The 57,671-nt window shown below is 66.1% G+C and carries 46 protein-coding genes and 2 riboswitches (1 of these 48 only partly in view); of the genes, 30 read left to right on the forward strand and 16 right to left on the reverse strand.

Annotation, left to right across the window (positions count from 1 at the left end; all coding sequences use genetic code 11):
• The first annotated feature begins 74 nt into the window (after positions 1 to 74).
• Positions 75 to 1,604 (forward strand): S41 family peptidase, encoded by a 1,530-nt coding sequence (locus G7Y85_RS07465; RefSeq protein ID WP_166254270.1) that lies wholly within the window; start codon positions 75 to 77, stop codon positions 1,602 to 1,604.
• Between the two features lie 18 nt (positions 1,605 to 1,622).
• Here G7Y85_RS07465 and G7Y85_RS07470 read toward each other — a convergent pair whose 3' ends face one another.
• Positions 1,623 to 2,558, reverse strand: a complete 936-nt coding sequence (locus G7Y85_RS07470; protein WP_166254273.1) for an AraC family transcriptional regulator — start codon at positions 2,556 to 2,558, stop codon at positions 1,623 to 1,625.
• 191 nt (positions 2,559 to 2,749) lie between these two features.
• Between G7Y85_RS07470 and G7Y85_RS07475 the strand changes: the two genes are divergently transcribed.
• Positions 2,750 to 3,736, forward strand: a complete 987-nt coding sequence (locus tag G7Y85_RS07475) for an aldo/keto reductase (protein ID WP_166254682.1) — start codon at positions 2,750 to 2,752, stop codon at positions 3,734 to 3,736.
• 21 nt (positions 3,737 to 3,757) lie between these two features.
• Here the strand turns inward: G7Y85_RS07475 and G7Y85_RS07480 are convergent, their stop codons facing one another.
• Positions 3,758 to 5,152, reverse strand: coding sequence for an adenosylmethionine--8-amino-7-oxononanoate transaminase (locus G7Y85_RS07480; protein ID WP_174839747.1), 1,395 nt, complete (start codon positions 5,150 to 5,152; stop codon positions 3,758 to 3,760).
• A 140-nt stretch (positions 5,153 to 5,292) separates the two neighbouring features.
• On the opposite strand from G7Y85_RS07480, the gene G7Y85_RS07485 reads away from it, so the two are divergent.
• Entirely contained in the window at positions 5,293 to 6,132 is an 840-nt protein-coding gene (locus G7Y85_RS07485) for a dioxygenase family protein (RefSeq protein WP_166254276.1), read from the forward strand.
• Here the strand turns inward: G7Y85_RS07485 and argA are convergent.
• Positions 6,129 to 7,451: an amino-acid N-acetyltransferase gene (gene argA, locus G7Y85_RS07490; RefSeq protein WP_166254279.1), complete on the reverse strand. Its 1,323-nt coding sequence runs from the start codon at positions 7,449 to 7,451 to the stop codon at positions 6,129 to 6,131. The two genes, G7Y85_RS07485 and argA, sit on opposite strands and share 4 nt — an antisense overlap.
• 60 nt (positions 7,452 to 7,511) lie before the next feature.
• Here argA and G7Y85_RS07495 point away from each other — a divergent pair, with 60 nt between their 5' ends.
• Positions 7,512 to 8,096, forward strand: a complete 585-nt coding sequence (locus G7Y85_RS07495) for an LON peptidase substrate-binding domain-containing protein (RefSeq protein WP_166254282.1) — start codon at positions 7,512 to 7,514, stop codon at positions 8,094 to 8,096.
• A gap of 9 nt (positions 8,097 to 8,105) precedes the next feature.
• Here the strand turns inward: G7Y85_RS07495 and fghA are convergent, their stop codons facing one another.
• Genes fghA through G7Y85_RS07510 form a run of 3 tightly spaced genes read right to left on the reverse strand, consistent with a single transcriptional unit; the run spans position 8,106 to position 10,660 of the window.
• On the reverse strand, positions 8,106 to 8,942 hold the full coding sequence (fghA, locus tag G7Y85_RS07500) for an S-formylglutathione hydrolase (protein ID WP_166254285.1): 837 nt from the start codon (positions 8,940 to 8,942) through the stop codon (positions 8,106 to 8,108).
• Positions 8,943 to 8,963: 21 nt separating this feature from the next.
• A complete protein-coding gene (locus G7Y85_RS07505; protein WP_166254288.1) occupies positions 8,964 to 9,551 on the reverse strand; it encodes a DUF924 family protein in 588 nt (195 codons plus the stop codon).
• Positions 9,551 to 10,660, reverse strand: coding sequence for an S-(hydroxymethyl)glutathione dehydrogenase/class III alcohol dehydrogenase (locus G7Y85_RS07510; protein WP_166254291.1), 1,110 nt, complete (start codon positions 10,658 to 10,660; stop codon positions 9,551 to 9,553). Before G7Y85_RS07510 ends, G7Y85_RS07505 begins: the two co-directional genes overlap by 1 nt.
• Before the next feature lie 109 nt (positions 10,661 to 10,769).
• Between G7Y85_RS07510 and G7Y85_RS07515 the strand changes: the two genes are divergently transcribed.
• From G7Y85_RS07515 to G7Y85_RS07535, 5 genes are read left to right on the forward strand one after another with little or no spacing between them, the layout of a single operon-like run.
• Positions 10,770 to 11,336 (forward strand): UPF0149 family protein, encoded by a 567-nt coding sequence (locus G7Y85_RS07515; RefSeq protein ID WP_166254294.1) that lies wholly within the window; start codon positions 10,770 to 10,772, stop codon positions 11,334 to 11,336.
• Between the two features lie 4 nt (positions 11,337 to 11,340).
• The gene (locus G7Y85_RS07520) at positions 11,341 to 12,672 is read left to right on the forward strand and encodes an aminopeptidase P N-terminal domain-containing protein (protein ID WP_166254297.1); all 1,332 of its coding nucleotides are present in this window, start codon (positions 11,341 to 11,343) and stop codon (positions 12,670 to 12,672) included.
• 40 nt (positions 12,673 to 12,712) lie between these two features.
• Entirely contained in the window at positions 12,713 to 14,407 is a 1,695-nt protein-coding gene (locus G7Y85_RS07525) for a hypothetical protein (RefSeq protein ID WP_166254299.1), read from the forward strand.
• Positions 14,408 to 14,410: 3 nt separating this feature from the next.
• The gene (gene ubiH / locus G7Y85_RS07530; protein ID WP_166254301.1) at positions 14,411 to 15,619 is read left to right on the forward strand and encodes a 2-octaprenyl-6-methoxyphenyl hydroxylase; all 1,209 of its coding nucleotides are present in this window, start codon (positions 14,411 to 14,413) and stop codon (positions 15,617 to 15,619) included.
• The gene (locus G7Y85_RS07535) at positions 15,616 to 16,791 is read left to right on the forward strand and encodes a UbiH/UbiF/VisC/COQ6 family ubiquinone biosynthesis hydroxylase (protein ID WP_166254303.1); all 1,176 of its coding nucleotides are present in this window, start codon (positions 15,616 to 15,618) and stop codon (positions 16,789 to 16,791) included. The genes ubiH and G7Y85_RS07535 overlap by 4 nt, the downstream gene beginning before the upstream one ends.
• Before the next feature lie 3 nt (positions 16,792 to 16,794).
• Here G7Y85_RS07535 and G7Y85_RS07540 read toward each other — a convergent pair whose 3' ends face one another.
• From G7Y85_RS07540 to G7Y85_RS07565, 6 genes are all read right to left on the reverse strand, one after another.
• On the reverse strand, positions 16,795 to 17,973 hold the full coding sequence (locus G7Y85_RS07540) for a glycosyltransferase (protein WP_166254305.1): 1,179 nt from the start codon (positions 17,971 to 17,973) through the stop codon (positions 16,795 to 16,797).
• Positions 17,974 to 18,010: 37 nt separating this feature from the next.
• Complete coding sequence (locus G7Y85_RS07545; RefSeq protein WP_166254307.1) at positions 18,011 to 24,280, reverse strand: filamentous hemagglutinin N-terminal domain-containing protein; 6,270 nt, start codon at positions 24,278 to 24,280, stop codon at positions 18,011 to 18,013.
• Positions 24,281 to 24,291: 11 nt separating this feature from the next.
• A complete protein-coding gene (locus tag G7Y85_RS07550; protein ID WP_166254309.1) occupies positions 24,292 to 24,501 on the reverse strand; it encodes a hypothetical protein in 210 nt (69 codons plus the stop codon).
• Positions 24,491 to 25,234, reverse strand: a complete 744-nt coding sequence (locus G7Y85_RS07555; RefSeq protein WP_166254311.1) for a SapC family protein — start codon at positions 25,232 to 25,234, stop codon at positions 24,491 to 24,493. Before G7Y85_RS07555 ends, G7Y85_RS07550 begins: the two co-directional genes overlap by 11 nt.
• Positions 25,235 to 25,288: 54 nt before the next feature.
• A complete protein-coding gene (locus G7Y85_RS07560; protein ID WP_166254313.1) occupies positions 25,289 to 26,134 on the reverse strand; it encodes a FecR family protein in 846 nt (281 codons plus the stop codon).
• 134 nt (positions 26,135 to 26,268) lie between these two features.
• The gene (locus tag G7Y85_RS07565) at positions 26,269 to 27,873 is read right to left on the reverse strand and encodes a ShlB/FhaC/HecB family hemolysin secretion/activation protein (protein WP_166254315.1); all 1,605 of its coding nucleotides are present in this window, start codon (positions 27,871 to 27,873) and stop codon (positions 26,269 to 26,271) included.
• Positions 27,874 to 28,295: 422 nt separating this feature from the next.
• Positions 28,296 to 28,386, forward strand: a riboswitch (glycine riboswitch).
• Positions 28,387 to 28,495: 109 nt separating this feature from the next.
• Positions 28,496 to 28,586: riboswitch (glycine riboswitch) on the forward strand.
• Positions 28,587 to 28,700: 114 nt separating this feature from the next.
• On the opposite strand from G7Y85_RS07565, the gene gcvT reads away from it, so the two are divergent.
• From gcvT to gcvPB, 5 genes are read left to right on the forward strand one after another with little or no spacing between them, the layout of a single operon-like run.
• Positions 28,701 to 29,822: a glycine cleavage system aminomethyltransferase GcvT gene (gene gcvT / locus G7Y85_RS07570; RefSeq protein ID WP_166254317.1), complete on the forward strand. Its 1,122-nt coding sequence runs from the start codon at positions 28,701 to 28,703 to the stop codon at positions 29,820 to 29,822.
• On the forward strand, positions 29,822 to 30,211 hold the full coding sequence (gene gcvH / locus G7Y85_RS07575) for a glycine cleavage system protein GcvH (RefSeq protein ID WP_166254319.1): 390 nt from the start codon (positions 29,822 to 29,824) through the stop codon (positions 30,209 to 30,211). Before gcvT ends, gcvH begins: the two co-directional genes overlap by 1 nt.
• A 42-nt stretch (positions 30,212 to 30,253) precedes the next feature.
• Positions 30,254 to 31,612, forward strand: coding sequence for an aminomethyl-transferring glycine dehydrogenase subunit GcvPA (gcvPA, locus tag G7Y85_RS07580; protein WP_166254321.1), 1,359 nt, complete (start codon positions 30,254 to 30,256; stop codon positions 31,610 to 31,612).
• A 19-nt stretch (positions 31,613 to 31,631) separates the two neighbouring features.
• On the forward strand, positions 31,632 to 32,132 hold the full coding sequence (gene tpx / locus G7Y85_RS07585) for a thiol peroxidase (RefSeq protein WP_166254323.1): 501 nt from the start codon (positions 31,632 to 31,634) through the stop codon (positions 32,130 to 32,132).
• Positions 32,133 to 32,152: 20 nt separating this feature from the next.
• On the forward strand, positions 32,153 to 33,616 hold the full coding sequence (gene gcvPB, locus G7Y85_RS07590; protein WP_166254325.1) for an aminomethyl-transferring glycine dehydrogenase subunit GcvPB: 1,464 nt from the start codon (positions 32,153 to 32,155) through the stop codon (positions 33,614 to 33,616).
• Positions 33,617 to 33,690: 74 nt separating this feature from the next.
• On the opposite strand, the gene G7Y85_RS07595 is transcribed toward gcvPB, so the two are convergent.
• Complete coding sequence (locus G7Y85_RS07595) at positions 33,691 to 33,906, reverse strand: hypothetical protein (protein ID WP_166254327.1); 216 nt, start codon at positions 33,904 to 33,906, stop codon at positions 33,691 to 33,693.
• Between the two features lie 192 nt (positions 33,907 to 34,098).
• Between G7Y85_RS07595 and G7Y85_RS07600 the strand changes: the two genes are divergently transcribed.
• From G7Y85_RS07600 to G7Y85_RS07620, 5 genes are all read left to right on the forward strand, one after another.
• Positions 34,099 to 34,458, forward strand: a complete 360-nt coding sequence (locus G7Y85_RS07600) for a diacylglycerol kinase (protein ID WP_166254329.1) — start codon at positions 34,099 to 34,101, stop codon at positions 34,456 to 34,458.
• Positions 34,459 to 34,527: 69 nt separating this feature from the next.
• The gene (locus G7Y85_RS07605; protein WP_166254331.1) at positions 34,528 to 35,460 is read left to right on the forward strand and encodes a carbohydrate kinase family protein; all 933 of its coding nucleotides are present in this window, start codon (positions 34,528 to 34,530) and stop codon (positions 35,458 to 35,460) included.
• Between the two features lie 8 nt (positions 35,461 to 35,468).
• Positions 35,469 to 36,644, forward strand: coding sequence for a class I SAM-dependent rRNA methyltransferase (locus tag G7Y85_RS07610; protein WP_366514928.1), 1,176 nt, complete (start codon positions 35,469 to 35,471; stop codon positions 36,642 to 36,644).
• A gap of 44 nt (positions 36,645 to 36,688) precedes the next feature.
• On the forward strand, positions 36,689 to 37,510 hold the full coding sequence (lgt, locus tag G7Y85_RS07615) for a prolipoprotein diacylglyceryl transferase (RefSeq protein WP_166254333.1): 822 nt from the start codon (positions 36,689 to 36,691) through the stop codon (positions 37,508 to 37,510).
• Positions 37,507 to 38,301 carry a thymidylate synthase gene (locus G7Y85_RS07620; RefSeq protein WP_166254335.1) on the forward strand — a complete coding sequence of 265 codons (795 nt, stop codon included), beginning with the start codon at positions 37,507 to 37,509 and terminating at the stop codon, positions 38,299 to 38,301. The genes lgt and G7Y85_RS07620 overlap by 4 nt, the downstream gene beginning before the upstream one ends.
• A gap of 43 nt (positions 38,302 to 38,344) precedes the next feature.
• Here G7Y85_RS07620 and G7Y85_RS07625 read toward each other — a convergent pair whose 3' ends face one another.
• Genes G7Y85_RS07625 through G7Y85_RS07635 form a run of 3 tightly spaced genes read right to left on the reverse strand, consistent with a single transcriptional unit; the run spans position 38,345 to position 41,514 of the window.
• Positions 38,345 to 39,685, reverse strand: coding sequence for a sigma 54-interacting transcriptional regulator (locus G7Y85_RS07625; RefSeq protein WP_166254337.1), 1,341 nt, complete (start codon positions 39,683 to 39,685; stop codon positions 38,345 to 38,347).
• Positions 39,651 to 40,055 carry a hypothetical protein gene (locus G7Y85_RS07630; protein WP_166254339.1) on the reverse strand — a complete coding sequence of 135 codons (405 nt, stop codon included), beginning with the start codon at positions 40,053 to 40,055 and terminating at the stop codon, positions 39,651 to 39,653. Before G7Y85_RS07630 ends, G7Y85_RS07625 begins: the two co-directional genes overlap by 35 nt.
• Entirely contained in the window at positions 40,030 to 41,514 is a 1,485-nt protein-coding gene (locus G7Y85_RS07635) for a HAMP domain-containing sensor histidine kinase (protein WP_166254341.1), read from the reverse strand. The genes G7Y85_RS07630 and G7Y85_RS07635 overlap by 26 nt, the downstream gene beginning before the upstream one ends.
• Positions 41,515 to 42,130: 616 nt before the next feature.
• Between G7Y85_RS07635 and G7Y85_RS07640 the strand changes: the two genes are divergently transcribed.
• The 11 genes from G7Y85_RS07640 to G7Y85_RS07690 form a co-directional block, all read left to right on the forward strand.
• On the forward strand, positions 42,131 to 43,582 hold the full coding sequence (locus G7Y85_RS07640) for a mannose-1-phosphate guanylyltransferase/mannose-6-phosphate isomerase (RefSeq protein WP_166254691.1): 1,452 nt from the start codon (positions 42,131 to 42,133) through the stop codon (positions 43,580 to 43,582).
• Positions 43,583 to 43,592: 10 nt separating this feature from the next.
• Positions 43,593 to 45,017 carry a phosphohexomutase domain-containing protein gene (locus G7Y85_RS07645; protein ID WP_166254343.1) on the forward strand — a complete coding sequence of 475 codons (1,425 nt, stop codon included), beginning with the start codon at positions 43,593 to 43,595 and terminating at the stop codon, positions 45,015 to 45,017.
• Positions 45,018 to 45,078: 61 nt separating this feature from the next.
• On the forward strand, positions 45,079 to 46,389 hold the full coding sequence (locus tag G7Y85_RS07650) for a nucleotide sugar dehydrogenase (RefSeq protein ID WP_166254345.1): 1,311 nt from the start codon (positions 45,079 to 45,081) through the stop codon (positions 46,387 to 46,389).
• Positions 46,390 to 46,442: 53 nt separating this feature from the next.
• The gene (locus tag G7Y85_RS07655; protein ID WP_166254693.1) at positions 46,443 to 47,942 is read left to right on the forward strand and encodes a glycosyltransferase family 2 protein; all 1,500 of its coding nucleotides are present in this window, start codon (positions 46,443 to 46,445) and stop codon (positions 47,940 to 47,942) included.
• A gap of 51 nt (positions 47,943 to 47,993) precedes the next feature.
• The gene (locus tag G7Y85_RS07660) at positions 47,994 to 49,229 is read left to right on the forward strand and encodes a PilZ domain-containing protein (RefSeq protein ID WP_166254347.1); all 1,236 of its coding nucleotides are present in this window, start codon (positions 47,994 to 47,996) and stop codon (positions 49,227 to 49,229) included.
• Positions 49,226 to 51,571, forward strand: a complete 2,346-nt coding sequence (locus tag G7Y85_RS07665) for a hypothetical protein (protein ID WP_166254349.1) — start codon at positions 49,226 to 49,228, stop codon at positions 51,569 to 51,571. Before G7Y85_RS07660 ends, G7Y85_RS07665 begins: the two co-directional genes overlap by 4 nt.
• On the forward strand, positions 51,568 to 53,022 hold the full coding sequence (locus G7Y85_RS07670) for an alginate export family protein (protein WP_166254351.1): 1,455 nt from the start codon (positions 51,568 to 51,570) through the stop codon (positions 53,020 to 53,022). The genes G7Y85_RS07665 and G7Y85_RS07670 overlap by 4 nt, the downstream gene beginning before the upstream one ends.
• A complete protein-coding gene (gene algG, locus G7Y85_RS07675) occupies positions 53,013 to 54,755 on the forward strand; it encodes a mannuronan 5-epimerase AlgG (protein ID WP_166254353.1) in 1,743 nt (580 codons plus the stop codon). Before G7Y85_RS07670 ends, algG begins: the two co-directional genes overlap by 10 nt.
• A gap of 14 nt (positions 54,756 to 54,769) precedes the next feature.
• Positions 54,770 to 56,209: an MBOAT family O-acyltransferase gene (locus G7Y85_RS07680; protein ID WP_166254355.1), complete on the forward strand. Its 1,440-nt coding sequence runs from the start codon at positions 54,770 to 54,772 to the stop codon at positions 56,207 to 56,209.
• 15 nt (positions 56,210 to 56,224) lie between these two features.
• Positions 56,225 to 57,370: an alginate O-acetyltransferase gene (locus G7Y85_RS07685; protein ID WP_166254356.1), complete on the forward strand. Its 1,146-nt coding sequence runs from the start codon at positions 56,225 to 56,227 to the stop codon at positions 57,368 to 57,370.
• Between the two features lie 22 nt (positions 57,371 to 57,392).
• Positions 57,393 to 57,671: the 5' portion of an alginate O-acetyltransferase AlgF gene (locus tag G7Y85_RS07690; RefSeq protein WP_166254358.1), read on the forward strand. It continues 351 nt past the right edge of the window; only the first 279 of its 630 coding nucleotides appear in the window; it begins with the start codon at positions 57,393 to 57,395; the stop codon falls past the right edge of the window.

The raw sequence follows: 57,671 nt of genomic DNA on the forward strand, positions 1-57,671 counted from the left end.
TCCCCGATTCAGGCCGGCGGCGGGCGGCGTTATAGTCGAAGCCCGTTGAGACCTGCCGGGACGGAGCGAGCGACATGGACACCACGCGATATCTGCCGGGCGGACTGCGCGCCCGGACCCTGAGCGCCATCGTGATGCTGTTGACCTTCAGCGCCTGCAGTCACAACGATTCGCCGTTCGATGACCGTGTCGGCGACGCCAGCCAGTACGCGGCGCAATGTGCGCTGCCGCGTTCCGGCACCGACCCGTACGACAACAACCAGCCGTATCCGGACCGGCAAGGCACGATCGCCGACGAGCGCAACTGGCTGTATGCGTACATGGATGCGATCTATCTCTGGTATCGCGAGATTCCGGACGTCGATGCCTCGCACTACACCGTCGCCAACTACGGATCGGTGCCGGATGCCATGGATGCCTACTTCGAGGCGCTGAAAACGCCCAAGCTCACGGCGTCCGGCAAGCGCGAGGACGCTTTCAGCTTCACGTATCCGACCGATCAGTGGGAAGCCCTGTCGCAGGGCGGCGTCGCCGTTGGTTACGGCACGCAGTTCGCCGTGCTGGCGTCGACGCCGCCGCGCGATGTGCGCATCGCCTATACCGATCCGGGCACGCCGGCGGCGGCTGCCAATGTGGCGCGCGGCGCCGTGATCCAGGCGATCGACGGCGTCGACATCAATACCAGCACCAGTGCCGGGATCGATACCCTCAATGCCGGCCTGAGTCCGCAGACCGAAGGCGAGACCCACAGCTTCACGATCCAGGACCTCGGCAGCAGCACGTCGCGCACGGTGGTCCTGCAGGCTCAGCAGGTCACCGAAACGCCGGTCCAGAACGTCCAGGCCATCAGTACGCCGAGCGGGACGGTCGGCTACATGCTGTTCAACGATCACATCGCGACGGCCGAGGGCGAGCTGATCAATGCGGTGCAGCAACTCAAGGCGGCCGACATCGGCGATCTGGTGCTCGATATCCGCTACAACGGCGGCGGCTATCTCGATATCGCCAGCGAACTGGCGTACATGATCGCCGGTCCGTCGCGGACGTCCGGCAAGGCCTTCGAGCGCCTGAGCTACAACGACAAGAACCCGCTTGGAAGTTCGTCCGATGCGACGACCTCGTTCCACAGCACGGCGGTCGGCTTCGACCCGTCGGTATCGCGCGGCAGTGCGCTGCCGTATCTGGGCCTGAGTCGCGTATTCGTGCTGGCTGGCCCCGGTACCTGCTCGGCGAGCGAGGCGGTCGTCAACGGCCTGCGCGGTGTCGATGTCGATGTCGTCCTGATCGGCGGCACGACTTGCGGCAAACCCTATGGTTTCTATCCGACCGACAACTGCGGACTCACGTACTTCGCGATCGAATTCCAGGGCGTCAACGCCAAGGGCTTCGGCGACTACGCCGACGGCTTCACGCCGCAGTGCGGTGTCGACGACGACTTCACGCATGCGCTCGGCGATACCCAGGAAAGCCTGTTTTCGGCCGCGCTCGCCTATCGCAGCAGCGGCAGCTGCCCGAGCAGCGCCAAGCTGGCGAACGCGCGGCCGCCACTGAGCCTGCTGCGTTCGCCGCTGCGGGAAAACCTGATCGTCAAGCCGCCGCGCTAGGCTGCTCGCGACGGCAGATCAGGCGGCGAGTTCGCCGCCGCGCAGCCTGTCGATTTCCTGCCGCGGCGGCGCGCCGAACAGGCGCTTGTATTCGCGGCTGAACTGCGAGGCGCTCTCGTAACCGACGCGGTGCGCCGCCGCGTTCGCTTCCAGACCCAGCGACAGCATCAGACGCCGTGCCTCGTGCAGGCGCAGCTGCTTCTGGTATTGCAGAGGCGACATCGCCGTTACCGCCTTGAAGTGATGATGCAGGGCCGATGCACTCATGCACGCGGCATCGGCCAGTTCGTCGACACGCAAGGCCTCGCTGTAACGCGTGCGCAGCACGCGGATCGCGCGATGAATGCGCTCGGCGCGGCTGTCGGCCGTCGCCAGCTCGCGCAGGCGGTGGCCGAGTTCGCCGATCAGCACGCGATAGTAGATCTCGCGAATCGCCAGCGGCGCGAGCACCGGCGCATCCTGCGGCGTGTCGAGCAGACGCATCAGACGCAGCACCGCGTCGAGCAGCGGCGCCGTGCTGCGTGCCGAATACAGACCGCGGTCGATGCCCGTGCCTGGTCCGGTGCGTGAGTCGGTTTCGAGCATCAGGGCACCGATGTCCTGCGGATTCACCGACAGGCGCAGACACAGGTAGGGCTTTTCCGGTGAGGCATCGATGACCTGGCCGACAACCGGCAGCGTGACCGACACGACCAGATAGTGCAGGGCGTCGTAGACGTAGCGTTCGCCGTCGAGCAGCACGTGCTTGCGGCCCTGCGCGACGACGCAGATCGCCGGGTCGTAGACGGCAGGGGCGCATTGCGTGGTCGAACTGGCGCGCAGCAATTGCAGCGGCGCCAGTGCCGTTTCGTGCATGCCGTCGGCAGGCGTCAATCGGGCAATGCGGGCGGCGAGTTCGGTACGCGGCGCGGCCAGCAGGGCATCATCGGTGGCGGCGGCAAATGCTGTGGACATCGTGACTTCCGGTGCTTCGGGGGATGTCGCGATTATGCGCCGAGCGCTTCGTGGTGCGAGCGCACGAAAGCGCAATTGCAGGATCAGGCAAGCATCGGACAGCAATCGTCTAACGCCGATCCGAAGCCCGCCCGTATTCTGCACGCTCCCCGCTTTCCCCCCGACCACAGGAGCAATCCGTGCGCATTTCCATTTCCATGCGTCAGCTCGGCAGCCACGGCCCGCGCGTCTCCGCGATGGGGCTCGGGTGCATGGGCATGTCCGAGTTCTACGGCGCGGCCGACGAGAGCAACTCGCTGGCTGTCCTCCACCACGCGCTCGATCTCGGCGTGAATTTTCTCGATACCGCCGACATGTACGGCGTCGGCGCCAACGAGCGTCTGCTGGCGCGCGTGCTGGCGACGCGCCGTGACGATGTGGTGCTGGCGACCAAGTTCGGTATCCGTCGTGGTCCCGACGGCGAAAGGCTTGGCGTCAGCGGTCGTCCCGACTATGTGCGCGCCGCCTGCGATGCCAGCCTGCAGCGCCTCGGTATCGACACCATCGACCTCTACTACCAGCACCGTGTCGATCCATCGGTACCGATCGAGGAAACGGTCGGCGCGATGGCCGATCTGGTCGACGCCGGCAAGGTGCGCTGGCTCGGCTTGTCCGAAGCCTCGGCGACGACGCTCAGGCGCGCGGCCAGGGTTCATCCGATCACCGCGCTGCAGAGCGAATACTCGTTGACCTCGCGCGACATCGAAGCCGACGTGCTGCCGGCCTGCCGCGAACTCGGCATCGGCCTGGTGGCCTACAGCCCGCTTGGCCGCGGCTTTCTCAGCGGCGCGATCCAGACCACCGACGATCTGGCGCCGGACGATTTCCGCCGGCACCTGCCGCGCTTCTCGGACGCCAACCTGAGCAGCAATCTCGAACTGGTGGCTGCGATCACCGAACTCGCCGCGATCCGCGGCGTGCTGCCGGCGCAACTGGCACTGGCCTGGCTGCTCGATCAGGGCGAGGACATCGTGCCGATTCCCGGCACGCGCCGGATCGGTCGTCTCGAACAGAACGTCGCCGCCGCGGCGATCACGCTGAGCGAGCACGAGCGCCGTGCGATCAGCGCGATCCTCGCTGCCAGCCAGGTGCTCGGTTCACGCTACCCGGAAGCGGGCATGGCGATGGTCAACGTCTGAGCGCGGCCGTCGTGATCCGCGTCAGTCACGGACCGCGCGGCGTATGCCTTCGGCCGCGACCCTGCACAGCGTCTCGATCTCGCGCGGCTCGATGACATACGGCGGCATGAAGTAGATGACGTTGCCGAGCGGGCGCAGCAGCACGCCCTGTTCGAGCGCGTACTGGTAGACGCGCAGGCCGCGGCGCTGTTCGGCCGGATATGCTTCCTTGGTACGGATGTTCTTCGCCAGTTCGATGGCCAGCACCATGCCCTGCTGGCGCACTTCGGCGACGTGAGGCAGGTTGCGCAGTTCCGCGGTCTGCGCCCAGATCAGTTGTGACAGCGCGCGGTTGGTGGCGAGCGCGCGCGTCTCCTCGAACAGATCGAGCGTCGCCAGCGCGGCGCGACACGCGAGCGGATTGCCCGTGTACGAATGCGAATGCAGGAAGGCCTTGCCTTCGCGGTACTCGGCGTAGAACGCGTCGTAGATCGATTCGCGCGTCAGTGTCACCGCCAGTGCCATGGTGCCGCCGGTGATGCCTTTCGACAGGCACATGAAATCCGGCGTGATGCCGGGCTGCGCGTCGTCGTCGCGTGCCGGCGGCGGCGCCCAGTCGCAACCGAACATGCGGCCGGTGCGGCCGAAGCCGACCGCGATCTCGTCGGCGATCAGATGCACGCCGTGGCGGTCGCAGGCGTCGCGCAGCAGGCGCAGATACAGCGGGTGATACATGCGCATGCCACCGGCGCACTGGATCAGGGGCTCGACGATCACCGCGCAGACTTCATGTGCATGCGCTTCCAGCGCGCGCTCCATGTGCCAGAACTGGCGACGCGTGTAGTCCTCCCAGCTTTCGCCGGTGCCGCGCGGATAGCAGTCCGGCGACGGCACATGGATCGGCTGCAGCAGCAGTGGCGCATAGGTATCGCGATACATGCTCGGGCCGCCCATTGCCAGCGCGCCGAGGGTTTCGCCGTGGTAACTGTTGTCGAGCGCGATGAAGCGGGTCTTGCCGGTGGCGCCGGTATTGCGCCAGTAGTGAAAACTCATCTTCAGTGCGACCTCGACGGCCGATGAGCCATTGTCGGCGTAGAAGCAGCGCGACAGGCCCGGCGGTGCGAGGCGCAATAGACGTTCGGCGAGCTCCACGGCCGGCGCGTGCGTGAAACCGGCCAGCATCACGTGGTCGAGTTCGTCGAGCTGATCTTTCAGCGCCGCGACGATTGCCGGATGACGATGGCCGAAGATATTGGTCCACCACGAGCTGACCGCATCGAGATAGCGCTTGCCGTCGAAGTCTTCGAGCCAGACGCCTTCGGCGCGGGCGATCGGTATCAGCGGCAGCGGCGGCGCGCTGCCGGCATGGTCCTGCATCTGCGTGCACGGATGCCAGACGTGCGCGAGCGAGCGCTGTGTCCATTCCTGGTTTTTCATGAAAATGCCAAGCGCGCAGGCCGGATTCGCCATGCGTCTGTGAACGGGAGCGGGAAATTGTTAAGCGATTGTAAACCGGCGACCGGCGGCGCCGAGGCGTGGCTACAGTCCGGGAACCTCCCGCTACCCGAGAAGCCATCATGCCTGCTGCCGAACTTGCCCCCGATCCGGCACTGAACCGCCGTACCGCCCTGCGTCTGATTGCCGGTGCAGCCGGCGCCCTGGCACTGAGCGCCTGCGGTGGCGCGAGCGACGACAGCACCGGCACCGCTTCGGGCGCCGACGGTTCGACGTCGACCACCGATGATGCCGCGAGCTGCAGCACCTACGATCCGGAGGAAACCCAGGGTCCGTATCCGGCCGATGGCACGAGCTCGGTCAATGCGCTGAGCCAGAGCGGCATCAATCGCAGCGATATCCGCGCGAGCTTCGGTTCTGCCGGAAGCGACGATGCGAAGGGCGTGACCATGCAGATCACGCTGACACTGGTCGATTACGACAACAGCTGCGAGCCCCTGGCGGGCTACTGGATCTATATCTGGCACTGTGATCACGCCGGCAACTATTCGCTGTACTCGAGCGCGGCCGCCAGCGAGAACTACCTGCGTGGCGTGCAGCAGACCGACAGCAATGGGCAGGTCACGTTCATCACGTATTTTCCCGCCTGCTACAGCGGTCGCTGGCCACACATTCACGTCGAGATCTACGCCGCGACCAGCAGCCAGCCGACGACGAGAAAGCAGAACCTGCTGCGGACCACGCAGCTGTGCATGCCCGAGGACGTCTGCGACGACGTCTACCAAAGCAGTCTCTACAGCGGCAGCACCGCCAACCTCTCCAAGGTATCGCTCGACTCCGACAATGTGTTCGGCGACAACACGGCCGCGCAGATCACGCTGGAGACGCCCAGCTTCTCGGGCAACGCCAGCGACGGCTACACCGCGGCGGCAACGCTGGTCTATTCCGCCTCCCGATCCTAGGTCGAGAGGTCCTTGACCAGCACCAGCGAATTGCGCTGGTAGTTGTAGATGCGCTGTTTCTGCACCGGCAGTTCGTCGGGTGCGGCCTTGCGGAAGCCGTGCTCGATGAACCAGTGCGGCGTGTGCGTGGTCAGGCTGAACAGCTGCTTCAGGCCGAGTGCGCGCGCTTCGTTCTCGACGCGCTTGAGCAGGGCCGCGGCACGGCCGGCGCGCTGGTAGTCCGGGTGCACGGCGACGCAGGCGAGCTCGCCCATGCCGTTCTGCGGAAACGGAAACAGTGCGCAGCAGGCGATCACCAGACCGTCGCGGACGATGACGTTGAACTGCTGGATGTCGAGTTCGAGCTGCTCGCGCGAGCGCGGCACCAGCACGTTCTGCTGCTCGAGCGGCTGGATCAGCGCGAGCACGCCGCCGACGTCTTCGATCGTCGCATCGCGGGTCGCTTCGTAGTCGGCGTCCGAGTACAGCATCAGGCCGACGCCGTCGCGCGTGTACAGCTCGCGCAGCAGGGCGCCGTCGTCGTGACCGACGAGGTGAATGCGCTTGACGCCGCCCTTGGTCGCGGCCAGCGCCGCCTGCAGATAGCTGCGGTCGATCGGCGAGAGCGCGTCGCGGTCGAGCAGATGCTCGCCCTCCGCCCACGACAGCTGGCCGGCGTCGCCGGTGCCTTCGGCCAGGCCCCATTGCATCGGGCTGGTGGGGGTGACGAACACCAGCTTGTCGGCGCCCATCGCCACGGCGACCGCGGTCGCGAGATCCTCGGCGCGCAGATTGAAGGTTTCGCCGGTGGGCGAGTAGCCGATCGGCGAGAGCAGGGCGATGCGGTCCTGCGCCAGCACCTGCGTGATCGTTTCGGTATCGACGCGACGGACCTCGCCGGTGAACTGGTGATCGACGCCGCTGCGCACGCCGACCGGCCGTGCCGTGATCCAGTTGCCGCCGGCGACGCGCAGCCGCGCGCCGCCCATCGGTGTCGACACCAGCGAGGTCGACAGTCGCGCCTCGATGTCCATGCGCACGCTGCCGGCGGCGGCCTTCACGCATTCGAGCGCGGCGCGATCGGTCACGCGCAGATTGTCGACGAACTGCGGTGCCAGCCCCTGCGCCCGCAGCCGGGTGTCGATCTGCGGGCGGATGCCGTGCACGAGAATCAGCTTGACGCCGAGGCTGTGCAGCAGCGCGACGTCGTAGATCAGCGAGTCGAAGTCCGCGCGCTCGGCCGCTTCGCCACCGAAGGCGATGACGAACACGCGACCGTTGTGCGCATGCACATACGGCGCGCAACCGCGCAGCACGGAAACGAAGTCGGACGGATTCATCCGCCGATTATATTCGGACCGCAAGCCCCGGGACGGTCTGCGGGACTAGAATCGGCGGGCATGCGGACCCAGGAAATTCCGATCTTCCCGCTCGGCACCGTGCTGTTTCCGGCGGGCCGGCTGCCGCTGCGCATCTTCGAGCCGCGCTATGTCGACATGACCAGGCGCTGCATTGCCGACGATGCGCCGTTCGGCGTGTGCCTGATTCGCGGCGGTTACGAAACCGGCGTGCCGGCGATTCCGTGGCCGACCGGATGCAGCGCCCGCATTGCCGAGTGGGACGTGCCGGGTGCCGGACTGTTCACGATTGTGGCCGAAGGCGAAACGGTGTTTCGCATCCGCTCGCGGCGGACCACGATGACGGGTCTGATCATCGCGGAAATCGAGTGGTGCGAAGCGCCGGCGCCGATGCCGGTGCCGGACCGGCATGCGTCGCTGGTGAACCTGCTGAGATCGCTGATCGATGACATCGGCGCCGAGCGGTTCCCGGCGCCGCCGCGCTTCGAGGATGCCGGCTGGGTCGGCTGCCGTCTCGCCGAACTGCTGCCGGTCGTTCCCGAACGCAAGCAGGCCCTGCTGGAACTTGACGATCCCCTGCAGCGTCTCGACGCGCTGACCGGTCTGATCAAAACGCTGCGCGACTGAGCGTCGCGCTCAGGCCAGCAGCGTGCTCGCGTGATGCGCGAGATGGTCGGCGATGAAGCTCTGGATGAACCAGTAGCTGTGATCGTAGCCGGCATGCATCCGCAGTCGCAGCTTCTGGCCTGAACGCGTGGCGGCCGCTTGCAGCGCCTGTGGCTGCAGCTCGCGCTCGAGGAACTTGTCGGCTGCACCCTGATCGACCAGAAACTCGGCCGGATGCGCCTGTGCGGCCATCAGCTCGGCGGCATCCCATCGCGCCCACGCGCTGCGGTCTTCGCCGAGGTAGTTGCCGAACGCCTTTTGTCCCCACGGGGCGTTGCCGGGATTGCAGACCGGCGCGAACGCGGACACCGAGTGCCAGCGTTGCGGATCACGCAGCGCCGTGACCAGTGCGCCGTGGCCGCCCATCGAATGACCGCAGATGCCGCGACGGTCGCGTCGCACCGGGAAGTGCGCTTCGATCAGCGCCGGCAGTTCGTCGTTGATGTAACGGCCCATGCGGTAGTGGGCCGACCAGGGCGCCCGGGTGGCGTCGAGGTAGAAGCCGGCACCGACGCCGAAGTCCCAGTGGTCCGAATCGCCGGGCAGGGACAGACCGCGCGGACTGGTGTCGCAGGTGACCAGCATCAGGCCGAGTTCGGCGGCCAGGCGTTGCGCGCCGGCCTTGATCATGAAGGTCTCGTCGTTGCAGCTCAGGCCAGCGAGGTAATACAGCGCCGCCACCGGTGCGCGCGCGGCCTGCGGCGGCTGATAGACGCCGAAATTCATGGTCGTGCCGGTGGCGGTCGACGTGTGCGTGTAGCGGCCCTGCAGGCCGTCGAAGCAGCGTTGTTCGGAAAGCGTGTCCATGGTGTTCGTTTCGCCGGTGCTTCAGAACGACGAACCGGGTTCGTCGAGAAAGGCGCGTTCTTCGCTCGTCGAATCGCGGCCGAGCGCGGCATTGCGGTGCGGGAAGCGGCCGAAGCGCAGGATGATCTCGCGATGCCGCCGCGCAAAGTCGAGCACGCTCGATAATTCCGGATGGGCTCGAATCAATGCCGTGAACAGTGCAACCGAGCGATCCTGCATGGCCAGCGATTCATCGTGTTCGAACGGCAGGTAGACAAAGCAGCGCTGCAGCGGCGGCAGCGTCGTGTCGCCGCCGGCATCGACCAGCGCGCGTGCCGCCTGCAGCGCCTGCGCGTCGCTCGCGAAGGCCTGCGCCGAGCCACGGAAGCAGTTGCGCGGAAACTGGTCGGCGACGATCAGGTAGGCGAGCGTACCTTGAGGCGTGGCGCGCCAGCCGTCGAGCCGGCCGGCCTGCAACTGTTCCCAGATCGGCAGGAAGCGGCTGCGTATCTCGTCGTCGAATCCGGCATCGACCGCAAACCACTGCGGACGGAATTGCGCGCGGTCGGGCGAGCCGGGGGCGCCGAACCAGAAGTCGACGACGTCTTCCGGCGTTGCGGCGCCCGCCATCAGTAGACGACGACGCTGCGGATCGATTCGCCGCGCGCCATCAGCTCGAAGCCTTCGTTGATCTGTTCGAGCGGCAGTACGTGGGTGATCAGATCGTCGATGTTGATCTTGCCGTCCATGTACCAGTCGACGATCTTCGGCACGTCGGTGCGGCCGCGCGCGCCGCCGAACGCCGTGCCCTGCCAGCGCCGGCCGGTCACCAGCTGGAACGGCCGCGTGCTGATTTCCTGGCCCGAGGCGGCGACCCCGATAATCGTCGAGACGCCCCAGCCGCGATGGCAGCACTCCAGCGCCTGGCGCATCAGCGTGGTGTTGCCGACGCACTCGAAGCTGTAGTCGGCGCCGCCGCCGGTCAGCTCGACCAGATAGGCGACCAGGTCGCCTTCGATGTCTGCGGGATTGACGAAGTGCGTCATGCCGAACTGGCGGGCGAGGCCTTCACGTGCCGGATTGAGGTCGACGCCGATGATCTTGTCGGCGCCGACCATCTTCGCGCCCTGGATGACGTTGAGACCGATGCCGCCGAGCCCGAACACGACGACATTGGCACCAGCCTCGACCCTGGCGGTGAACAGCACCGCGCCGATGCCGGTCGTCACGCCGCAGCCGATGTAGCAGACCTTGTCGAAAGGCGCGTCGTCACGGATCTTCGCCAGCGCGATTTCCGGCATCACGGTGTAGTTCGCGAAGGTCGAGCAACCCATGTAGTGATGGATGGGTTTGCCGCGATACGAAAAGCGGCTGCTGCCGTCCGGCATCAGGCCCTTGCCCTGCGTCGCGCGGATCGCGGTGCACAGATTGGTCTTGTGCGAAGTGCAGCTCTTGCACTCGCGACATTCCGGCGTGTACAGCGGGATCACGTGATCGCCTTTCTTCAAGCCCTTCACGCCGGGGCCGACATCGACGACCACGCCGGCACCTTCATGGCCCAGGATCGATGGGAAGAGGCCTTCCGGATCGGCGCCGGACAGCGTGTATTTGTCGGTATGGCAGATGCCCGATGCCTTGATCTCGACGAGAACTTCGCCGGCCCTGGGGCCGTCGAGCTGCACGGTTTCGATCGACAGGGCTTGGCCGGCCTCGAAGGCGACGGCGGCGCGGACATCCATGGGCAAGGCTCCGGTAGCGCGAAAGCGGCAATTGTAAGGCGGACCTGCTGCTGCGTCCGTGACGGACCCTGCGCAGGCTGCGTGAACGGCTCGCCCCTATAATGGGCGGATGCAAGATTCCATCGATTACGACCGCTTGTCCGAGGCGCTGGCGCGCATCGGACATGTGGACGATGCCGCCGAATATCACGGCGCACTGTGCGGCGCCTTGTGTGTGGTCAAGCCCGGGCAGATCGACCTGATGCGCCTGATCGATCCGGGCCTGCAGGCGGTTCCGGCCGACGCCCAGGCGCGCGCCACCTTTGCCGCCCTCTGCGAAGCGACCGTCGCGGCGCTGCAGGACAGCGACATGGTCTTCAACCTGTTGCTGCCCGATGACGAGGCAGCGCTGGTGCCGCGCGTCCGCGCCCTCGGCGCCTGGTGCGAGGGCTTCATTTTCGGGCTCGCGAGCCGGCCGGGTCTCGATCTGCAGAAGCTGTCCGAGGAAGCGCAGGAAATCGTTCGCGACTTCACCGAGTTCACGCAGGCTGCAGTCGGCGACGACGACGATCCGAACGTCGAGGAAACCGCGTACGCCGAACTGGTCGAATATGTGCGCGTCGGCGCGCAGCTGCTGTACATGGAGCTGCATCCGCGACCGACGCTGGACCCCGCCGAATCCAACCATCTGCACTGAAACCATGAAACCGGAAGCCAGACAGCTCAAGGAATATGCCCGCCGCCGCGGCGAACTGATGAAGCGCATCGGCCGCGACGGGGTGGCGATCATTCCCGGCTCGCGCGAAGTCGTGCGCGCTCGCGATACGCACTACAAGTTCCGTCAGGACAGCGACTTCAAATACCTCAGCGGCTTTGTCGAGCCGGATGCGATTCTGGTGATGGCGCCGGGCCGCAAGTCCGAGGGTCACGCCGCCGAATTCGTGATGTTCGTGCGTGCACGCGATGCGGACATGGAAATCTGGCACGGTCGCCGCGCCGGTCCCGAAGGCGCGGTGCGCGACTACGGCGCCGACGAGGCGTTCACGGTCGACGAGTTCGCGGCCGAGCTGCCGCGGCTGCTCAGCGGTCGCAAGCAGGTCCACTACACGATGGGCGAGCACGCGCATCTGGATGCGACGGTCGCCGGCTGCGTACGCGAGATCCGCGAAGTGTCGCGGCGCGGCGCTGCGGCACCGACCGATATCGTCGCGCTGGAAACCAGCCTGCACGAGATGCGGCTGAAGAAATCGGCGGCGGAGCTCAAGCTCATGGCGCGTGCCTGCGCGATCAGCGCCGAGGCGCATTGCATCGCGATGCGCAGGACGCGCCCCGGTGTCAACGAATGGCAGATCGGTGCCGAGATCGAGGCCCATTTCGCGCACAACGGCATGGAGCCGGGCTACGGGTCCATCGTCGGCGGTGGCGACAATGCCTGCATCCTGCACTACGTCGAGAACAATCAGGCGCTGAAGGACGGCGATCTGTTGCTGATCGACGCCGGCGGCGAGCTCGACGGCTATACCGCCGACATCACGCGCACGTTCCCGGTCAACGGCAGATACAGCAAGGCGCAGCGTGCGGTCTACGAGATCGTGCTGGCGGCCAACAAGGCGGCGATCAAGACGCTGAAAGTGGGCGAATCGGTCGGCAAGCCACACGAGGTCGCGACCCGCATCCTCACCGAAGGCCTGGTCGAACTCGGCTTGCTCAAGGGCAATCCCAGGGATCTGATCAAGGCCGGCAAGCAGCGTCAGTTCTACATGCACGGCACCGGCCACTGGCTGGGCATGGACGTGCACGACGTCGGTCGTTACAAGCTCGACGGCGCCTATCGCAAGTTCGAGGCGGGCATGGTGATGACGGTAGAGCCCGGCCTGTACATCGCGCCCGGCAGCAAGGGCGTCGATCCGAAGTACTGGGGCATCGGCATCCGCATCGAGGACGATGTCGTGGTGACCGACCAGGGCCCGCGTGTCCTGACCGGTGGTGTGCCGAAGGATGTTGATCAGATTGAAAAGCTGATGTCTGGATGAGCAACAGCGTGCGAGATGGGCGAACTGCGGGAGTAAGAGCGTGAAGCAAGTTCGAGTACTTGCGGTGATCGCGTGGTCAGTTGTCCTAGCGACCTTGATGGCTTCGACCGCAGGATGTGGCGGCGACGGCGACACGTCGTCGATGCCCCCAACGAACGACAATCCGCCTACCTTGACGAACTACGTGCTGTTCAACCGCTACGACTTCAACGCCGGACGAACCAACAGCATCGTAGCGATCCCTCGTGCCAACCCGTCGCTGCCTGGTGTGTCACTGACCGAGAATTACGACGATTTTCTGATCGCCCATCGTGCACTGCTCGATACCAACGGCAACATGACCGGCGCGATCGAGGCCGCTGGAGTGATCTTCTTCGAGCCCGCTGCGCAGGGGACAGGCCGCTGGCAGCGGATCGGTTTTACTGACGCCGCACTGCAGCGTACAGCGGTATCTTCGGAAACCGCGGCGCCCTGTGTGGATTTTTACCGACAGTCCCGACTGCTGGAACGCCGGCTTGCCGACGAGCGGACGTCCTTCGTGCTGTACGCGCTGGCGGGACCTGACGGTCAGTGCTTTAGTGACGACGACACGTACTGGGTTATCGACTATCAGGCGAGCGCGACAGCCAAGCCGATTGCCTTGGCCGGACTGCGCGCCGTACTCGGGGCGATCTACCGCTCCGATGGCAGTATGGACGGTCTGTTGGCGCTGCAGGATGACGATCTCGTCTACATCTCTGATCTTGCGAGATTCGCGGACCGACAGTTGCTGGCGTCCGGCGTACGCGCGGCGAGTGTCTTACTCGCCGGCGCCGACGAATTCCACAATGCCGAACAGGCCTTCGTTGTGGTGCAGGGTACGGTCGGCAGCGCCGGTATCCACAGGGTCGGAGTCGGCGCACAATATTCGCAAACACTCCATGTGGCTGCAGATCAGTTCTCGACTTTCAGTAGCCGCGCGGATGCGCAGAGCCTTTATATCGCGGATCAGTACTTCATCACGCTGCCCAGTACAGCGACGGAGCCCGTCACGCAGCTGCTGCGAGTACCCTTGAGCGCGACCGCCGAGTCGGCTTCCTTGATTCAGACGTTCTCGGGCTACCATCTCTCGATTTCCGGCCTGACCGAGAACAATGTCGTTTTATCGGGCGCTGGCAGTGACGCGATCGCCATGGACGCCGTTTATCCCAAGAGTCCTACCGAAGCCGACACGCTTAAGCGTCTCGACGGATTCGTTTCGTACGTATCCCCCGCACGGCTTTACATCGCAGGCGTTGTCGGTAGCAACAGTTCCGGTTCGCCGATCTCCGGTGCTATTGAAGCAGACGAGAGCGGGAAGGCGCTGGCGATGTATCGCTACGGGCAGTGGTTCGGATTGCGGTACCAATCCGCGTCCGCGTTTCCGCAAGACCAGAGACGACCAGTCGATGGGGCCCTGCTGGCGCAAGGGCAGAGCTATGATGCCAGCGGCGTTAGATTGCAGGACGCAAATCTCTACTACGTGCGTCCCAGCCAGCCGCTGCTTGTCTTCCGAAATGCCGACGGATCCGCATTCACCCTGTCGGAGCGTGACGGAATCATTTTCGAGGATGCCGGGGCGGCAACAGAACTCGCGGGTTTTGACGACGGCGATCCTTCGTCCATCAATTTCGAACTGTTATCGCTAGATTTTCAAAGCATGCATGCTGAGCGGATCACTAGCACTGCCGACGTCGACGAATTTCCGGTCTATTGAGTCGTGAACCAGGCATTTGATGTCGCGATCGTCGGCGGTGGTCTGGTCGGTGCCAGTCTCGCCGCCGGCCTGGCGCCGTCAGGGCTGCGCGTTGCCCTGATCGAGGCCGCTGCACCGCCGGCATCGACGCCGGGCTGGGACGAACGCTGCATCGCGATCAATCACGCCAGCCGGCAGATTTTCGCTGCGCTTGGTGTCTGGGATGCGCTGGCGCCGGAAGCGGCGACCATCGTCTCGACGCACATTTCCGAGCAGGGCCGTTTCGGCGTGGCGCGCTTCAGCGCCGCGGAGGCGGGTCTCGAAGCGCTCGGTTACAACCTGCCGCTGCGGGCGATCGGCCAGACCTTGTGGGCGCGCATGCTGGCGCTCGGCAAGACGCAGCTGCATTGCCCGGCGCGGCTGGAATCGCTGGAGGTCGGCGACGCCGCCGTCGAACTGCAGCTCGCCGACGGCGGCTCGCTGAGCGCACGACTGCTGATCGCTGCCGACGGCGCCGGCTCGCGGGTTCGCGAGCTGCTGGCGGTTGGCAGCGAGCGACGCGATTACGCGCAGTCCGCGATCGTGACCGCCGTGCGCACGCGGCGACCGCATCGCGGTTGCGCTTACGAGCGCTTCACGCCGGACGGCCCGATCGCGCTGTTGCCGAAGGGCCGCGAGCCGAACCGTTGCTCGCTGGTCTGGACGACGCCGGCCGCCGAGGTCGATGCGCGCATGGCCTGGCGTGACGACGTGTTCATTGCGCATGCCGAAGCGGCGTTCGGCGAGCGGCTCGGTGAATTCGTCGAACTCGGTCGCCGACAGGCGCATCCGCTTGCCCGTGTGATGAGCGATCAGCTGCGGGCGCCGCGCGTGCTGTTCGTCGGCAACGCCGCGCAATCGCTGCATCCGGTCGCGGCACAGGGATTCAATCTGGGTCTGCGCGATGTCGCTGCGGTGATCGAAGTGCTGGGCATGCCCGGCGCCGAGCTCGATTGCGGTGTCGACGAACTCCTGCAGCGCTACGAAGCCAGTCGTCGCGAGGATCGCGAGCGCGTCGCCGGATTCACCGACCGGATCGTGCGCGTGTTTTCCAATCGCCTGCCGGGCCTGCGTGGTCTGCGTCACCTCGGGCTGCTCGCGCTGGATCTCGCGCCGCCGCTGAAGCAGGCGGTGATGTGGCAGAACCTCGGGCTCGGCGGCAGCACGCCGGCGCTGGCGCGAAACGGACGATGACGGTCGACTGCGATGTCGCGATCGTCGGCGGCGGCCCGGTGGGGGCGGCGGTCGCCGTCGGTCTCGCGCAGCGCGGGCTGGCCGTGCAACTGCTCGATCGCGGTCAGGGGCCGACACCGCGCGTGCTGGCCGACGGAGACGACTACGATCTGCGCGTCTATGCCCTGGCGCCTTCGTGCATCGCGTTTCTCGATCGTCTCGGCGCCTGGTCGCGGATTGCCGCGACGCGCAGCTCGCCGTATCAAGGCATGCGGGTCTGGGAAAACGATCCGCAGTCGCCGCTGTGTTTCGATGCCCGCGACGTGCGCGCGGCGACGCTGGGGCACATTGTCGAGAGTGGCTTGCTGGCGTCGGCGCTGTGGGCGCAGCTGCCGGTTTCGGGCTTGCGCACCGGCGTGCAGGTGGTCCGGATCGACGCCGGCGAGCACGACGCGACCTTGCACACCGACGACGGCGGCAGCCTGCGGACGCGACTGGCGGTGATCGCGGAAGGGCGCGACTCGCGGCTCAGGACGCAGCTCGGCATCGAATCACTGGGCGGGCAATACGAGCAGACGGCGGTGGTCTGTCACATCCGCAGCGAACAGGCGCACGGCGGCATTGCCTGGCAGCGGTTTCTGCCGACCGGGCCGCTGGCCTTGCTGCCGCTCGCCGACGGGCGCGCGTCGATCGTCTGGTCTTCCGGCGAGGCGGCGGCGCTGCTCGCGCTCGATGATGCCGATTTCTGTCGGGCGCTCGGCGATGCCAGCCAGCATGTCCTCGGGCGCATCACCGCTTGCAGTCGACGCGTGCAGTTCGCGCTCACGCTGCAGCATGCCGATCGCTATGTCGGCAACGGGGTGGCGCTGGTCGGTGACGCGGCGCATGTCGTTCATCCGCTCGCCGGACAGGGCGTCAACCTGGGCTTTGCCGACGCCGAGGCATTGACCGACGTCGTCGCCGAGGCGCGGGCCGCGGGCCGCAATTTTGCGTCACTGCGCGTGCTCAAGCGGTATGAGCGCGCGCGTCGCGCCGACGTCATCGACATGCTCGCGGTGACCGACGGGCTGTATCGCGCGTTTCGCATGCCCTTGCCGGGACTGGCAGCACTGCGCAGTCGCGGCCTGGCTGTCGTCAATGCCGCTGCACCGCTGCGTCGCGAGCTGGTGCGGCGCGCGATCGGCCTGCGCTGAACTTCAAAGCTGCCGCAGCAGCTGTTGCGCGGCGCGCGGCATGACCTGCGCGCGGTCGAACATCCGGTAGCGGTTCGCAAAGGCTTCGGCATTGCGGCGCAGCGCCGGATTGTCGAGCAGCTGCGTCAAGCCCGTACGCAGGTCGGCGGCCTTGCGCGCCACTGGCATGACGCCGGCCCCGAGCTGCAGGATGCGGCGCGCGATCAGCGCCTTCTCGACATCGGTCGGCAGGAGCATTGCCGGTTTGCCGGCGAGCAGGGTTTCCGAACTGGTGCCGTCCTGGCCGGCATGGATCGCGATGTCGCACTCCTGCAAGGCCCGGTGCAGATCGATCGCACCGGTCGCGATCGCGAGACCCGGACGCAGGTAGGCGCGCACTGCGCTCGGCGATACGTCGGCGACGCGCAACAGTGCGGTGATCGGCAGTTCGCGCAGGACTTCCAGCAGGAGCTGCAGCCACGGCCCCGGACGCAGGTAGGCGAACAGGCGCGATCCCTGGCCGTCCGGCCAGATCGGCGCGTCGCCGTGGGAGTAGTCCGGGTGGCCCAGGCACAGCGTCTCGCGTCCCGGACCATAGGTGTCGAGTTCGGCAAAGCTGAGGATGCATTGCGGGCAGTCGTCGAACAGCGCCTGCAGACTTGCGAGCGGCGACCACGACAGCCGTGCGAGCGCGTCGTTGACGGTCGCCAGTACTCGCGCCTCGTTGCGAATCAGGGCATCGTGATTGACGGGCCGGCTCGGCTGGAACCACGGGAACGGCTGCTGCAGCGGCGGTTGCCCGAAGCTTGCGCCGAAGGTGCTGCGCGGCAATCGCAACTGGCGGGCCGCCAGCGTCGCCGTTGGCGCGTAATTCAGAGCGACGGCATCGATGCTCAGCGTCTGGTACAGGGTCTGCCAGGCGCGCAGGCGCGAGGCGAGGGCGGCGCTGTCGTCAAAGCCGGTGTTGTGCAGCAGCGTCGCATAACTGGTTTGCACGGCGACTGCGCGACGGGTGCCGGGTGCAAACGGCGCCGGCAGCACCGGGCCGAGTTCATGCAGGCCGAGTACCTGCGCGGAGCCGAGATCGCGTACCGCGAACAGGCAGTCGTGGCCGGCGTCGCGCAGCACGTGCGCGTAGGCACGCAGCGCGCCGACATGGCCGTAGTTCGCGCCAAGCTCCCAGGCCAGCAGAATGCGGCTCATGCCGCCATGCGGTGTCGCGCAAGCGGCGCCATGCGCACTATCGGCATTGCGTATCGCCCGGTGCGTCCTCGATCGTGATCAGGCTGCTGGTGTCGTCCGGATGCGCCGCCGGGTTGTCATCGAGCGGCGGTGTGTCGCCGAGGCCGCCGGACTGGATCTCGCCGATCAGCGGCAGTTCGAAATCGCTGAGGTTTTCAGTCGTGACGATGCCGGACAGAACGATCACCTGACCATTGGTCGCGAGATTGCGATGGCCGTTGACGTGCCCGCTGGTCATGAACAGGAAGTTCGTCGACGCGTTGGCGACATCGACACCCGAGTCGACATTGATGTCGCCGGCATAGTTGCTGCCGCCGAAGGCAAGGCTGGCGTCGTAAGGCGCAAAGGCGGCGGCGTCGCTGAAGTTCAGCGCCGCCGGCGAGCTCAGTGCGCGGGCCGCGACCGTCGTCGGCTGGCTGAGTTCGATGCCGGTCGTCGCCGCCAGCGGCTGGATCTGTACCAGCAGATGCGCAGGTGCCGCGCTGACATGACCGATCGTCAACGCATTGGTCGTCAGCGACAGGTAGTCGCCGCTCATCGCCAGCGTGCCGAGCGCGATGCTCTGTGCGTGCAGGGAACCGTTCGGGGCCGTCGCCGTCGGCAGCAGCTGCGGCGCCTGCGCGGCGAGCAGTTGCAGCAGGCCGCTGTCGCCAGCGACGCCGCTGCTGCCGGTACCGATGATCAGGCTGCTGCGTGCGAAGTCGATGGCGGTGCCGGCATTGGCGCGCAGCGCGTCGACATCGATATTGGCAGCCGAACCATCATCGAGGATGCCGCCGGCCGCGGTGAGTGTCAGGCGGCCGCTGCGGATGTCGCTGCCGCCCAGCACGATGTCGCCGGCCGACTGCAAGCTCAGATTGCCGCTGCCGACCGTCGGGCTCTGCGTTGCCGCCAGCGGCTGCACCGTCGATATCGGGCCGAAGCTGCTGTCGATCAGGTTCAGACTGCCGTCGCTGGTGATGAAGCTGGCCGACTGGGTGTAGGCAAGCTGACTGTTGCCGATGTCCAGCGATGCGGCTTCCAGCGACGCCGTGCCGCCTTGCCATGTGGCGTTGTCGATCTGGGCCGTGCCGCCCGCCGTTGCCGTCAGATTGCCGGCGAGTACGGTGTCGGTCGCGGTCAGGGTGTCGCCGGCCGTCAGGCCGATCTGGCTGGCATCGATCGTCAGGTCGTCGAGCGTGATGCCGTGCGTGGCGCCAAGATCGATGCTGGTGCCTGACAGCAGCACGTTGTCGAGCGACAGGCCATTCGCACCGCTGACATCGATGTCCAGCGCGTCGACGTAGAGATCGCTGGCGAGATCCAGGCTGGCGCTGGCGACCGTCAGGCTGCTGCCACTGAATGACGGCCCGCCGAGGTGGACCTTGCCGCTCGCGGCTGTCAACACGCTGCCGTGCGTCAGCGTCGAGTCGCTGCCGGCGTCGATCGTGATGTTGTGCGCCGTGATGTTCGCAAAATCCGCGCTGCCGGCGGCGTTCAGTGTCACGTTGCCGCTGGCAGTCAGGCTCGCGGCGATGCTGATCTTGCTGCCGCTGTCGAGCTTCGCCGAGGTGACATTGCTGCCGCTGTTGTGAAGGGCGATGCCGCCGGGTCCGGCCTGCAGGTCGAGCTTGCCGCTCAGCGCGCCGCCGTCGATGGTGATGCTGCTGGCGGACAGCTGGTCGGCCAGCGCAATGCTGCCGCCGTCGATCGCGATCGCGCCGGTCGCGGTCAAGGGGCCGACGATACCGACCGCGCCGGTGCTGCTCAGACTTGCGCTGTCGACCGTGCCGCTGCTGTTGTCCAGCGCGATGCCGCCGGCGCCCGCAACGAGATCGAGAATGCCGCTCAGTGCGCCGCCGTCGATCGTTATGCTGCTGCCGGTGATCTGGTCGGCGAGGGCGATGCTGGCGCCGTTCAGGCTGGTCGCGCCACTGCTGCCGATCTGACCGCCGACGCTCAATGCGTCGGTGGCACTCAGGCTGACCGATCCGGCCGTGAGATTGCCGACGCTGAGATCGCCGCCGCTCGCGGTCAGCGACAGATCGCCGGCAATGTCGACATCACCGAAGTCCAGGCTCGTGGCGGTGACGCTGAGATTGCCGGTCGTCAAGGCGCCGGTCGTGATCGCGCCGCTGTCGGCGACCAGCACGATGCTGCCGCTGCTGCCGGCATTCAGATCACCGCTGTCGATGCCGTTCGCCGCGTGCAGATCGATGCTCGACGCCTGCGCGCCGCCCAATTCGATGCCGCCGGTATTCGACGTCAGCGACAGACTGCCGCTCAGCACAATGGGATCGAGCGACAGACTGTTCGCCTGCAAGCTCAGATCGGCGGTACTGATCGTGCCGTTGCGATAGAGATCGCCGTCGTGGGCGAGCAGTGCCACCGAGCCGTCGCTGCCGGCATCGATATCGTCGACCGAGATGTCGCGACCGGCGTCGATGTGGACATCCTGCGCCGCCATGTTGGCGAAAATGCTGGTGCTGCCGCTGGCGGTCAGGGCGATGCCGTTGCCGTCGTGCGCGATCACGTTGGTCATGTGGATCGACAGGTCGCCGATGACGTCAAGTGCGTTGACACGGAGATCCCCGCCCTCGGAGCCGATCGACACCGAACCCAGCGTGGTGCCTCCATAGCCGTCGGTGCCGCTGCCACTGTCGATCCTGCCGATGCTGGCGATGTCGAGGTCGCCGTCCGAGCCGATGTACACATGGCCGGCGTGGTCGGTGACACTGATCGATTCGATCGTGCCGATGTGAGCGATCGAATCGCTGTCTTTGTGAAAGCCGAAGTACACGTCGTAGTAGTCGCTGCCGCCGCCGACCGTGATCGCCCCGGTGTCGAGCTGACCGCCGTACAGGTCGATCGCCACCTGCCGAGCCTGCAGATCGCCGATCTCGATATCGCCGCCGCCGGCCGCGTAGCCGTTGCCGGTGTCGATCTGTGCCGTGCCGGCGCTCAGATAGACGCCGCCCTGGTCGGCGGTGACCGTCCCGGTGCTGCCACTGATGATGCCGATGTTGCGGCCGGCCAGAATCTCGACGTCACCGTCGGTGGCGTGCAGGCTGCCGACCAGAATGTCGGTGCCCACCGTGCCGCCGTAGGCGAAGTCCCGTCCGAGTTCGATGCCGCCGGCCGTGATGTCGAGCGCGGTGATCGAACTGGCGGGCACGGAGCTGTATTCGCCGATCACGGCCTCACCGGTCGCCGTCAGCGTGCCGATGTCGATCGCCTGGCCACCGTCGGTATACGCGACCAGATCGCCGTCGATGGCGACCCCGTCGATGTAGAGCTTGTCGTCACCGACCGTCGGCACGCCGACCGCCAGCGTGCCGAGCTGATTGCCGCCATAGGACTGGTCGCTGTAGCCGAGCAGCAATGCCGTGACATCGCCGTGCAGCGTTGAATCGGTGACACTGAGCGAGCCGAGGCTGGAGAAGAATTCGATGCTGCCGCGAGTGCCGTCGACGGGATCGATACCGGCATCGATGTTGAGGCCGCTCACGGCGTAGCCGCTGTCGGCGAAGATCGCCACCGAGCCGGCTCCCCCGGTCACGCGGATCGGACCGGTGGTGCCGATCGCGCCGTGCGCCTCGCCGAGATCATGAAGGCCGAAAAAGATGTCGTCGCCGTACGAGTACGAGTTGCCGGCGAACGCGGTGATCGCGCCCGTGTTGATCGTGCCGCCGTAGGCGTTGAGATCGACGCTGTCCGCCGACACGTCGCCGATCGTGAGGTTTTCGCCGCTGAGATACGCGACGTCCGTCGCCAGGATCGTGCTGCTGGCCGGGTCCGTCGCCAGGACGTTGCGCTCGGCGGTGACGTAGATGCTGCCGGCGTCGGCAGTCAGATGGGCAAATGTGATGTCGTGGCTGCCGACGGTGAAGGCGCCGCCGTAGTAGCTCGCGCTGTCATTGCTGATGTCGATCCCGTAGCCGGCGTGCACGCTGTCGAGCGTGATGTTGCCGCCGACGGTGGTGCCGGTCTCCGAGTCGTAGCTTTCGCCCGCATAAATTTCGACGTTTTCGCTGCCCTGGATCAGCGCCGTGCCGTTGTGCAGGGTCGTGATGTCGCCGCCGGCGTCGATGTACAGGCCACCATCGGTCGCCGTGAGGTTGCCCAGCTGCATGGCTGCCTGCGACGCGCCCTGCGAGGTATCGATGCTGCTGTTGCTCGTGAGGTAAATGTCGCTCGCCGTGAGATTGTCGGCGCTCAGCGCACCGCCGTCGCTGACGCTGGCATACAGGCCGTTGTCGTTGATGGTGACGCCGCCGAGCGTAATCCCGGCGCCGTTGCCGGCGTAAAGCGCGGTGTAGCCCTCGATCGTGCTGTCGGTGATGCTCAGCAGGCCCGGCGTGCCGCCGTACGCGACGGACAGGGATGCCTCGAGGTCGCCGACCAGCGTTGCACCATCGACGGACAGGTCGCCGTCGTCGGCCGACAGCCGGATCGAGCCGTAGTCGATCGATCCGCCATAGCTCTGCGGGGCGCTGCCGGCGTCGATCGTGATCGCGCCGACCGTCAGATCGTGTCCGGCCCTGAGATCGACCGTGCCGGTACCGCTGCTGATGGTGATGTCGCCCAGCGCGGCGAGCGCGCCTGTTTCGGCGCTGACCGTGATGTCGCCGCCATTCAATGCATGCGTGGTGACGTCGCCACCGGTGCTGTCGATGTAGATCTGGCCGTTGTTGTTTGCCGTGATGGAGCCCAGCGCATGGATCGCGTCGGCGGCTTCGAGGTCGATGCTGTTGCCGATCAGATTGCCAAGGGTCAGCTCGCCGGCGGTGTAGCCGCCGAGGATCGCCAGATCGCCGTCCACGGCGATCGTGTTGGCCGTGTTGTCGAAGAAAATGCCGCCGCCGCTCACGCCATCGCCGCGGCTGAAGCCGGTGCCGGTGCCGAACGCGCCGCCGTAGCCCTGGGTGCCGATGCCCAGCGTCAGCGATCCGCCGTAACCGCCGGCTCGACCGTCGAGGATGCCGTCGCCGCCGTTCGCCGACAGATCGGCGACATGGATCGCCTGGTCGGCGGCGATGTAGACGCTGGCGCCCTGCGCAAGCAGTCCTTCGAGCGTCTGTTCGAAGACGGTGGCATCGCTGCCGTTGTCGGTGCTGCCCTGGCCCTGCGCAATCGTCACGGTCGTCGGGTCGATCAGCAGGCTGCCGCCGTTGCCGAGCTCGAGGTCGCCACGGATGCGCAGATTCCGGTGGCCCGACAGTTCGACGGAGCCGCCCTGAGCGCCGGCGACATCGAGGCGTGCACCGGCGTCGAAGTCGACATCGCCGTCACCGGCCACCGCGACACTGCCACCGTGAGCGGACGCGCTGCCGGCCTGGGTGAGGCTGCCCGCGGCGAGTGCGATGTCGCCGGTGCCGGTGATCTGCACCGAACCGCCGTCGCCGCTGCCGTCGCCCGATGCGTCGACCGTACCCGATTGCGCGATGTCGCCGCCGCTGGCACTGAGCACGATCTGGCCATCGTGTTCTTCGATCGACTGTGCCGACACCCGGCCCTGGTTGTTGACGACCGTGCCGATCAGTTGGCGCGCGACGTCGGCACTCATGTAGACGCGGCCACCGTTTGCCGCCAGCGTGCCGAGATTGCGGACGCCGGCGGCGTCGGACAGCGCGGCACCGTCGATGCTGAAATTGACAAGCCCTTCGCTGTCGAGATTGAGCGTCAGCGCCGAACCGGATGCCAGCGCAATATCGCCAAGCTGCGCCTGGATCAGGCCGCTGTTGCCGACCTGATCGGCAGCGAGCACGACGAAGCCGCCGTTGCTGGCGGTGATGACACCGGCATTGTCGACCTTGCCGTCGCCGCTGCCGTCGACGAACTGGTAGCGGCCGGCCTGGAAGTCGGCGTTGCTGATGTCCATCGTCGTCGCTACCAGCGAGCCGACGTCGATGCGCGAGTTCTGGCCGAACATCACGCCATGCGGATTGATGATGAACACGCGGCCATTCGCGGAGATGCTGCCGAGAATGTCGGACGGTGAGCCGCCGACCACGCGATTGAGGATTGCTGCCGAGGCATTCGGCTGATGGAACACCACATACTCGTTGCTGCCGACCGAGAACGATTGCCAGTTGACGACGGCGCTCTGGCTGGACTGCGTGATCGTGGTCTGCGTGCCCTCGCTGTTGATGCCGGCTTGACCCGCGACGACAACGCCACCGCTGGGGTTGGCCAGCGCGAGGCCGGGAAGCAGGCTGCCAACGGCACCGCGTGCGCCGAAACGCAGTGCGGCAGTGATCGGGTGCAGCTTCAGGCGATACGGTTTCATGTGCGACCTCTTCAACGGTTTCGCAGGCGCGCCGGATGGCGTGCTCGGCGAACCGCGCTCAAGACCAGGGGTGTCGGCAGCCGTGGCAGCGCCGCTTGTTCGTGTTGCTGCGGGATTCGAAGCCGCGGCAACGACAACGCCGCGACCTGCGTGGCGGAACGGAGCCGCGAGACGGGCAACGCCGTCATCCGGCCGGCGTAGCTTCGGCGTTCAATGTTCATGGCGGGACTCCAGCATCTGCATGCGATCGAGCAGACGGCCGAAATTTTCCAGCGACAGCAGGTGCGCGTAGAACGCCCGCAGTTCGCCGGTGCCGAGCAGGGTGCGCAGTGCGTCGGCGGCGAGGGTCGCCAGCCGCGCTTCTTCGATGCGGTAGAGGCCCTGCAGCTGCGTGCGGTCGCCGTGGCGCGGGACCGCCAGCGCGTCGAACGGCACCAGCAAGCCAAGCTCGTGCAGGCGGCGGCCCAGATCCAGCGTCTGCTGCCAGTCCTGGTCGAACGCTTCGAGCAGCTGCCGGATTGGTTCCCAGGCCGCCGTGGTGCGGCCGTCGCCGTCGATCAGCGCCGGCCTTGCCTCGGCGCTGAGCCGCGTTTCGTCGACACAGATCAGCCTTCGTGACGCTGCCTCGGCGCCGTTGACGTCGGCCAGCGAGAACGGATGGCGGCGGACATAGGCGGGCACATAGTGCTCAGGTGCCCACGCCCCCTTGTCATCGACGAACAGGTTTTCGCTGTCGCGCAGGCCCAGCACGGCCATCGGCACGTAACGATCATCGGCGTCCCGCACGTAGACGATCGGGTAGTGCAGCGCGGCGCGCAGGAACTCGGATGTCGACAGCGGAACGGCGTTGCGCCTCGCACACCAGCGGTGGCCTTGCGCTGTCGAGAGGCCGAGCCCGGCGTGGCGCTTTGCGTCAAACGGTACGGCGCGGCTGGCGGCAGCGCTGTGCGGCATGACGATTGGCGGCAGTTTCGACATTCGAATGACGGTTCGCTTGCGCTGCCGTGCCTATGACACGCACAGGGTCAGCGGATCCGGGAACGGCTGTGCACGCAGGAAGTCCGGTTCGCTCGGCAGGCGGATCTGGCGGCCATCGCTGAGCGTCAGCAGGAATTGTCCGGCGGTGAGGATCTCGGTGTGGCCGGCGGCATTGGTGACGGCGATGCTGCCGTGGATCACGCCGTCGAGCGTGGCGCCGACCGCCAGATCGTGGCCGAGATGTGCGAGATCCAGACTTTCGAGAATGATCGGGTCGTTGGCGCAAGCCAGATCACAGATATAGGCGTAGTAGTCGGTGCCGCGGATACCGATGGTCGCGACCGGGGTCGTCACAAGATAGTCGTCGGCATTGGTCTTGCCGATCAGGCCCGACACCGTGCGAAAGCCGCCCTTCAGCAGTCGCAGGAAGGCGCGCTGCAGTGTTCCTTCAGTGCTGCTCGCCGTCGTGACCGGGTGACGGTCGGCTGGCGGTGGTGTCGCTGGCCTGGCCGGCAGTGCCGGCGTTACGGGCGGCGGCGGCGTCGCAGGCGGTGCGCTGCTCGGCGTGTAGGCGTAGCGATCGATCGAGAATCGCGTATTCGGTCGCAGCAGCACGAACGCGCCATCCGAAAATTTCAGATTCATGTAGCTGTTGCTGCCGGCATTGAGAATGTCGCCGGAATACACCGGATCGCCCTTGACCAGCCCGCGAATGGCGCCGGTCTGCGGATTGGTGGCAGTGCCGCGGCCGGTCAGCAGGATCACTTCGCCGGCCGGCGTCGCGTGGCTCGACGCCGGCGCGGCGCTGTCCGCCGCGAATGCCGGCGACATCAGGGTCATGGCGCTCACTGCGAGCAGAACGGACAGCTGGCGCATGGGGGTTCTCGGTAGCGCGTTCATGGGCATTGCCTGTACTCGTCGTCGCGTGTCGTTGTTACGTCGCAGGTCGCACCGATCTCGGCGGGGCGGGGCAAGAGCAGTGGTTTTGCAAGCGGAGCCATGCGCCGGCCCTAGAACGCAACCGCCAGCGATCCGAACACGCGGCTGCTGTCGCGGTCGTCGCTGACCGTGCGATTGTCGAGCGGGAATGACCAGTCGGCATGAACCGTCACGCGATTCCAGTTGACGTCGGTGCCGATGCCGGCCGACGTCAGCGACTCCTTGCTGTCGACGCCGGTGGGCGCGTCGATCAGAAACGTGCTGCCGGCCTCGATGAACGCGCGCGGCACCCAGTGCAAGCCGGCCCAGTCGACCGGTCGGCGCAGCGTCAGCGAGCCCTGATAGCCGCGATCACCGCGGATTTCGCCGGACGGATAGCCGCGGATGCTGTCCGGGCCGCCCAGCGAATAGGCTTCGGTGTCGACCAGCGGGTCCGGTGAATAGACGCCGTTGAAATGAGCGAGCAGCTGCGTCAGCCCGAACAGCGGCTGCAGATGCTGGACGTCGACTTCCCAGCGCAGCCGTTCGCGACCGTGCGGGACCGACCCGGCCGCCAGATCGTTGCGGTCCTGGGATTCGAAATTGCTGTGGATCGTCGTGCTGAGCTGCGTGACGGCGAAATCGGCGTAGCTGTGGGTAAGCAGGGCCCCGATTTCGAGCAGCGAGATCGCGGTGCGACTGAAGGTCGTTCCGGTGAAATCGGCATTGGCAATCGTCCGCGACACTCCACCGTTGACCGACAGCTGCGTCGCGCCGTGATTCAGCAACGACTGCTCGAGTTGCAGACGGCCGGCGCGATTGCGGCCATCGATCGTCGAATTGCGGACGTCGAACTCGGCGTCGCCGTACGACATATGCAGGCGCGCGCCGGTGAAATTCAAAGGCAGGCTGTACTCGACGTAACCGTAATCGAGCAGGCCGTTCTCGGAGCGCAGGGCCATCAGGCTGAGCTGATCCTCGACATGCAGCGGATCATTGAACCGGGCGAGCGCCGAGATGCGGAATTCGCCGATGTCCTTGCGTCCGTAATTGTCGATGTTCAACGAGCCTTCGATCGGCTTTTCGTCGACCTTCACGATCAGATCGCTGGTCCCGTAACTCGCGCCCGGTTTGAGCACCGCGCGGGCCTTGAGGCCGGGCAGGGTGTTCAGCGTGCGCAGACTGTCCTGGACCCTGTCGCCACGGTAGACGCTGCCCGGCGCTGCCGCGGGAAAATAGCGCCGCACTTCGTCGGCGCTGTACAGCTTGTTGTTTTCGACCGCGATGCGCGCGATCCGGCCTTCGCTGACCAGCAGCCGAACAACCCCGTCGCTGATGGTCTGTGGCGGGATGGTGACCGATGCCAGCGTGTAGCCGCGGCTGGCGTAGAAATCGGCGACACGGTCGGCGGCTTCATACAAGTCGAACAGGGTGACCGGCCTGTGCGTATAGCTGGCAGTGATCGCGCCGAGCTCGGCCTCCGAGAACAGGGTGTTGCCGGTGAACTCGAACTGGCTGACGGTGACCGTCTTGCCGCCCGGAGCGACCCGGCTGTCGGCGGGGCTGCCGTGCTCGATGGAAGGGGCGGACGGTGCGGCAGGCACCGGTTCCGGCCGCTTCAGGCTGTCGCCGACCTGCCCGGGTGTCGACTGCCCCGCGGCAATGCCGGATACCAGCACGCCAGAGAGAACCAGCACTGCGCTCGCCGCTCTTTTCTGCATCTCGATCCCCGTCCCCGTCGCCTGCGATCCCCGGGAGCGGCGCTCCCACCGATCGATGACACGCAGTTCACTATAAGCCGATGTTCGGTGCCGAAGAAGAGGCAAAACGCGGTTCCCACAGGCCTGCCGAGCACTGCATCACGCAGCGCCGCGAAAAATCTTCTCGCCCGCGCGGCGCCGGCTCGCTATCATCCTGCCTCGCCCGATGTCGGCCGACCCCCGGTACGGGTTATGGCCGAAAGCGGTGCGATTCGCGATCCCCGGCCACCGGTATCGCGCCCGATCCCGCGGACACTGAAGTTCGGGCCGCTGCACGCGAGCTTGAACGGACGGGCCGTGGATGGATCGGGAGCTGAAGTGTCGTCGGAGACGGCGGCGTGGAACTGCATTAAAGTGGGAAAAGCATCGCGCGAGAGACCATCTTCATCGATGGCGCCGAAGGCGCAAATCCGCCCGGAATCGCTCAGGGTCCAATGCCGCGCTTGCGAAGCGAAGCTTCGCGCGACATTGGACGCCCGGTCAGGGATGGCCGGGCCGGGAGTCGATCGGGAACTGAGGTGTCGCCAGGGACGGCAGCGTGGAACTGCATTAAAGTAGGAAAAGCATCGCGCGAGAGACCATCTTCATCGATGGCGCCGAAGGCGCAAATCCGCCCGGAATCGCTCAGGCAAACGGAGCGCGATGCCGCAGCAACACTCTGGAGAGAGCCGCCGTATTGCGGCCACCGAAGGCGCGCCAACGCTCAGGTCACCGGACAGAGGGGCGGTTTTCGTATTCGTAATGATTCATTACACGGGAACCGCATGCTCAAGAAAACCGCCCTGCACGCCGAACACGTTCGCCTCGGCGCCAAACTCGTCGACTTCGCCGGTTGGGACATGCCCATCCAGTATGCGTCCCAGCTCGATGAGCATCACGCCGTGCGCCAGGCCGCCGGCATGTTCGATGTCGCGCACATGGCGGCGGTCGATCTGTCCGGGCCGCGAACCCGTGAACTCCTGCAGAAGCTGCTCGCCAACGACGTCACGCGGCTGACGCAGCCGGGCAAGGCCCTGTATTCGTGCATGCTGCGCGAAGACGCCGGCGTGATCGACGACCTGATCTGTTATTTCATCGACGATCACCACTATCGTCTGGTCGTCAATGCCGGCACCACGGACAAGGATCTGGCCTGGCTGCGCGAGCAGGCCCTGTCGTTTGCGGTCGAGATCCGGCACCGCGACGACCTCGGAATCCTGGCCGTGCAGGGGCCGCAGGCGCGCAGCCTGGTCACGCCGCTGCTGCCGGTCGAGATGGCTGCGGGCGTCACCGCGCTGGGCAATTTCCAGGCCGCCTGGTCCGGCGACCGCTTCGTCGCCCGCACCGGCTATACCGGCGAGGACGGTTTCGAGCTGATCCTCCCGCATGCCGAACTCGTCGCGCTCTGGAAGAAGCTGCTGGACGCCGGCGTCAAACCCTGTGGCCTGGGCGCGCGCGACACCCTGCGTCTGGAAGCGGGCATGAACCTCTACGGTCAGGACATGGACGAATCCCGGCATCCGCTGGAATCGGGTCTCGGCTGGACGGTTGCCTGGGGCGAGCCGCAGGGCGGCGCGCCGGTCCGCGCGTTCATCGGCCGTGCGGCGCTCGAAAAGTGGCGTGGCAACAGTCCGGGAAAATTCGTCGGCCTGCTGCTTGAAGGGCGCGGCATCATGCGTGCCCACATGAAAGTCCGCTTTGCCAATGGCGCGAAGGGCGAGACCACCAGCGGCGGTTTTGCCCCGACGATGAAGCAGTCGATCGCGCTGGCGCGCGTCGATGCGATGGCGGACGGCGCTTGCGAGGTGGAAATTCGCGGACTGTGGGTGGCGGCGCGCGTCGTCAAGCCGCCGTTCGTTCGCAACGGCAAGGTTCTGATTCAGGAAAAAGGTCAAGGAGAGGTCTGATGAGCAATGTTCCCGCGGAATTGAAATACGCCAAGTCACATGAGTGGGTGCGGCGTGAAAGCGATGGCAGCGTGACGATCGGCATCACCGATTTCGCGCAGGGCTCGCTTGGCGATCTGGTGTTCGTCGAGATGCCGGCGGCCGGCCGCAAGCTGGGCAAGGACGAGAGCTGCGCGGTCGTCGAGTCGGTGAAGGCGGCGAGCGATGTCTATGCGCCGATCGCCGGCGAGGTGATCGCCAGCAACGCCAAACTCGGCGACAGTCCGGAAATTCTCAACAGCGATCCTTACCGGGAGGGCTGGATGTGGAAGATGAAGCCGGCCAATGCCGCCGAGCTCGACGCTCTGCTCGATGCGGCGGCGTACGAGGATTTCCTGAAGACGCTGTGAGCGCGGTGCGCTTCCCATTCACCCTGTGGTCCGATCACTGACATGCCGTTCATTCCGCATACCGAAACCGATGTGAAGGAGATGCTCGCCGCGATCAGGGCGCCGAGCATCGATGCGCTGTTCGACGAGATTCCGGCGGCGCTGCGTTGCGGCGCGCTCGAGAAGATTCCGGAGGGTCTCGGCGAAATGGCGGTCACGCAGTTGATGCAGACACGCGCGCAAGCCGACAGCTTCGCACTGAACTTCATCGGCGCCGGGGCCTACGAGCATCACATTCCGGCCGCCGTCTGGGAAATCACCACGCGTGGCGAGTTCTATTCGGCCTACACGCCGTATCAGGCCGAGGCCAGCCAGGGCACGCTGCAACTGCTGTACGAATACCAGACGATGATATGCGGCCTGACCGGCATGGAGGTTTCGAACGCGTCCATGTACGACGGTGCCTCCGCGCTCGGCGAAGCGCTGCTGATGGCGGTTCGCGCCAACAAGCAGAACGGCTCGGGGGTCGCGCTGATGCCGCGCGCCGTCAATCCGCTGTATCGGGACGTGGTGGCGGCGACGACGCCGGCGCAGGGTGTGCAGCAACAGTTCGTCGACTACGACGCCGGCTCCGGCCAGACCCTGCTCGCGGCCCTGCAGGCGCATGAGGGCAGCAAGCCGACTGCCGTTGTCATTCAGCAGCCGAACTTCTTCGGAGTGCTGGAAGACGTTGACGCGATCACCGACTGGGCGCATGCGCAGGGCGCGCTGGTCGTGGCGGTCGTCAATCCGACCTCGCTGGCGGTGCTGAAGGCGCCCGGGCAATGGGGCGCAAAGGGCGCCGACATCGTCTGCGGCGAAGGCCAGCCGCTGGGCGCGCCCCTGTCGTCCGGCGGTCCGTACTTCGGATTCCTGACGACGAAGATGGCGTACGTGCGCGAAATGCCGGGCCGCATTGTCGGGCGCACGGTCGATCTCGAAGGCCGGCCGGGTTACACGCTGACCCTGCAGGCGCGCGAGCAGCACATCCGTCGCGCCAAGGCCAAGTCGAACATCTGCACGAATCAGGGTCTGCTGGTGACCGCCGCGACGATCTACATGTCGCTGCTCGGGCCGGACGGCTTGGCGCAGGTCGCATCGGCATCGATCGCCAACACGCGGGCGCTGATCGGCCAGTTGACGACGATCGCCGGCGTGGCGCCGGCGTTTGCCGCCGCACATTTTCATGAAACCGTGCTGCGTCTGCCGCAGCCGGTCGCCGGCGTGCTCGAAAAGCTGGCCGCGCGCGGCATCTTCGGCGGCTGCGACCTGTCGGCGGCCTACCCCGAACTCGGCAACGCGCTGCTGGTCTGCGCGACCGAAACCAAGACGCCGGAACAGCTCGCGCGGTATCGCGACGCGCTGGCCGACGTTCTCGCCTGATCAACCTGGAGAACTACCGATGGCCACCGTCACGCTGCATGGCAATCCGTTCAGCACCAACGGCGATCTGCCGAAACCCGGCTCGCAGGCACCCGGCTTCAAGCTGGTCGACGCCACGCTCAAGGACGTGGCGCCGTCGGCCTACGCCGGAAAGCGCAAGATCCTCAATATCTTCCCGTCGATCGACACGCCGACCTGCGCGATGTCGGTGCGTCAGTTCAACCAGCGCGCCGCCGGCCTCGACAACACGGTCGTGCTTTGCATCTCCGCCGATCTGCCGTTTGCGCAACAGCGGTTCTGCGGCGCCGAAGGCATCGCCAACGTCGTGACGTTGTCGATGATGCGCGATCGCCACTTCGCCAAGGACTACGGCGTGCTGCTCGAGGACGGTCCTCTGGCCGGGCTCACCGCACGCGCCGTCGTCGTTCTGGATGCGAACGACCGCGTGCTGCACGCCGAACTGGTTGCCGAAATCGGCAACGAGCCGGACTACGACGCGGCGCTCAAGGCGCTCTCCTGATTTCCTGCTGTCACTGAACCATGACCGAAAAGCTGATTTTCGAAGTGTCGCGCCCCGGCCGTACGGCGTTCGCGCAGAACCCCGGTACCGGCGTCGATCTGTCGTCCATTCCCGAGGCGCTGCGCCGCAAGGACAGGCCGCAATTGCCGGAAGTCTCGGAAATGCAGACCGTGCGTCACTTCACGCGCCTGTCGCAGAAGAACTTCTCGATCGACACGCACTTCTATCCGCTCGGTTCGTGCACGATGAAGTACAACCCGCGCGCGTGCAACAAGCTGGCGATGCTGCCGCAGTTTCTTGCGCGTCATCCGCTGGCGCCGGAATCGCACAGCCAGGGTTTCCTCGCCTGCATGCACGATCTGCAGGAAATCCTCAAGCACGTGACCGGCATGGCGGCGGTGTCGCTGACGCCGATGGCCGGTGCGCAGGGCGAGTTCGCCGGCGTCGCGATGATCCAGGCCTACCATCGGGCACGCGGCGATCTCGCACGCAAGGAAATCCTCGTGCCGGACGCCGCACACGGCACCAATCCGGCGACCGCGGCGATGCTCGGCTGCACGGTGCGCGAGATTCCGACCAATGCCGATGGCGACGTCGACGTCGAGGCACTGAAAGCCGCGGTTGGTCCGCAGACGGCCGGCATCATGCTGACCAATCCGTCGACCTTCGGCGTGTTCGAGCGGCGCATCAAGGAGATTGCCGGCATCGTCCATGACGCCGGCGGCCTGCTGTACTACGACGGCGCCAACCTCAACGCCATTCTCGGCAAGGTGCGGCCGGGCGACATGGGCTTCGACGTCATTCACATGAACCTGCACAAGACCTTCTCGACGCCGCACGGTGGTGGCGGTCCGGGCGCCGGGGCGGTCGGCGTCTCCGAGCGCCTCAAGCCGTTCATGCCGACGCCGGTCGTCGGCAAGGATGGCGAGCACTATCGCTGGCTGACCGAGAAGGATCTGCCGCAGACGATCGGTCGCCTGTCGGCGTGGATGGGCAATGCCGGTGTGCTGCTGCGCGCCTACATTTATGCGCGTCTGCTCGGTCGCGACGGCATGCATCGTGTCGCCGAATTCGCGACGCTCAATGCCAATTATCTGGCCGCGCGACTGGCGCAGCAGGGTTTCGATCTCGCGTTTCCGGCGCGCCGCGCCTCGCACGAATTCATCGTCACGCTGAAGAAGCAGAAACAGGCTATCGAGCTGACGGCGACGGACGTCGCCAAGCGCCTGCTCGACTACGGCTTTCATGCGCCGACGGTGTACTTCCCGCTGCTGGTGCCCGAGTGCCTGTTGATCGAACCGACGGAGTCCGAAGATCGCGAGACCCTGGACGCGTTCGTCGACGCCCTGGTGGCGATCTGGGAAGAAGCGAAGCAGGACATCACGCGCCTGAAGGGCGCGCCGTACACGATGCCGGTGCGGCGGCTGGACGACGTGCGGGCTGCGCGCCAGCTCGATCTGCGCTACGTGGCGGCTGGCGGCTGAGCGGCGCTTTGCAACAGAAAAGCCCGCCGTCTCCGGCGGGCTTTTTCACGACGCGGCGATCAGGCCGCGAAGTTTCAGGCGGCTTTGAGCAGCTGCTCGTGCACGGGTGCCGTTGCCGGCTTGCCGGCGCCAGCCGCCGGGGCCTGCAGATTCAGGCTGCGTTGCTGCGAGATCCGGCTACGGGTGCGGCGCCGCTCGGCGAACATGTCGCTGATCGACAGGCCCAGCAGGCCGAGCGTGCACAGGCCGGTACTCCAGATGATCAGACTGACGAACGGAAGCGTCTCCATGGTTCAACTCCTTGCTACCTTGGCCGAAGGGGGATGGCCAATGACATGGCAGTATTTAAGGGCACTTTGCTGCAATGCAACAAGTGATATTTATTGAAATTATTGTTTAGTTAAACTAACGAAACTGGCATCGGGCGCCGGCCAGAGCGACGCAATCCTTCATCTTTCGCAGCAAGCACTTACAGCGATAACATGGCAGACGGTATCAAGGGCTTTGCCCGACTGGTTCGGGCAACCCGCGTTTCCTACCTGGGTCTGGGTTCGGCGTGGCGGACCGAAGAGGCGTTCCGCATGGAGGCCAGCCTGTGCGTGCTGCTGGCACCATCCGCGATCTGGCTCGGACATGGCGGTGTCGAACGCGCGCTGATGCTGCTGAGCCTGTTCGTCGTGCTGATCACCGAACTGCTCAACACGGCGGTTGAAGTGGTCGTCGACCGCATCAGTCTCGAGCACAACGAGCTGTCCGGCCGGGCCAAGGATCTGGGCTCGGCGGCAGTGCACCTGTCGCTGTTGCAGGTGCCGGTGGTCTGGGGTTTCGTGTTGTTGAGCTGAAGCGGTGCAGTGCCCTGGGCCTGCACCCCACAATTGCGGTACCTGCGACATGCCTACCGAGGAGTTTCAATGTCTGCGTTGATCTGCGGTTCGATGGCCTACGACACCATCATGGTCTACTCCGGCCAGTTCAAGGACGCGATCCTGCCGGACAAGGTCCATATCCTGAATGTGTCCTTCCTGGTGCCGCAGTTGCGCCGCGATTTCGGCGGCACCGCCGGCAACATTGCCTACAACCTCAATCTGCTGGGCGAAAAGGCGCTGCCGATGGGCACGGTCGGCCATGATTTCGCTGCCTACGCACAGTGGTTCGACAAGAACAAGATCGCGCGCGATTTCCTCAAGGTCGTGCCCGACATGTACACGGCACAGGCCTACATCACCACCGATCTCGACGACAACCAGATCACCGCGTTTCATCCCGGTGCGATGGCGCAGGCCGATAGCCAGAACATCGCCGGCAAGGGCGTGCGCATCGGCTCGATCTCGGCCGAGTCGCGCGAAGCCATGCTCCTGCATGCACAACAGTTCGCCGACGCCGGCATTCCGTTCATCTTCGATCCGGGGCAGGGTATTCCGCTGTTCGACGGCGACGAATTCCGCGCGTTCATCGACAAGGCCAGCTATGTCGCCGTCAACGACTACGAGGCCGAAGTGCTGATGAAGCGCACTGGCTGGACGCTGGAGCAGATTGCGGGGAAGGTCGATGCGCTGATCGTCACGCGCGGCGGCAAGGGTTCGGAAATTCACACCGGCGGCAAGCGCATCGAGATTCCCTGCGCAAAGGCCGATTCGCTGACCGATCCGACCGGCTGCGGCGACGCCTACCGCGGCGGTCTGCTCTACGGTCTGCTGCGCGGTCTGGACTGGGAAACGACCGGCCGCGTCGCCTCGCTGATGGGGGCGTATTGCATCGAACGCTCCGGAACCCAGAATCACCGGTTCTCGATGGCCGATTTCAAGACGCGCTTCAAGAAAGAATTCCGCGGCGAACTGGCCTGAAGCCGCCGGTGCTGACCCTCAAGCTCAAGCCGCGCGAAGAACGGCGGCTGCGCGCCGGTCATCTCTGGGTGTATTCGAACGAGATCGAGGTCGGGCCGGAATTCCGCCAGATCGAGCCGGGTTCCCTGTGCCGCATCGTCGACAGCCGCGACAAGCCGTTGGGGCTGGGCTACGTCAATCCGCGCACGCTGCTGGCGGTGCGTCTGCTCGACGCCGACAGCCAGCGCACGATCGACCGGAGCTGGTTCGTCCGGCGCCTGGCCGCGGCGCTGGCTTTGCGCGAACGCCTCTATGGCGAAGCCTGCTATCGGCTCGTGCATGGCGAGGGCGACGGACTGCCGGGGCTGATCATCGATCGCTACGGTGACGTGCTGGTCGTGCAGGTCACGACCGCGGGTATGGAGCGCCTGAAGACCGAATGGCTCGCCGCGCTCGGCGAACTGCTGCAGCCGCGCGGCATCCTGCTGCGCAACGACAATGCCGCCCGCGAACTCGAAGGCCTGTCGCAGGAAAATGAAGTGATCGGCGAGATCGCCGATCCGCTCGAGATTCGCGAAGAAGGCATCGGCTTCCGGCTGTCGCTGCTCGGTGGCCAGAAGACCGGCTTCTTTTTCGATCAGCGCGACAATCGTTCGCGCCTGGCCCGTTACGTGCGCGACCGCAGCGTGCTCGACGTCTTCAGCTACGTCGGCGCGTGGGGATTGCGCGCGCTGCGCGACGGCGCGTCGGCGGCGACCTGTCTGGATTCGTCGCAAGCGGCGCTCGATGTCGCGCAGGCCAGCGCAGGGCTCAACGGTCTGCCGCTGGACACGATTCGCGACGACGCGCTGGCCGGCATGAAGGCACTGCGCGCCGAAGGACGGCAATTCGATGTCGTCATCGTCGATCCGCCGGCACTGATCAAGCGGCGCAAGGACCACGACGCCGGTCTCGAACATTACGCGGCGCTCAATCGCACGGCTCTGCACCTGCTGCGCGACGGCGGCATTCTGGTGTCGTGTTCGTGCTCGCATCATCTGGAAGCCGACGAACTGCAGCGCATCCTGCTGCGCGAATCGCGACACCTCGGCCGCCGCCTGCAATTGCTGGAGCAGGGGGCGCAGGGTCCGGACCATCCGGTCCATCCGGCGATTCCCGAGACCCGCTATCTGAAAGCCTTCTTCTGCGCGGTATCGGCCGGCTAGGGCTGCCCGAGAACTGTCGCACCGCTGCCGCTACAATCGCCGCCATGCTCACGCACCCCAATATCGATCCCGTCGCGCTCAAGCTCGGCCCGCTGTCCATTCACTGGTACGGGCTGATGTATCTGCTCGGCTTCTGGATCGCCTGGGGCATGGCGATCCGGCGCGCGCGGCTGCCGCATGTCGACTGGTCGCGCGACCGCATGGCGGACCTGCTGTTCTATGTCGTGATGGGCGTGATCCTCGGCGGTCGCATCGGCTATGTGCTGTTCTACGCCTACGATCCGGCCGGACGGTGGCTGCCGGCGTCCGATCCTTTGATGATCATTCGCGTCTGGCGGGGCGGCATGTCGTTCCACGGCGGCCTGCTCGGCGTACTGATCGCGATGGGCGTGTTTGCGCGCGTGCAGAAGCTCAAGTATTTCGAAGTCGCCGACTTCACCGCGGTGCTGGTGCCGATCGGTTTGTTCACCGGGCGCATCGGCAATTTCATCAATGGCGAGCTGTGGGGCAAGCCCACCGATCTACCCTGGGGCATGGTGTTCCCGACCACGGCACCCGATCTGCTGCCGCGTCATCCGAGCATGCTCTATGAAGCCATACTCGAGGGGCTGGTGATGTTTGCAATCCTGTGGTTCGTCGGCCGACGGCCGACACCGCGCGGATTGATCAGCGCGCTGTTCCTGTTGCTGTACGGCAGCTTCCGCTTCCTGATCGAGTTCGTGCGCGTGCCGGATGCGCAGCTCGGTTATCTGCACTTCGGCTGGCTGACGCGCGGGCAGGAACTCTGTCTGCCGATGCTGCTGGGCGGGCTGGTCATCCTGGTCTGGTCGCTGCGCGATCGGCGCGCCGCAGGAGACGCGACATGAAGGCCTATCAGGATCTGATCCGCCGCATCCTCGACGAAGGCGTCGAGCAGCAGGATCGCACCGGCGTTGGCACGCTGGCGACCTTCGGTCACCAGATGCGTTTCGATCTGGCCGACGGCTTTCCGGTGCTGACGACCAAGAAGCTGCACCTGCGCTCGATCATCGTCGAACTGCTGTGGTTCCTGCGCGGCGAAACCAACATCGCCTGGCTCAAGGAACGCAAGGTATCGATCTGGGACGAATGGGCCGACGAAAACGGCGATCTCGGTCCGGTCTACGGCAAGCAGTGGCGCGACTGGGTTGCGGCGGACGGTCGTCACATCGATCAGATCAAGCAGCTCGTTGACCTGATCCGCAAGGACCCGGCGTCACGCCGCCAGATCGTCAGTGCCTGGAATCCCGGCGATCTGCCGCAGATGGCGCTGGCGCCCTGCCATTGCCTGTTCCAGACCTCGGTGCTGAACGGCCGGCTCAATCTGCAGCTCTATCAGCGGTCCTGCGACGTGTTTCTCGGCGTGCCGTTCAACATCGCCAGCTACGCCCTGCTGCTGATGATGCTCGCCCAGCAGTGCGATCTCGAGCCGGGCGTATTCGTCTGGACCGGCGGCGACGTCCATATCTACAAGAATCATCTCGATCAGGTGCGCGAGCAGATCACGCGCACGCCGTATCCGCTGCCGAAGATGCAGATCAAGCGGCGTCCGGCGGCGATCGACCAGTACGAATACGAAGACTTCGAGCTGGTCGGCTACGAGGCGCATCCGCATATCAAGGGCGCAGTCGCGGTCTGAGCGGCCCGCCGCGGGCGTCGCACTCGCGACCGCAGTCGCAACGCTATTCGTCGTCTTGCGGCTTGAACTGCGAGGGCTCGAGACGATAGCGGTTCAGCAGCTTGTAGAAGTCCGTGCGATTGCGCCGCGCCAGCCGCGCCGCACGCGCGATGTTGCCACCGGACAGCTCAAGCAGCTGACGCAGGTAATTGCGCGCGAACTCGTCGCGCGCCTCGTCGAAGGCCGGCATGCTTTCCGTGGTGTCGCCCAGGCATTTGCGCACCAGCGCGGCACTGATCGTCCGTCCCGGTGCTAGCGCCACGGTCTGTTCGACGACGTTGAACAGCTGGCGGACATTGCCCGGCCACGGCGCGGTCGCCAGCACGTCGAGTGCTTCCGGCGAATAGCGACAGCGCGGCCGGCCCTCGGCAAACAGTTGTTCGAGTCGATGCGTGACGAGCAGGCCGATGTCCTCGCGACGTCGTTCCAGCGCGGGCAGTTGCAGACGCACGACATTGAGTCGATAGAACAGGTCCTCGCGGAAACGGCCATCGGCGACCCTGGCTTCGAGATCGCAATGTGTCGCCGACAGCACCCGGACGTTGACCGGTATCGTGCGGGTGTCGCCGACCGGTCGGACTTCTCGTTCCTGCAGGACGCGCAGCAGCTTCACCTGCAGACCGGCCGGCATGTCACCGATCTCGTCGAGAAACACCGTGCCGCCGTGTGCCGCACGGAACAGGCCGGGATGATCGGCGTGCGCGCCGGTGAAGCTGCCTTTGCGATGACCGAACAGTTCGGACTCCAGCAGATCCGCCGGCACCGCCGTGCAATTGATCGCGACGAACGGCGCTTCCCGGCGCGGGCTGCCATCGTGCAGCGCGCGCGCCAGCACTTCCTTGCCGGTGCCGCTGGCGCCGGTGATCAGCACGGCAGAGTCGGTGCGCGCAACGCGTTGCGCATCCTCGATGACCGCCTGCATCAGCGCGCTGCGCGTGACGATGCCGCGGGCCCAGCTCGACGCCGGTTCGCTGCCCGGTTCGAGGTGACGTTCGATGCAGCCGACCAGGCGTTCGCGGTCGACCGGCTTGGTCAGGAAATCGACCGCGCCGGCATGTGTCGCACGCACCGCGTCCGGAATGTCGCCGTGCGCCGACAGGATCGCGACCGGCAGGCTCGGGTGGCGGCTCTGGATCCGCGACAGCAGCTCGATGCCATCCAGATCGGGCATGCGCAGATCGGCCAGCACCATCTGCGGCCGTACATTGTCGAGCCGCTGCAAAGCTTCGTCGCCGCTGGCCGTGGCAATCACGCCATAGCCCTCGGCTTCCAGGCGCAGCGTCAGCACGCGCAGCAGCTTGGGGTCGTCGTCAACGAGCAGGATTTGATTTCGCGGCATTCCCATTCGTGTCCAGGCTTCTTTCGATGTCGACAATCTTGTCGAGTCTCTGTTGCAGATCGCGGACTTCATTGCGGCAATCGTCGTCGGCACTGCCATTGCCGATTTCGGTCAGGCGCACGCGTGCCAGCGCCGCGTCCTCGCTGTTCTTGCTGTAGGAGATGGCGTTGAGGCGCCGGCGCGCTGTATCCGGGTCGTAGCCGCTGTGTCCGGGCAGGCTCTGCAGCAGGGCGGTTTTCAGCGCCGCGTCACCGGAGTCCTGTTCGTGCTGGACGCTGCGCCACAGGGCCTCGCGCTTGACCGGCTGGCTGCTGGCAACTGCGAACATTTCGAGCGGCGTCTGCACGTCGTCAGACGGCCAGCGAAAGTTCGGCATCGTGCTGCACGCCGACAGCATCGACATGCTGAGGAAGAGGGCAGGGCCAGCGCAGCACAAAGCGCGCACCGGGCCGCGCATCGCAGACCTCGACGTGGCCGCCATGCGCCTGCGCCACCTCGCGGACGATCGACAGGCCGACGCCGGTGCCGCGGATGCCGCGCTCCTCGGCTTCCGTGCCGCGTATGAAAGGCTCGAATATCCGTTTCTTCTCTTCATCCATGACTCCACGGCCGTAATCACGCACCGAGATCTCGCAATGGTTGTCGGGTGTGGCCGTTTCGATCTCGATCACCGAACCCGGCGGGGCATGCTTGATGGCGTTGGTCAGCAGATTGTCGAGTGCGAGGCGCAGCTGCGAGCGCTGGCCGAACACGCCGGCCGGCGACAGGTGGAACTGGGTACGCAGCTCGCGCTTGGCCATCGGCAGCATGTGCAGGGCCAGCAGTTCCTCGAGCATCGGTCTTGCATCGAACCACCGGCGCTGTGCGTGGCGGCGCTCGGAACGCCATTCCGCGTACGCCAGCAGATTCGAAATCAGCGATTCGAGCTCGACGGTCGACTCGGCGAGAATGCCGGCGACCTCGTGCTGGCGCGGGCTCAGGGGACCGAGCGAACCTTCGTGCAGCAGATCGGCGCCTTCGCGCAGACTGGCAAGCGGGGTCTTCAGTTCGTGCGAAACCTGCCGCAGAAACTGATCCTTGTCTGCTTCCAGCTGGGCCAGCCGTCGTCGCAGCCAGTCGAGCTGGTCGCCGAGGCGGCGCATCTCGCGTGGAAACGAAATGCTGACCGGGTGCGAGTAACGGCCGTGCCCGAGCGCGGCGATGGTCCGGTACAGATCGCGCAGCGGACGGGTGACGGCCACCGAGCACAGATAGGCCAACAGCGCCGCCAGCGGGATCAGGGTGAGCGCCGACAACAGCATGTCGCGGCGCGCATTTCGGCTCGCTCGGCGGACATGCGCGAGGCGTTCGTCGATGCGTTGTCGCGCGGTATCGCGAATCGTGTCGACCTGCGGCTCGACGGCCTGGATCCGCGACACGGCCTCTTGCATCGATTCGGCCTCGGCCGTGCCGAGCTGCCAGTCGAGGCGCGCCTCGGCAAGTTCGTGGCGAATCGCCGAGGCGCGCCGGGCACTGTCCGGATCGAGCTGATGCGCCTCGATTTCGCGAATCAGGTGGTGCAGGTCATTCCAGCGACGATCCGACAGCGACAGCAGCGCCGGATCCTGCAGCGCGAGGTACTGGCGGATCGTGCGTTCGAGATTCTGCAGCTGGTCGCGCATCTGGTCGCCGAGTTGCGAGACCGCAACGCCCTGATCGATCAATCGCTCGGTCTGTTGCGTGACACGCTCGAGCGCGAGCTCCGCCAGCAGCAGGGCGATCAGCAGCGGCAGTGCCGCCAGCACGCAACCTGCGGCGACGAGGCCGGTCATGGTGTTGGGAATTCGAATGGCCATTACCGCGATTGCGATCCCTTCGCGATGGGTTGGCGAAATCTGACCGACCCAATGTGCGCATCGCCGCTGAACTTGCCGTGAACCGGACGCGGGGCGCCGTTCAGCGACGGCGAGCTGTCGCCGGCTGGCGACGCCCCTGCCGCCGTTGCGAGCCTCGAGTCACGCCCGATCGGTCGCCGGATGGTGCCGATGCCTTGCGCACAACGTGAATCGCGAGCGACGTTCGCGCATCGCCGGGCGAGTGGATCGATGCCGGGCGCGCGGCACCCTGGGTCCGCCGCTGTCTGCATCCGGCGACAGCATCGCGCGTCTGCGCAGGCGGAACTTTTTCGCGAATCCGGCGTGTTGCTGTCGCCGTTTGGCGACGCTTTTTGCGGCGCGACCGGGACGATTCACGTCGCTGGCCGCTGCCCGAATCGATAAGTCGCTGTTCGTGCAGCGATTGCGCGTCCGTGGCATGGGCGTTGCCCCCTTCCCGGCAAGCGCTTGCGATTCGCCATGAACGCGAGCGACAGGGGCCGGAGCTTCCGGCACGAGGCCATGCGATGCGCTGATGACAGACAGGTGAAGGATGAAAACTCCGCCGCGACTTTTTCCGATGACCCAGGCGCGCCTGATGGTGCCCGTGCTGATGGCCGGTGGCAGCGGCACGCGGCTGTGGCCCTTGTCGCGCGAGCAGCATCCGAAACAATTCCTCTCCCTGCTGGGCCAGCAGAGCCTGTTCCAGCAGACGGTGCTGCGCACGACGACCATCGACGAGGCCACGGCACCGGTCGTGATCGGATCGGGCACGCATCGTTTCGTGATCGCCGAACAGTTGCGCCAGGCCGGCATTCGCGACGCGGCGATCCTGCTTGAACCCGAAGGCCGCAACACCGCGCCGGCCGCCGCGGTTGCCGCCCATTTCGTCGCCGAAGAATTCGGACCCGACGCGATCGTCTTCCTGATGGCGGCCGATCATGCGATCGGCGATCAGGCCGCGTTCGAAGCGGCCGTGCAGTCGGCGATCGATGCCGCAAGCCAGGGCTACATCGTCACCTTCGGCATCCGGCCGACGCGGCCGGAGACCGGTTTCGGTTATCTGAAGGTCAAGCCGAATTCACGGCTGGGCGCGAGTCGGGCGCAGGAAGTCGAGCGTTTCGTCGAAAAGCCGACCATCGATCGCGCACGGCAGTTCATCGAGCAGGGCGATCACTACTGGAACGGCGGCATGTTCCTGTTCCGCTCCGGCCGCTTTCTTGCCGAACTGCGGCGTCTCGAACCGGAGACCTACATCCGCTCGCTCGAAGCCTTGCAGAAGGCCAGGCGCGAAGGCGACACGATCGCGCTCGACGGCCGCGCCTGGAAGGAATGTCGAAACGAGTCGATCGACTACGCGGTGATGGAGAAAACCGAGCAGCTCGCGCTGGTGCCGCTCGATGCCGGCTGGGACGACGTCGGTTCATGGAATTTCCTCGAACGGCTGCCGGCCAGCGATGCCGAAGACAACCGCACGCGCGGCGACGTCGTGCTCGAAGACGCGCACAACAACCTCGTGCATTCGAGCGGACGACTGGTGGCGATGGTCGGCGTCGACGATCACGTCGTCGTCGAGACCGATGACGCGGTGCTGGTCGCGCACAAGGATCGCGTACAGGACGTCCGCAAGATCGTGCAGAACCTCAAGCGAAAGAAGCGAACCGAAGCCAATGCGCATCGCCGCGTCTATCGGCCCTGGGGCTTCTACGAGACGGTCGCCCTCGGCGAGCGCTTCCAGGTCAAGCGCATCCTGGTGAAGCCGGGCGAGAAGCTCAGCCTGCAGATGCATTTCCATCGCGCCGAACACTGGGTCGTCGTGCGCGGCACCGCCAAGGTGACCTGCAACGACAAGACCTTCTACATCTCCGAAGACCAGTCGACCTACATTCCGCTCGGCAACACGCATCGTCTGGAGAACCCGGGCAGGGTGCCGCTGGAGCTGATCGAGGTGCAGAGCGGTTGCTACCTCGGCGAAGACGACATCGTGCGCATGAGCGATTCCTACGGGCGCAGCGAAACACGCGACGCGCCCACCAAGGCCGTGGCCTGAGCGTGCAACGATGAACGCCCCCCTCGACAGTGGTGCGGTCGTGCGCGACCGGCGGTCCGCGGTGCGTGCGTCGAAGACGCGCAGCCCGCGTGTGCCCTGCTTCAAGGCCTACGACATCCGCGGCCGGGTGCCGGATGAGCTCGACCAGACGATCGCCTACCGGCTCGGCCTTGCATATGCGGCGCGTTACGCGCCACGCCGTGTCGCCGTCGGTCGCGATGTCCGCGAATCGAGCCCGATGCTGGCCGAAGCGCTCGCGCTCGGCCTGGTCCGCGGCGGCGCCGAAGTCATCGACATCGGCCTGTGCGGAACCGAGGAGGTCTATTTCGCGGCGTTCCAGGATGGTGTCGACGGCGGCATCATGGTCACGGCCTCGCACAATCCGATCGAGTACAACGGTCTCAAGCTCGTGCATCGCGGCGCGCGGCCGATTTCCGGTGACAGCGGCCTGCGCGAACTCGAGCTGGCCGTCGCGCGTTCCATCGCCAGGCCCGGCGGCAAGGCGCCGGTGGTCGCCGGCAGTTTCCGGCAGGCCTACATCCAGCACCTGCTCGGCTACGTCGATGTGGCCGCGTTGAAGCCGCTGAAGATCGCGGTCAACCCCGGCAATGGCGGCGCGGGCCTGATCATCGACGCGATCGAGCCGCATCTGCCGTTCCGCTTCGAGCGACTGCACGCCGAGCCCGACGGCCGTTTCCCGAACGGCATTCCCAACCCGCTGCTGCCGGACAACCGCATTGCCACACGCGATTTCGTGCGCAGCCGGGATGCCGATTTCGGCGTCGCTTGGGATGGCGATTTCGACCGCTGCTTCCTGTTCGACGAGCACGGCGACTTCATCGAGGGGTACTACATCGTCGGCCTGCTCGCCGAAGCCATGCTCGCGCGTACGCCCGGCGCCCGGATCATCCATGACCCGCGCCTGAGCTGGAACACGATCGACGTGGTCACGGCCGCCGGTGGCGTGCCGGTGCAGAGCAAGACCGGCCATGCCTTCATCAAGGAACGGATGCGCGCCGAGAACGCCGTGTACGGCGGCGAGATGAGCGCACATCACTACTTCCGTGACTTCGCGTACTGCGACAACGGCACGATTCCCTGGCTGCTGGTTGCGCAGCTGATCAGCCAGAGCGGCCGGCGGCTCTCGGAACTGGTCGCTGACCGCCAGCGACGCTTTCCGGCCAGCGGCGAAATCAATCGCAAGGTCGCCGACATCGGCGCGGTGCTGGCCGATGTCCGGCGTCACTACGCGCCCGGCGCGCAGCGAATCGAGACCGTCGATGGGCTGTCGGTCGAGTACGCCGACTGGCGATTCAATCTGCGCGGCTCGAACACCGAGCCGGTGCTGCGCCTGAACGTCGAAAGCCGCGGCGACGAGGCCCTGATGCGCGCCAGGACCGACGAGCTGCTGCTGCGCATCGGCGGCAGCGAATGACACACGCGGGATTCTTCCCGAGCGAAGCGAACTCCCCCTCGACAACCAACGGTATCGGACGATGAACATCAGCATTTTCGGCATGGGTTATGTGGGCGCGGTCTGCGCGGCCTGTTTCGCGGAGCGCGGCCATACCGTGATCGGCGTCGACGTATCGGCCGACAAGGTGCGGCTGATCAACGCCGGCAAGTCGCCGATCGTCGAGCCCGGTCTGGAGGAACTGCTCGCGGCCGGCGTGAAGTCGGGGCATCTGCGGGCGACCAGCGCGACCGCCGAGGCGATCGAGAGCACCGAGATGTCGATGATCTGCGTCGGCACGCCGAGCAAGCGAAGCGGCGATCTCGACCTTGGCTACATCGAAGCGGTCACGCGCGAGATCGGTGCCATGCTCAAGCGCAAGAAGGCAAGGCATACGGTCGTCGTGCGCAGCACAGTGCTGCCGGGCACCGTCAACGGCCTGGTCGTGCCGCTGCTGGAGGAGGCATCCGGCAAGCTTGCCGGCGTCGATTTCGGCATCGCGGTCAATCCGGAATTCCTGCGCGAAAGCACCGCGATCTACGACTACAACCATCCGCCGATGACGGTGATCGGCGAGTGGGACAAAGCCTCCGGCGATCTGCTCGCCTCGCTCTATCAGCACCTGCCGGCGACCATCATCCGCAAGTCGATCGAAGTCGCCGAGATGGTCAAGTATTCGTGCAACGTCTGGCACGCGACCAAGATCTCGTTCGCCAACGAGATCGGCAACATCGCCAAGTCGCTCGGTGTCGACGGCCGGCAGGTCATGGAAGTGGTCTGCCAGGACTCCAAGCTCAATCTTTCCGATTACTACCTGCGGCCGGGCTTCGCGTTCGGTGGTTCCTGCCTGCCCAAGGACGTGCGCGCGCTGACCTATCGCGCGACGCAGATGGACGTCGAGATTCCCTTGCTGAAATCCCTGATGACGACCAATGGCGTGCAGGTCAGGAAGGCCTTCGATCTGGTCGAGTCGTTCGGCAAGCGCAAGATCGGCATGCTCGGCCTGTCGTTCAAGGCGAAGACCGACGATCTGCGCGAGAGCCCGCTGGTCGAGCTGGCGGAGATGCTGATCGGCAAGGGCTACGAGTTGTCGATCTTCGACAAGAACGTCGAATACGCGCGCGTGCACGGTGCCAACCGCGAATACATCAACGGCAAGATTCCGCATATCTCGTCCTTGCTCAAGCCGGATCTGCAGGAAGTGATCGACGGCTCCGAAGTGCTGGTGCTCGGACTGCGCGATCGCAGCTTCGAGAAGTACGTCAACGGCTCGCGCGACGAGCGCAAGGTCGTCGATCTGGTCGGCTTCATGCCGCATCCGTCGACCGACGACATGCAGGGCATCTGCTGGTAGGCCGGGCACTGACGATGAGTGCGTTCGCGTCCGCCGGCGATGCTGTCCATGCGATGCCGCGTGCCCCGGAAGACCGGCCGCGCGGCCTCGATCTGGCCGGCTGGCTGATGTATGCCACCGCGCTGGTGTGGATCGCCCTGCTGTTGCCGGCCGACGCGTTCCAGCCCGGCTCGGCGAACTACGTGCTGGCGATCGGCGCACTCGGCATCTGGCGCTATTCGCTGCGTGCCATCCACTTCGTGCGCGGCATGTTGTTCCTGCATCGCGAATATCCGCGCCTGCGTCGCGAAGTGGAGGCGCTCGGCGACGCCGCGGCGCCGTCGCATGTGTACCTGATGATCACGAGTTTCCGCATCGACGCGCAGACCACCGCCGAGGTCTACCGCGCGACGATCAGCGAAGGCATGCGCTGCGGCTGGCCATGCACGGTGGTCGCTTCGATCGTCGAAATGAGCGACGAGCGCATCGTGCTCGAGCTGTGGCGGCGCCTGGCACCGCCGGCGCACATGCGTCTGAAGATCGTCCGCATCCCGGGCACCGGCAAGCGCGACGGCCTTGCCCAGGGTTTCCGTGCGATCTCGCGCGACATGCCGGACCCGGATGCAGTGGTCGCGGTCATCGATGGCGACACCCTGCTGGAACCCGGTGTCGTCAGCCGGACCGCGCCGTTCTTCAGGCTGATGCCCGGTGTCGGCGGTCTGACCACCAACGAGTTCTGCAAGGTGGAGGGCAGCCATGTGATGAGCGAGTGGCACAAGCTGCGCTTCGCCCAGCGTCACCTCAACATGTGCTCGATGGCCCTGACGCGCCGGGTGCTGACGCTGACCGGCCGCATGTCGCTGTTCCGCGTCGGCATCGTCACCGATCCGTGCTTCATCGACGACGTGCAGAACGACGCCCTGGACCACTGGCGGCTGGGCCGTTTCAAGTTTCTGACCGGCGACGACAAGTCGAGCTGGTTCAGCCTGATGCGGCTCGGCTGGGACACCTGGTATGTACCGGACGCGGCGATCAGCACGGTCGAGCATCCGCCGCATCGCAGCTTCATCAAGGCCAGCCGCCAGCTGATGTTCCGCTGGTACGGCAACTCCCTGCGCCAGAACGGTCGTGCGCTTGCTCTCGGACCGTCGCGGCTGGGCTGGTTCACCTACTACGTGCTGCTCGACCAGCGCATCCTGATGTGGACCGGCCTGCTCGGCCTGGCGCTGGCGATCGCCGCCAGCATCAAGTTCGGCAGCATCATGTTCCTGGTCAGTTTCGCGCTGTGGGTCGGCATGACCCGCCTGCTGATGAGCTGGTTGCTGCTGCTGTCCGGCCATCCGATCGGGCCGGCGTTCCCTCTGCTTCTGTACTACAACCAGATCGTCGGCTCGATCGTGAAGATTCACGTCTCGTTCCGGCTCGACCAGCAGTCGTGGACGCGGCAGAAGACCCGGCTTGCCACCAGCGGCGACGGCTTTCAGACCCGCTTCAACTGGTGGTCCTCGCACCTGCTGATGTTCGCCGCGATCAGCGTGTTCGCGGCCGTCGTGCTGTCGATGGTGGAGCTCTGACCGCCATGACGTTCTCCGCAAGCCCCGCAACTTTTTCCGAAGGAACCAGCCATGGATGACGGTAGCTCTCCCAATGTCGTGCACGAAGCCGAGGCGCAGCGCCAGCATCCGCGCGTACGCGTGCCGGGTCTCGTGCACGTGGCGCAATCCGCCGGCGAACATCGCTATGCGCTGCAGGATCTGTCGGCCGGCGGCCTGAGCTTCGTCGTCAGCGACAAGGCCCGCTTTGCGACGAACGATGTCTATCGGGCGCGTCTGTCGTTCACGATCGCTCCGGTCGCTTTCGTTCTGCCGGTGAGCTTCCAGATCCGCAATGTCAGCGCCGACGGCAAGCGCGTCGGCGCGATGTTCCAGAACCTCGGTGCACGCGAGATCGCCGTGCTGCGGCAGGTGATCGGCGGCACGCTGGCCGGCGAACTGGTCGCGACCGGCGATGTCATCACGGCACTGTCACGCGACAACTTCACCAAGGCGCGGCAGACCCAGCCGGCCAGCAGCAGCCTGAGCGGCAAGGCCCGCGCCCGCGCGCTGACGATGACGGTCGCGATGTTCGCCCTTGGCCTGCTCGCGTTCTTCTATGCGATCGGCAAGCTGTATGCGATGGCGTTCGTCACGCGCGCGTCGGCAGCGAAGATCGCGGCACCGAGCTATTCGGTGGTCATGCCCCGCGACGGTACGTTCTTCAGCCTCGTGCCGCCGGACGGCATCGTCAAGAAGGGCCAGCCGCTCGGCTCCTTCCAGGCCGCGATGCTCGATGTCGTGCAGACCGACATCGGTTCGCTGCACCTGTCGCCGGAGCAGCTTTCGCAGCTGATGGGCGACCAGCTCAAGGGCACCTTGAGCAGCCCCTGCGACTGCAAGGTCCAGCAGCAGTTTTCGGCCGACGGTCAGTATGCGAATCGCGGCCAGCCGCTGTTCGAGCTGGTGCCGGCCGACGCGCGACCGTATGTGCTGGCGCGCTTCCGTTTCGACAACATCGACGATCTGCCGATCGGCAAGACCGTCGCGTTCACGATTTCCGGCGAGGGTGGCGAACGCTACGGCAAGGTCAAGGATGTGCGGCTGTTGTCGGCGGCCGGTGCCGAATCGAGCACCAGCAGTGATGCGCGTGGCCTCAACAATCAGGGCTCGGTTGCCGACGTGATCGTCACGATCGAGCCGATACGCGCACTCGATCCGTCGCTGATCGATCGTCCGGTCGAGGTCCAGCTCGGCGGTCAGACGCTGATCTGGAGCAAGCTGTCGCACCTCGGCGATCGTCTGGCCCGCGAGGTGCAGCCGGCATGAACCGGCGCACGCCATCGCGGCTGCCGTCGCGCGGCCTGGTGTCGCTGGCGGTTGCCGCGCTGGTTTTCGGCGTGCGCTACGACGCTTACGCCTACGGCAATCATCGCGACAAGCAGGGTGAGGGTGCACTGGTCGAACACGCCGAAGGCCTGCCGGATCTGGCGCGCGGCAGGCAGGCCGCCATCGAGGGCCGGCTCGATGATGCGGAAGCCGATCTGAAGCCGCTCGCCGAGCGGGGTTACGTCGAGGCGCAGATCGCACTCGCCAGTCTGTACGCCGAACTCGGCACGCCTGAACGCGTCGCCGAGGCGATCGGCTGGTTGCGCACCGCACGCAACAGCAGCCCGCTCGACACCGAAACGCCTTTGGGTCGCCTGCTGGTCCGACAGAACGACGAGGCTTCGATCGGCGAGGGCCGGGCCTTGCTCGGCGACGCCTGGCAGCGCCATCACGACCCGGCTGCGCTCGCCGGCCTGATCCGGCTCTACAGCGAGCAACCGCGGCGCGACGCCGATCACCAGGTTGCGGCGCTGGTCGCACAGGCCGAGCGCATCGGCACGCCGGACGTGCGGGGCGCGATCATCGACTGGTATCGCAGCACGCGCGGCGACGACGGCCATGCCGACAAGCTCGTATCGCTGTGCGATCGCTGGGTGGACCAGGTGCCGGGCTGCTACGTCGATCTGGCGCGTGCCGCGCGTGCCGACGGCCACGCCGACCGTCTGCAGTCGCTGGTCAAGGCGGCCGGCGACCGGTACGCCGACGGACGTGTCGATGCGCCGACCCTGGCGTCGCTGGCACGCGTGCTGGTCGCACCGCTGGACACCGGTGACGACGATGACGACGACGGTGCGGCGCCGAGCGCGCCGGTCCGGATTTCCGATGTCAGCGAAGACGAAGGCGAACTCGGCGACACCGCCGTGCAGGCACAAGCGGCGCGCGGCGATGGCAGCCAGGTCTGCACGCGCGTAGTGCTGACGCCGCCCGATGGCGCTGCGGTCGCCACGACGACCGGCGCGTCGGCCGCGCGTGGGTTGCCGGCACAGGCCGACATGGCCAATGCGCTGCTCGGCAAGCTGTTCGCCGGGCCGACCGAGGCCGCGGTGCTCGCTGCCGGTGTCGTCGCCCGCTATCCGTATCTGTTGCCGAACGTCGACGTCCAGGCGCGACTCGAGCGGGGCGCCACCCAGGGCGTGCCCGAGGCGTCGCTGTATCTCGGGCAGCTCTATCTCGGCGGCGAGCGCACGCAGCGCGATCCGCAGCAGGCCCTGCGTTATCTGCAGCAGGCCGCTGCGCAACCGGCGACCGCGCTCAAGGGCCATTACTACCTCGGCCGCCTGTACCAGTACGGCTATCTCGACGAGAGCCGGCCCTTGCTCGCCGCGCAATACCTGATGTGGTCGGCGCGGCGCGGCGATGCCGCGGCCGACGGCGCGCTCGCGCGCCTGTTCGTCAACGGCAAGGGTCTGTGCCCGAACCTGCGCAACGCCGACGTATTTGCGCGGCTCGGCGCGCACGAGGGCAGTGCGTCGGCCGCGCAGCTCGAACGACAGATCGCCGCACTGCTGCCGGCCGAGCAGCTGGCCAGCGTCGATCAGATGTACAGCGCCGAACTCGCGGTGCGACCGTCGGCCTACCAGATCCCGAAGACCATGCTCGCCGAAGCGGCGGCGATCGCGCGCCAGCATGGCATCGATCCCGCAGCCGACGACGCGGCGGTCGACGGCGCCGCCGTCGCGAACGTCGATCCCGCGACGGGCCGTGGTGGCGACGCAGTCGATCCCGCGATCGACAACGAAGCGGTCGACGCGAGCGCGGCCAGCGATACTCCGGCGGTCCCCGCTGTGCCCGCCGCCGCTGCGACCTCCGCAGCAGTGGACCCGGCGCCGTCGTCGCCGGCCGCGACGGCGCCGGTGGACCGTGCGTCGCGCGAAGCGCAGACGATTCCGGCGTCCGACGCCGATGCCGTGCCGGACATCGCCACGACCACGCCTGCTACGCCACCGTCGGGTGTCGACGCTGCCGTGTCCGAGGCTGCGCCGACGCCGCCGGTTCCGTCCGCCACACCGCCCGCGACCGCCGCTCGCGACGCGCTGGCCTTGAAGTTGAGCGCGCGGTTCGCCACGCCGCCGGCGACGCCGCAGGCACCGCTGCATCTGTCGCATCGCGCGTCGGACGATCCGGCCTTGCGCAAGCTGCTGGAGTCGTCGTCGCAGACTGCCGCCACGCCTTCATCAACGGTGACCGAGCCGGTGCAGGCGATCGAATACACCGTACCGCTGCAGACGCCGGCAACGCAGCCCGGCGTTCCCGATCCTTCGCGTTCCGGTGATCCCTCATGAAAACAAGATCCGGCCGCTCGACGACGAGCCTGCCCCGCAACACCCTGTCGCTGGCGATCGCCGCGGCTTTCGGTCTGTCCACACCGCTGGCGGCGCATGCCGTCGAAGCCGACTGGCGTCTGAAAGCGACGCTCGCCGGTGTCGCCGACGGCGGCCGCGATCTCGGTCTGCAGGATGCGAAGGACACGCGCGAGGGCTATATCGATACAACGCCATGGCTGCATCTGCAGTTCTCGCCCGACTGGGCGGCGTTCCTGCGAATCCGCGGCTATGCGCCGACCGGCAGCCTGCTGCAGTCGGGGCAGGACGACAACAACCAGAGCGCCAGCAAGCAGGCCTTCGTCGGCCTGGACGAAGCCTGGTTCGAATACGGCGGCCTGACCAGCTATCCCGGCGAGGCGCTGCGCATCGGCCGCCAGCGTCTGCGCAACGACGACGCGGAGTTTTTCGATGAAGACATCGATGCCGTGCGCTGGATCTTCGACACCACCCTGCTCGATGCCGATCTTGGCGTGGCGCGCCAGTCCGACACCTACCGCACGGACGATGTCGAACTGCCGGCGAATCAGGACCATCGTACCTACAGCTTCGGCAGCCTGGCCTGGGACTGGGCGGCGCGCCAGCAGATCGGCTTTCGCGTCGTCCATGCCGACGACGACAATCATCTGCAGGCGGTCGGCGACACGGTCGAGACCGGGCGACGCCTGAGCAAGGGCCAGCAGACCTGGATCAACGCGCACGTCGACAACCATCCGTATGACTGGCAGCAACTGCAGTCGGTGTCGTACTGGCTGTCGGCGAGCTATCTGACCGGCAGCCGCGACCGACTCGAAGTCACGCCGACGGTCGATCCCGTCAGTGGCGAGACCAGCGAGCTTGCGAGCGCGCAGGTGCACGACGATCTCAAGGCCTGGGCCGGCGACGCCGGACTGCGCGTGCGCCTCGGCGGTCCGGTGCAGGCCGGCGTCGCGTACGCGTACAGCGAGGGCGACGGCAACGGCGAGCAGCAGTACGAACAGACCGGCCTGCAGAGCAACTACTCGCGTTTCACCGGCACGCGCACGCAGATCTATCGCTACAACGATGCGCTGCGCCCCGAACTGGGGAACCTGCAGGCCGCGACGGCCTTCCTGTCGGCCGACGCCGGCGCCTGGGATGCGAGCCTGATCTACAACAAGCTGCGCCGCCCCGACGCGGACGCCCCGATCGTCAGCGACAGCCTGCGCGTGTCGCCGACCGTGGCCTCGCACGATCTCGGTCAGGGCGTCGATCTGGTGCTGACGCGCTACTTCGACATCACCGGTGCGGGTACCGCGACCGCGTATACGCCGGACGACAGCGGCGACAGTTCGATCCGTCTGCGCGGCTCCTGGTTCAAACCCGGCGATGCCTACGGAAACGATGCGAAGAACGAGTATCGCGTCGTGCTGGAGTTCACCGCGTGGTATTGAGGCCGCAAGCCGGCGTCTGGCTGGCGGCGCTGCTTTGCGCGCTGCTCAGCGGCATCGCCGCGGCACAGCTCGACGGCGACGCCGCGCCCGACGAGCCGGCGATCGCCGTGCCCCGGGTACCGAGCGGCCCCAGCATCGACAACAGCACCGACAACGGCCACGACAATGCCGATGCCGACGATGAAATGATCGACGCCGACAGCGACGATCCCGGCGAGCGCTATCAGACCGACGGTTCCGATCAGGACGACAACGCCGAGGACGATCGCATGCTCGCCGACGCGGCGAAGCGGCCGTACGTGGTCGATGTCACCAGCGGTGCGTCGTTGAAACTCGATCCGCCCGAGCTGCCGGACCTGAGCCGCTACACGGCAGCCAATGCGATCGCCAAGATCCGCAAATCGCCGCACGGCCATGCCGAAGTGCGCAGCATGCTCGACGAGCTTTCGTTCAGGAGTTTCATGGGGCGCGACGAGCGCATGCGCGACTGGGCGGCGCGCCAGAAGTCGCTGCCCAAGGTGATCTTCGTCCACGGCTACATGACGCCGCGCGACATCGCGCAACAGGTTCCGCGCGAGTACTTCCAGCAGACCGCCAGGGGCGTGTTCGTCGCGCGTCTGCCGATCGACGTGCGACCGGACGCGACCCTGCACATCGACGATTCGGTTTCGGACTTCCGTCTGTCCATCAACCGCGGCGCGTTTCTCGTCAACGAGGGCAAGCTGTTCATCACCGGCGCGCGCCTGCGTGGCTGGGACGAGGCGAAGAACGCGCCTTCGACCTTCATCGACAAGCATCGCTTCCGGCCGTTCATGGTGTCCTGGGGCGGCTCGCAGACCTACATCATCAAGAGCGTGGTCGCCGATCTCGGCTACGCCGCGTCGAAGTCCTACGGCGTGTCGATCTCGCAGTTCTCGCCGTCGCTGGCGCCGAAGATGAACCGGCCGAATCCCACCGGCTGGCTGATCGATTCGGAGTTCTACGACAACTGGTATGGTTTCTACTGCTACGAGGCTGAGGATGTCGTGATCCGCGGCAATGACTATCACGACAACATCAAGTACGGCATCGATCCGCACGATCGTTCGCGGCGGCTGATCATCGCCGAGAACAAGGCGCATGACACCAGGGAAAAGCACGGCATCATCGTGTCGCGCGAAGTCGACGACAGCTGGATCATCGACAACCAAGCCTACGACAACAATCTCTCCGGCATCGTCGTCGACCGCAACAGCATCAACAATGTCGTCGCCCACAATCGCGTCTACCGCAATCACGCCGACGGCATCACGATCTACGAAAGTCCGAAGACGTTGATCTGGCAGAACCTCGTCAGTGCCAACCGCCGCCACGGCATTCGTGTGCGCAACAGCACCAATCTGCGCCTGTACGGCAATGTCGCGATCGGCAACGGCCTGTCCGGCATCTACGGTCACATCAAGAATCTCGCCGGCACCGGCCGCAACCTGCGGCTCGATCCGTTCCACGAGCGGATTTCGATGACGGTCGTCGGCGGCCAGCTGATCTCCAACGGTTCCAGTCCGGTCGGTATCGACCAGCCGCTTAGCCTGGAGTTGTACGACGTCGACATGCGCGCCCCGCAGCGCCAGCTCGGCATCAAGTTCACCGGCATTCTCGGCAAGCACCAGGAACAGGTGCTCGACGTGCTGATGCGGCAGAAGAAGGCCGTGATCCTGCGGCCCGCCGACGCCACCGTGGCCAGCGCGAAATAGGGAGCGTCAGAAAAATGGTCTTTTCATCGAATGTCTTCCTGTTCCTGTTCCTGCCGATGTTCCTGGCGATCTACTACCTGACGCCGGATCGTGGTCGCCTGCGCAACTACGTCGTGCTGATCGGCAGTTACGCGTTCTACGCCTGGTGGCGGATCGACTTTCTCGCGCTGTTCGCCGCCGTCACGGTGTGGAACTACCTCGTCGGCATGGGCATCGCCCGCAATGGGCGCGGCACGCCGACGGCGAAGCGCTGGCTGGTCGCCGGCGTCGTCGTCGATCTGGCGACACTCGGGTACTTCAAGTACGCGAACTTCGGCGTCGGCAGCCTCGATGCCCTGCTGCAAGGTATCGGTCTGCAGCCGTTCGCGTTCGAGCACGTGATCCTGCCGATCGGCATTTCGTTCTACATCTTCGAGTCGATCAGCTACATCAGCGACGTCTACCGCGGTGACGTCGAAGCCACCGAACATCCGGTCGACTTCGCGACCTTCATCGCGCTGTTCCCGCACCTGATCGCCGGGCCGGTGTTCCGCTACAAGGATCTCGCCGACCAGTTCGAGCACCGCGAGCACAGCGTCACGCTGTTCGGGCAGGGCGCGCTGCGCTTCATGCAGGGCTTCATCAAGAAGGTCTTCATCGCCGACTCGATCGCGCCGCTGGTCAGCCACGCCTTCGCGCTGGCGAATCCAACCACGGCCGATGCCTGGCTCGGTGCGCTGTCGTACACGGTGCAGCTGTATTTCGACTTTTCCGGCTACAGCGACATGGCGATCGGCCTCGGCCTGATGATGGGCTTCCGCTTCGTCGAGAACTTCAACCAGCCCTACATCAGCCAGAGCATCACCGAGTTCTGGCGGCGCTGGCACATGAGCCTGTCGAGCTGGTTGCGCGACTATCTCTACATCTCGCTGGGCGGCAATCGCGGCGGCACGGCGAAAACCTACCGCAACCTGTTCCTGACGATGCTGCTCGGCGGCCTCTGGCATGGCGCCAACTGGACCTTCCTGTTGTGGGGTGCCTGGCACGGCGCGATCCTCTGCGTCGAGCGCGTGCTCGGCGTGAAGGCGAAGGTCGAAGGTTTTCGCGTCTGGCGCTGGGCGCCGACCTTGCTGTTCGTCGTGCTCGGCTGGGTCATGTTCCGCGCCGAGAACGTCGGCACGGCGATCGATTTCTACGCCGCCATGTTCCGCTTCGACGGCGCCGGTTTCTCCGACGTCTACGCCAGCTCGATCACGCAGCTGCAGCTGACGACGATGGCGGTCGCGATCGTCGTGCTGATCGTGCGTGGCGCGATGGTGCATCAGGAGACCGCGGCCGCCCCGCGGCCGCCGATCCGCGCCGCGCGCCTGCGCGCGATGAGCGCGGCGCAGTGGCTGGTCTGGCCGCTGTTCCTGCTGGCGGTCCTGAAGCTGTCGGCGCAGAGCTATTCGCCGTTCCTCTATTTCCAGTTCTAGGTTCAAGGACGAACGATGAAAGAGTCCAGGGAAAATCAGGTCGCGCAGGCGGCACGCACGCCGGCATTGCACGCGCTGCTGTTCATGGCGGCGGTGCTGGCGATCGCGGTCGCGGCCGCCGTGAAGTCGCGCCACTACGAACCGAAAGTCGATCAGGCCGTGCTCGACGGGCGCATGGCGCACGATTTCGAAACCCAGTACGACCACGATTTCCCGGCGCGCAACTTCGGCATCAGTCTGTGGGCGGCGATCGATTACGTGCTGTTCCATGAAGCGGGCAGCGGCGTCGTGGTCGGCCGCGACGGCTGGCTGTATACCGACGAGGAATTCAGGGTCGATGACCAGTCGGCCTCGCGTGTCGCGCGCAATCTGGCGACGATCGCCGAGGTCGACGATCGTCTCGCCGCGAGCGGCGTCAAGCTGGTGGTTGCCATCGTCCCGGCGAAGGCCCGCGTCTATCCCGAGCACCTCGGCCGGCGCACACCGCCATCGCTGCATCAGGCGCTCTATGTGGAGGCCGGTCAGGCGCTGACGCACGATGGCATCGCCCATGCCGATCTGCTGACGCCGCTGCGCGACGGCAAGACTCAGGGCGCGAGCTTCCTGCGCACCGATACGCACTGGACGGTTCGCGGCGCGCAGCTGGCAGCGCAGGCGATCGCGACCGTCGTGCGTCGGCAACTGCCGGCCGCCGATGCCGCGAAGGCGTTCACGACCACGCGTTCGGCGCCGCAGGTGCATCGCGGCGATCTGCTCAACTTCCTGCCGCTGGCGCCGTACTTTTCCTGGCTGCTGCCGCCGGCCGAGACGATCGTGCCGGCGCATACGCAGAGCGCCGGCGCCGGCGATCTGCTCGGCGCCGGTGTCGCGCCGCGCATCGCGCTGGTCGGCACCAGCTACAGCGCCAACCCGAACTGGAACTTCGTCGGCGCGCTGCAGCAAGCGCTCGGCGAGGATGTTGCCAGCTACGCCAGGGATGGACTCGGCCCTTTCGCGCCGATGCGGGATTACCTCGCCGGCAGCGATTTCAAGGATGCGCCGCCGCAGCTCGTGATCTGGGAAATCCCGGAACGCTATCTCGCGGTCGCGGCGCAAGCCGCCCGGCACCCGTCGGCGTCGGCCGCACCCCAGCCGCCGGCCAACGGACCGGCCGGACTTTGAGTTGATCTTCACGGAGCAAGCGATGAACAAGACCCCATTCCCGATCCGCCGCCTGACACTGCCGCTGGCGACCGCGCTCGCCGCTGCAGCATTGCAGGCCCAGGCCGGACTCTATCCACCGGCGGCGCCACCGGACTCGGCCTTCGTGCGTGTGTTCAACGACACCACGCAGGGTCGGCTCGACGCGCAACTCGGCGACAAGCGCGTACCCGATGCCGCGCCGATGGATGCGAGCAGCTATGTGTTCCTGCCGCCGGGTCGGTACGACGCGAAGATCGGCGGCAAGTCCGACAAGCTTTCG

It is taken from the genome of Solimonas terrae, assembly GCF_011067135.1.
In the GTDB taxonomy this organism is placed as follows: Bacteria; Pseudomonadota; Gammaproteobacteria; order Nevskiales; family Nevskiaceae; genus Solimonas; species Solimonas terrae.

Excerpts from the sequence above, each read along its gene's own strand:
- G7Y85_RS07465 (WP_166254270.1), top strand. The coding sequence starts at position 75 with ATGGACACCACGCGATATCTGCCGGGCGGACTGCGCGCCCGGACCCTG.
- G7Y85_RS07470 (WP_166254273.1), bottom strand. The coding sequence starts at position 2,558 with ATGTCCACAGCATTTGCCGCCGCCACCGATGATGCCCTGCTGGCCGCG.
- G7Y85_RS07480 (WP_174839747.1), bottom strand. The coding sequence starts at position 5,152 with ATGAAAAACCAGGAATGGACACAGCGCTCGCTCGCGCACGTCTGGCAT.
- G7Y85_RS07485 (WP_166254276.1), top strand. The coding sequence starts at position 5,293 with ATGCCTGCTGCCGAACTTGCCCCCGATCCGGCACTGAACCGCCGTACC.
- argA (WP_166254279.1), bottom strand. The coding sequence starts at position 7,451 with ATGAATCCGTCCGACTTCGTTTCCGTGCTGCGCGGTTGCGCGCCGTAT.
- G7Y85_RS07495 (WP_166254282.1), top strand. The coding sequence starts at position 7,512 with ATGCGGACCCAGGAAATTCCGATCTTCCCGCTCGGCACCGTGCTGTTT.
- fghA (WP_166254285.1), bottom strand. The coding sequence starts at position 8,942 with ATGGACACGCTTTCCGAACAACGCTGCTTCGACGGCCTGCAGGGCCGC.
- G7Y85_RS07505 (WP_166254288.1), bottom strand. The coding sequence starts at position 9,551 with ATGGCGGGCGCCGCAACGCCGGAAGACGTCGTCGACTTCTGGTTCGGC.
- G7Y85_RS07510 (WP_166254291.1), bottom strand. The coding sequence starts at position 10,660 with ATGGATGTCCGCGCCGCCGTCGCCTTCGAGGCCGGCCAAGCCCTGTCG.
- G7Y85_RS07515 (WP_166254294.1), top strand. The coding sequence starts at position 10,770 with ATGCAAGATTCCATCGATTACGACCGCTTGTCCGAGGCGCTGGCGCGC.
- G7Y85_RS07520 (WP_166254297.1), top strand. The coding sequence starts at position 11,341 with ATGAAACCGGAAGCCAGACAGCTCAAGGAATATGCCCGCCGCCGCGGC.
- G7Y85_RS07535 (WP_166254303.1), top strand. The coding sequence starts at position 15,616 with ATGACGGTCGACTGCGATGTCGCGATCGTCGGCGGCGGCCCGGTGGGG.
- G7Y85_RS07540 (WP_166254305.1), bottom strand. The coding sequence starts at position 17,973 with ATGAGCCGCATTCTGCTGGCCTGGGAGCTTGGCGCGAACTACGGCCAT.
- G7Y85_RS07545 (WP_166254307.1), bottom strand. The coding sequence starts at position 24,280 with ATGAAACCGTATCGCCTGAAGCTGCACCCGATCACTGCCGCACTGCGT.
- G7Y85_RS07550 (WP_166254309.1), bottom strand. The coding sequence starts at position 24,501 with ATGAACATTGAACGCCGAAGCTACGCCGGCCGGATGACGGCGTTGCCC.
- G7Y85_RS07555 (WP_166254311.1), bottom strand. The coding sequence starts at position 25,234 with ATGCCGCACAGCGCTGCCGCCAGCCGCGCCGTACCGTTTGACGCAAAG.
- G7Y85_RS07560 (WP_166254313.1), bottom strand. The coding sequence starts at position 26,134 with ATGCGCCAGCTGTCCGTTCTGCTCGCAGTGAGCGCCATGACCCTGATG.
- gcvT (WP_166254317.1), top strand. The coding sequence starts at position 28,701 with ATGCTCAAGAAAACCGCCCTGCACGCCGAACACGTTCGCCTCGGCGCC.
- gcvH (WP_166254319.1), top strand. The coding sequence starts at position 29,822 with ATGAGCAATGTTCCCGCGGAATTGAAATACGCCAAGTCACATGAGTGG.
- gcvPA (WP_166254321.1), top strand. The coding sequence starts at position 30,254 with ATGCCGTTCATTCCGCATACCGAAACCGATGTGAAGGAGATGCTCGCC.
- tpx (WP_166254323.1), top strand. The coding sequence starts at position 31,632 with ATGGCCACCGTCACGCTGCATGGCAATCCGTTCAGCACCAACGGCGAT.
- gcvPB (WP_166254325.1), top strand. The coding sequence starts at position 32,153 with ATGACCGAAAAGCTGATTTTCGAAGTGTCGCGCCCCGGCCGTACGGCG.
- G7Y85_RS07595 (WP_166254327.1), bottom strand. The coding sequence starts at position 33,906 with ATGGAGACGCTTCCGTTCGTCAGTCTGATCATCTGGAGTACCGGCCTG.
- G7Y85_RS07600 (WP_166254329.1), top strand. The coding sequence starts at position 34,099 with ATGGCAGACGGTATCAAGGGCTTTGCCCGACTGGTTCGGGCAACCCGC.
- G7Y85_RS07605 (WP_166254331.1), top strand. The coding sequence starts at position 34,528 with ATGTCTGCGTTGATCTGCGGTTCGATGGCCTACGACACCATCATGGTC.
- lgt (WP_166254333.1), top strand. The coding sequence starts at position 36,689 with ATGCTCACGCACCCCAATATCGATCCCGTCGCGCTCAAGCTCGGCCCG.
- G7Y85_RS07620 (WP_166254335.1), top strand. The coding sequence starts at position 37,507 with ATGAAGGCCTATCAGGATCTGATCCGCCGCATCCTCGACGAAGGCGTC.
- G7Y85_RS07625 (WP_166254337.1), bottom strand. The coding sequence starts at position 39,685 with ATGGGAATGCCGCGAAATCAAATCCTGCTCGTTGACGACGACCCCAAG.
- G7Y85_RS07630 (WP_166254339.1), bottom strand. The coding sequence starts at position 40,055 with ATGCCGAACTTTCGCTGGCCGTCTGACGACGTGCAGACGCCGCTCGAA.
- G7Y85_RS07635 (WP_166254341.1), bottom strand. The coding sequence starts at position 41,514 with ATGGCCATTCGAATTCCCAACACCATGACCGGCCTCGTCGCCGCAGGT.
- G7Y85_RS07640 (WP_166254691.1), top strand. The coding sequence starts at position 42,131 with ATGGTGCCCGTGCTGATGGCCGGTGGCAGCGGCACGCGGCTGTGGCCC.
- G7Y85_RS07645 (WP_166254343.1), top strand. The coding sequence starts at position 43,593 with ATGAACGCCCCCCTCGACAGTGGTGCGGTCGTGCGCGACCGGCGGTCC.
- G7Y85_RS07650 (WP_166254345.1), top strand. The coding sequence starts at position 45,079 with ATGAACATCAGCATTTTCGGCATGGGTTATGTGGGCGCGGTCTGCGCG.
- G7Y85_RS07655 (WP_166254693.1), top strand. The coding sequence starts at position 46,443 with ATGCCGCGTGCCCCGGAAGACCGGCCGCGCGGCCTCGATCTGGCCGGC.
- G7Y85_RS07660 (WP_166254347.1), top strand. The coding sequence starts at position 47,994 with ATGGATGACGGTAGCTCTCCCAATGTCGTGCACGAAGCCGAGGCGCAG.
- G7Y85_RS07665 (WP_166254349.1), top strand. The coding sequence starts at position 49,226 with ATGAACCGGCGCACGCCATCGCGGCTGCCGTCGCGCGGCCTGGTGTCG.
- G7Y85_RS07670 (WP_166254351.1), top strand. The coding sequence starts at position 51,568 with ATGAAAACAAGATCCGGCCGCTCGACGACGAGCCTGCCCCGCAACACC.
- G7Y85_RS07680 (WP_166254355.1), top strand. The coding sequence starts at position 54,770 with ATGGTCTTTTCATCGAATGTCTTCCTGTTCCTGTTCCTGCCGATGTTC.
- G7Y85_RS07685 (WP_166254356.1), top strand. The coding sequence starts at position 56,225 with ATGAAAGAGTCCAGGGAAAATCAGGTCGCGCAGGCGGCACGCACGCCG.